The sequence below is a fragment of the Thermobacillus sp. genome (genome assembly GCF_003390775.1).
In the GTDB taxonomy this organism is placed as follows: Bacteria; Bacillota; Bacilli; order Paenibacillales; family Paenibacillaceae; genus Thermobacillus; species Thermobacillus xylanilyticus.
Genome location: NZ_QEWA01000033.1, coordinates 1 through 57,049, shown reverse-complemented (window position 1 = coordinate 57,049; position 57,049 = coordinate 1). Strand labels below are relative to the sequence as shown.

Sequence of the window (57,049 nt, the reverse complement as noted above, 5' to 3'; positions counted from 1 at the left end):
ACGGACGGCTGTGCCACATCGTGCGGATGATGCCGAAGGAAGGCGGTCTGTTCGGCATGGCGGGACTGTACGAAGAGTTTGTGAACGGAAGCGGCAAGCTGCATCGCGCGTTCACCATCGTGACGACAGACAGCCGCGGGGGACATGGAGACGTCCGTTCCCGCATGCCGCTGCTGCTCGGGGATGCGGAGGCGGAAGAATGGCTCAATCCCGACCGGAAAGTGAGCAGCGCATGGCCGGGCTTCTTCGATGTACCCGATGAAGCGCGCTGGATCGTCCATACGGACGTCCGGCGGCTCGAACGCGCGGTTCAGGCTTGACCCGCTAAACTCCGGTTTACCAACTTACATCCGTTTCAGTCCTGTTGTAAACACGTGTTTTCCGTTATAATGGAAACGATGTCACGAATTTTTGATAATTCGGCGATTGGCGGACAGCGAAAGGAGAAACGGATGGAAACGGCGATTCTCGGAAGAACGGGTCTCAAGGTGTCCAAACTGGGCTACGGCGCCATGGAAATTCGCGGGCGGCGGGTATGGAGCGGCAGACCGGTGACGGACGAACAGGCGGAAACCATTTTGAATGCGGTGCTGGATGCCGGCATTACGTTCATCGACACGTCCTATGACTACGGGATGAGCGAGGAGTACATCGGCCGGTTCATCAGCAAGCGCCGCAGCGAATACATTCTGGCGACGAAATGCGGCTGCACGCTCGTCAACTGCGGCGACTACGACGAGACGCCGCATGTGTGGACGCGCGAGAACCTGCTGCACAACATCGACACCAGCCTGAAGCGGATGCGGACCGACTATGTCGATTTGCTGCAGCTGCACGGCCCGACGCCGCAGCAGGCGGAAGAAGGCGAGCTGGTCGAGACGCTGAAGGAGATCCAGGAAGCCGGCAAGGCGCGGTGGATCGGCATTTCTTCCTACATGCCGAACATCCAGCCGTTCACCGCGTCCGGCGAATTCGACACGTTCCAGATCCCGTACTCGGCGATCGAGCGGGAACACGAGGACATCATCGCCCAGGCGGCGGCGACCGGCGCGGGCATCATCATCCGCGGCGGCGTCGGACAGGGCGAACCCGGGGCGGGACGCGGTCCGGTGAACCGGTGGGCGTATTGGGAGCAGGCGAAGCTGGACGAGCTGCTTGACGAAGGCGAGAGCCGCACCGCATTCATGCTGCGCTTCACGCTCAGCAACCCGCATCTGTCCACGACGATCGTCGGCACGCTGCGTCCGGAGCATCTCCACGAGAACGTGCGGGCGGCCGAGAAGGGACCGCTGCCGGCCGATGTGTATGAGGAAGCGAAGCGGCGCCTGGATGCCGTCGGCATGGGACCGAAGGATACGTACCAGCGCTGAATTTTGATGCCTGATTTGAATTAGGGGGGGAAGCGGCATGTTCTACCGAGCATTATCGTCCGCGTCGCCCTCGACGAAGGCGGCCTGACGGGGCGCATTACGCCGGAGACGACGTTCCCGGAAGGCGATTTCCGCGCGTCTTATTTTGCCGGCGACCGCAAGAAGGAAGTGTACGAACGTGTGCAGCGCATCGCATCCGATCTCGGCATCGGCCCCGAAGAGATGCCGGAGGCGGCGCTGCGCTATGTGCCCAGCCATCCGGCCGTCTCGACCGTCATTCCGGGCATGCGGACGGTCCGCAACGTCGAGCGGAACATGGCCGTCGGCGACGGCAAGGGTCTGCCGGCGGACAAGATTGCGAAGGTGAAGCCGCACCGCTGGGTGCGCAATTTCTACCGATGAGCGCCGCGGAAGGCCTGAATGGAAGGAGCTGACCGGCATGAAACTGCTGTTCATCGGCGGCACGGGCTTGATCAGCCAGGCGGTGTCCCGGCTTGTCATCTCGCAAGGCCACGAGTTGTATTTGTTCAATCGCGGCAGACGGCAGGATTTTGTCCCGGAAGGGGCGAAAGTCATCGAAGGCGACATCCGGGTTGCCGCATCGGCAGCGGAAGCGCTGCGCGGCCACGAATGGGATGTCGTCGTCGACTGGATCGTCTTTACGCCGGAACAAGCCAGGGCGAATATCGAGCTGTTCAGGGGCAGGACGAAACAATATGTCTTCATCAGCTCCGCGTCGGCTTACCAGAAGCCGCTCCGGCATTATATCATTACGGAATCGACGCCGCTCGAGAACCCGTATTGGCAGTATTCGCGGGACAAGATCGCCTGCGAGAAGCTGCTGATGGACGAGCACAAGGCCAGCGGGTTCCCGGTGACGATCGTCCGCCCGTCGTACACATACGGCGACACGATGATTCCGGCCGCGATCAACAGCTGGGAGAAGCCGTGGTCGATCGTCGACCGGATGCGGCGCGGCAAGCCGGTCATCGTGCACGGCGACGGCACGTCGCTCTGGACGATGACGCACAACACGGACTTCGCCGTCGGATTCGCCGGCTTGCTAGGCCGGCCGGAAGCGATCGGGGAAGCGTACCACATCACGTCCGACGAAGTGCTGACGTGGAACCAGATCTATGAGGCCATCGGCCGGGCGGCCGGCATCGAGCCGAAGCTCGTCCATATCGCCTCGGATTTCATCATCTCGCATTGGCCGGATATGGAAGGCGGGCTGCTCGGCGACAAGGCGGTGAGCGCCGTATTCGACAATTCGAAGATCCGCGCGCTCGTGCCGGAATTCAAGCCGAAGGTGCCGTTCGCCGAAGGCATCCGGAAGACGATCGCCTGGTTCGAAGCTGCGCCCGAGCATTGCGCGGTGGACGAAGAGTGGAACGCTCGATGCGACAGGCTGATCGAGGCGCATGAGCGCGCCCGGACTGCGGCCGGCGGATGACACCGGCCCTCAGCCGTTTCAGCCATGCTTGTTGCATCGCTCATGCGGCATGACAGGAGGCTTCAGCATGAAAATCGTACTGGCGCCCGACTCGTTCAAAGGGTCGGCAGGCGCCGCCCGATTGTGCGACGCGATGGAAAGCGGCATCCGGTCGGTGCTGCCGGACGCCGAAATCGTCAAGCTGCCGCTCGCGGACGGCGGGGAAGGGACGATGGAGAACCTGGTGGCGGCAACCGGCGGAGAGATCCGCTTCGTCCCGACGGTCGATCCGCTCGGCAGGCCGATCGAAGGCCGCTACGGCGTGCTCGGCGACGGCAAGACGGCTGTCATCGAGCTGGCGGAGGCGTCGGGACTGACGCGGCTGGCCGCCGGGGAGCGCGATCCTCGCCGCGCCACGACGTACGGCACCGGGCTGCTCATCAAAGCGGCGCTTGATGCCGGCATTCGTTCGTTCATCGTCGGGCTGGGCGGAAGCGCGACGAATGACGGTGGCGCGGGGCTGCTGCAGGCGCTCGGCATGCGGCTGCTGGACGAAGACGGACGCGAGCTGGAACGCGGCGGCGACGCGCTGGCCCGGCTCGCGGCCATCGTCGGATCTTCCTTCGATCCGCGCATCCGGCAGAGCCGGTTCGTCGCCGCCTGCGACGTCAGGAATCCGCTTGTAGGGCCGGCCGGCGCTTCGGCTGTGTTCGGACCGCAGAAGGGCGCCGACGACGCGGCGGTCCTGGAACTGGATGCCGCGTTGGAGCGCTATGCGGCCATCGCCGCGCAATTTACGGGTATCCAGGTGCGTGACATGCCCGGAGCCGGCGCGGCGGGCGGCGCGGGCGCGGCGCTGCTCGCTTTCCTGAACGCTGAGATGCGGCCCGGAGCCGAGCTCGTCATGGAAGCTGCCGGATTCGCGGACAAGATCCGCGGCGCTTCGTGGATTATAACCGGCGAAGGACGGCTGGACAGCCAGACGGCATCGGGCAAATTGATCAACCGGGTATGCGACGCGGCGCGGAAGGCGGGCGTTCCGGTCATCGCCTTGTGCGGAAGCGTCGAACCGGACCCCGGGCTGCCGGAACGCCTCGGGCTGACGGCGGCGTTCCCGCTGGCGCCCGGCCCGTGCCCGCTTGAAGAATCGCTGGCTTCAGCCGAGCAGTGGGCGGAGGAACGCGCGGCGAGCGTGTTCCGGCTGATCGCCGCTGCATCAAGACAACACAACACGGGATAGGAGACGGTAACGAGATGGCGCTTATTCAATGTCATTTCTTTTCTGAGGTGCTCGGCCTGAGCACGACGATGACGGTGATCCTGCCGCAGCAGACGACGACGCAGATCGGCATGAAGGGGGAAGCGTCCTCCGGACGCCACAAGACGCTATATCTGCTGCACGGACTGAGCGACGACGACTCCATCTGGCTGCGCCGCACCTCGATCGAACGTTACGCCGCGCCTTACGGGCTGGCCGTGGTCATGCCGCAGGTGCACCGCAGTTTCTACACCGACATGCACAGCGGCGGGAAGTATTGGACCTTCCTGACCGAGGAGTTGCCGCAGCTGGCGCGCTCGTTCTTCCCGCTCTCGGACCGGCGCGAGGACAATTTCGTCGCCGGGCTGTCGATGGGCGGTTACGGCGCCTTCAAGTGGGCGCTCCGCAAGCCGGAGATGTTCGCCGCGGCCGCCAGCTTGTCCGGCGCGCTGGACATGGCGAACCAGTTGAAACAGCCGTTCGATCCGAATCTCCGCCCGATGTTCGAGCAAATTTTCGGACCGGAACTGAACATCGCCGGCACGGAGCACGATCTGCTCTGGCTGCTGGAGCAGACCGGCCATGCGGACGCGCCGAAGCCGAAGCTGTACCAGTGCTGCGGCACCAGCGATTTCCTGTATCAGGACAATCTGAATTTTACCGAAGTGTGCAGGAAGACGAATTATGACCTGACCGTCGTTTACGACGAAGGAGAGCATGAGTGGGGGTATTGGGACAGGCATATCCAGCGGGTGCTCGAATGGCTGCCGCTGGAGCGCGCCTGATCCGGTCCGTCACAGGACGCGGCGCGCCGTGACGAAACGCTTCTTCCAGTACGAGGAGTTCATGTCCGAGATCGTCACGCCGTGATTCGACGAAGCGTGGATCATTTTGCCGTCCCCGACGTAGATCGCGACGTGGCTGATCGATTTTCCGTTCGTGCGGAAGAACAGCAGATCGCCCTGGCTGATGTCGCCGCGCTCCACTTTCACGCCGGCTTTCGCTTGCGCTTTCGACGTGCGCGGCAATTCGACGCCGAGCGCGGCGTACACATGCTTGGTGAACAGGGAGCAGTCGAAGGCGACGGGCTCACCGTTCTTGATCAGCCCGCCCATCCGGTAAGGGGTGCCGATGTGTTCCTTGCCGACTTCGATCAACTGTTTCGATTGCTCGGTCGCGGCGGATGCGGGATCCGCCAGTGCAGCGCCGGCTGCTCCGTAACCGACAGCCGCCAAAAGCATGACGGCGAGGCTTCTCTTGATGACACCTTGACGCATGAACCTGTTGTCCCTCCTTGTCGATTGGCCGACCGGCCGCTGTTTCTTACTATACCACAGCATCCGGATGGCCTTTGGCGGCCATGAAAAAGGCAATTCCCGGGCAAGGAGGGATGGATGCGCTTTATGAGATTCGCGTTAGAATTTTCTCATGGTGGAAAGCGAAAAAAAGACAAGCCGCCGCAATCGGCGCGGCAGCTTGTCGATTCCGGTCAAGCCCGGATGAACCGGTACAGCTCATCTACCCGCTCTTCGGTGAGCGGCGGGCTGTTGTCGAAGATTTTGACGGCTCCGTCGGGCAGATCCCAGCGGATGTCGGGCACGAACCTGGCCCGCGCCGCGAACGCTTCCCAATGGTCCAGCTTCCAGCGGTCGCGCTCCGTCCGGCGGGCGATGATTCGTTCCTTCTGCATCTCCATGTTCTCCAGCGTAACGACGATGATCTTCACATCGACCTCGGCGTGCGTCTTTCCGGCGGAACGGAGGACATCCTCGATCCAGTCCGGATTTTTCAGTTCGGATGTAAAAGGGGAGATCATGAAGACGTTCTGGCCGGCTGCCAGATTGTCGATGCAGATGTCGCGCGTCGTATCGTACTCGAGGTCGCGAAGATGTCTTTTGTAGTATTCAGAATCGCGGTCATTCGGGTCCAGGCCGTTCTGCACGAGCGCATGCTCGACGAAACGGCCGCCCACCGTATCGCGATCCAGAAACGCCGCCGGCATCCGTTCAGCCAGCTTGCGGGCGATGGTCGTCTTGCCGGTACCGGCGACACCTACGAAGAAGACGAGTTTCTGCAAGCGCAATTCCCTCCGGATGATTTGCAAATGAAGTCGTTATAGCAAGTCCTGACCCAGCATATCAAAACATCAGGGCAGGGTAAAGCATGGAAACGTGTCCGGTTCCATCCTGTTTCCGGCGGGGCGGGAACACGGACATGGAATATATACTGCAAGGAGGAAGGATGACATGAAGTACACCACCCTTGGCAAATCCGGGCTGAAAGTGAGCCGACTCTGTCTCGGGACGATGAATTTCGGACCGACGACGGATGAGAAGGAAGCATTCCGCATCATGGACGCGGCGCTCGATGCCGGCATCAACTTTTTCGATACCGCGAACGTGTACGGCGGTCCCGGAAACCGGGGCGTGACCGAGGAAATCATCGGCCGCTGGTTCGCGCAAGGCGGCGGCAGGCGCGAACGCGTCGTGCTCGCGACGAAGGTGTACCAGAGCATGGAGGAGCCGAACAACCCGAACGACGAGCGCGGGCTGTCGGCCTACAAAATCCGCCGCCATCTCGAGGACTCTCTCCGCCGGCTCCGGACGGACCACATCGAGCTGTACCAAATGCACCACGTCGACCGCAATGTCACATGGGACGAACTGTACGGCGCGTTCGAGACGGCGATCTTGCAGGGCAAGATCGGCTATGTCGGGGCGAGCAACTTCGCGGCCCGCGACCTCGTCAAGGCGCAATACGAGGCGCAGAAGCGCGGTTTCCTCGGCCTCGTGTCGGAGCAGCACAAATACAGCCTGCTGTGCCGTCTGCCGGAGCTTGAAGTGCTGCCGGCCGCGCAGGAATACGGCATCGGCGTCATCGCGTGGAGCCCGCTCGACGGCGGCGTGCTCGCCGGCAATTTCAATCCGCCGCAAGGCTCGCGCTCCGCGAACCATATGGACAAGATCGAGAAGCTGCGCCCGCAGCTCGAACGGTTCTCGAAGCTGTGCCGCGAGCTCGGCGAATCCGAAGCGGTGGTGGCGCTCGCCTGGACGCTGGCGCATCCCGCGATGACCGCGCCGATCATCGGGCCGCGGACGGTCGAGCAATTGAACAGCGCGCTGCGCGTCGTCGAGCTGGAGCTGACGGAGGATGTGCTGCGCGAAATCGACGAGATTTTCCCGGGTCCTGGCGGCTCGGCGCCGGAAGCCTACGCGTGGTAATTCTGATCCGCTCGCATCCATCAGAAAAGGCATGCCTTGAGGCATGCCTTTCTTGGTGATATGCGGGGTGTTCGGGGGTTACATGCGCACGCTGCTGGACGGCCCTTCGTCGCGGCGGGCGCGCGCTTGCTCCAGCTCCTTGTCCCAGTTCAGATGGCGGTATTCGGCGGCAGCCGGGTCGCTTTCGAACCAGCGCATGAAATCTTCCCACATTTCGAACGACCATTCGGAGTCGATCTGCGCGGTCGTGTACACCTTCTCGCGCAGCCGGACGAAGCCGAAAATGTCGCGCACCTGCGATTTCTCGGCGCGGACGACCGTCTCCTCGGCCAGGTGCGGCGGCACGAAGATGACGCCGGCCGGCGTGCCGACGACGACGTCGCCCGGCATGCAGATCGCCTTGCCGATCCGCGTCGGCACGTTCATGCCGACCATCGTGACATCGCCGATCGGAGTCGGGTCGATGCCGCGGTAGTAGACATTGATGCCCTCGATGTTGACGACCTGCTGCAGGTCGCGGATACCGCCCCAGATGACCGCGCCGCCGCGTTTTGTCCGCGTCGCGATGGCGGTGCCGAGGTTGCCGCCGATGTAGGTGCCCTGGAACACTTTGTCGAACATGTCGACGACGACGACGTCGTCCTCGACAAGCTGGTCGATGACCCATTGATTGAAGAAGCCGCGCCGGCCTTCCTGCTCGTGGCCGTAATTCAGCAGCGTCTCATGCAGGTCGGGACGCAGCGGCACCATGACGGCCGTCACCGCGCGGCCGACCATGATCTTGTCCGGGTGGACGATTTTGAAGTCGCCTTCGAACTGGAATTTGTAGCCGTTCATCCAGAGCGGCGCCCAAGCTTCCTCAAGCGTAATTTTGCGCATCCGCTCGAGGATGTTGTCCGGCACTTTCGGGCGGCCGTTCGGGAAACGCTCGCCTTTCCACAGCGGGGTAAGCTGGATGATGTCTTCGGGATTGTCGAATTTCATGTCGGTTGGCACCTCTCCGTCTTCATATTCGGGTACAGCCGTTGAATCATGCCGCCGCAGCGGCGACTAAGCTCAATAGGGAAGGGGTCGCTCCCGGATTCCGTTACGGCCCCTTTCACGCGGTCAGCTCCAGAGCCGGTCGTTGCCGACGTAATGGTTCCATTCGTCGGTCGGTTCCCACAGGCCCGGCACTTCCGGATGCAGATGCTGGGCGATCACTTCGTCGTTCAGCTCTTCGATACCGAGGCCCGGCGCATCCGGAACCTGGATGAAACCGTTCTGCACGAGCGGCTTCGGCAGTTTCGGCGCGATGATGATGTCATCCCACCACGGCACGTCGACCGAGTGGAATTCCAGTGCCAGGAAGTTCTCCGTGGCGGCGGCGACGTGCACGGCCGCGAGGCAGGCGATCGGGCTTTCCGCCATGTGAATCGCCATCGCGACGCCGTAGTCCTGCGCCATGTCGCCGATCTTCTTCGTCTCGAGAATGCCGCCCGTCGTCAGGACGTCCGGGTGGATGATCGAGACGGCGCCGGATTCGAGCAGCGGCTTGAAGTTTTCCTTCAGATAGATGTCTTCGCCCGTGCAGAGCGGGGTGGAGACGGCCGCCGCCAGACGCTTCCATTGATTCGTGTATTGCCACGGAATCATGTCTTCCATCCAGGCCAGGTTGTACTTGTCGATCCGCCGGCCGAGCTTGATGCAGTCTTCGACGCCGATATGGCCGAAGTGGTCGATTGCGAGCGGGACTTCATAGCCGATCTCGGCCCGCACTTCCGCCACGTACTGCTCGAGCATGTCGAGGCCTTTCTCGGTCACATGGATGCCCGTGAACGGATGGGCGATATTGTTGTATTCGTATTGACGGTTTTTCAGCCTGCGCAGTTCTTCGACCGAAACGTTCGGGTTGCGGCGCGCTTGCCAATATTCGCGGTTCGCGGCGCGCCATTCCTCGAGAAATCCGAGCGGCGCGCTCAGCGTGCCCGGCTCGTCGATGATCTGGCCGATGCCGAGGTCCATCTTGAGGAAGGTGAACCCTTTCTCCATCCGCTTCTTGAGCGCTTTGCCCATGGCGGTGCCGGTGTCTTTGCCTTCAACGTCGGTGTCGCAGTACATCCGGATCTTATCGCGGAACTTGCCGCCGAGCATCTGGTAGATCGGGATGCCGTACGCTTTGCCGGCGAGGTCCCACAGCGCGATCTCGATGCCGCTGACGCCGCCGCCCTGGCGCGCATGGCCGCCGAACTGCTTGATGCGGCGGAACAGTTTGTCGATGTTGCACGGATTTTCGCCGAGCAGGCGGGGTTTGAGCATTTGGGCGTACACTTTGTCCGCGCCGTCGCGCACTTCCCCGAAGCCGACGAGGCCCTGGTTCGTGTACACTTTGATCAGGCTGCAATGCATCGGCGCGCCGACGATATCCGCGAACCGGATGTCCGTAATGCGCAGTTCCGACGGGCTGGAGAATGTGTTGACGTGGGCAAGTGTGCTTTCGTAGGTTTCTTTCTTATTGGCCATAAATCCGTTGCTCCTTCTCGTTTGGAAAATGGATTGCGGCCGGTTCCGACGGTCAGTCGGCCGTCCGTTTCATTTTGCCGTCAAGATAATGCATCAGAAATCCGCCATCCACACGGATGTCCGCACCGTTGATGTAACGGGATTCGTCGGAGGCGAGGAAAAGAACCGTTTCAGCCAGATCGTCGTGGGTTCCGAGCACCGCGTTCGGCACTTTGTAGCGGTAATGCTCGTACAGCAGCGACAGATCGCTCCGGAAACGTTCGTCATCGCCTTCCACGGGGCCGAACTCGATCGAATTGACCGAGACGCCGCTTCGGCCGAGCCGCAGCGCGGCTTCGCGCGTCAACATCTTCACGGCGCCTTTCGAGGCGCTGTACGGAAACGACGATCCGGTCGGCTTCTCGGCATGGATCGAGCTGACGAAGACGATCTTGCCGCGGCGCCGTCCGGCCATTCGTCCGCCGACCGCCTGGGTGCAGATGAAGGCTGATTTGGCGTTGTAATGGATCAGACGCCGGAACCAGTCCTCGCTGCCATGTTCAATCGTTCCCGGTTCGGTCAGGTCGTTGTTGTGCACCAGAATGTCCACTTCGCCGATCTCGCGCGACGCGGCCTCGAGCGTGCGATCCACGTCGTCTCTGCTGCACAGGTCGATGTTCACCAGCATCACCTTGCAGCCGGTTGCGCGGATGCGGTCCAGCTCCTCCCGGATCGCGGCGCCGTCTGACGCGCTGTTCAGAATGAACGATGCGCCTTCGGCGGCCAGCCGGCGAAAGATGGCTGTCCCCGCGGAACTGTCGGCTTCGGTCAGGAAGACGATTTTCTCTCTCAGTCTCATGTATCCCCACCTTCCGTGCGAATGGGCTGCGATAGCGGTTACACCACCAATGTTACATAACCGGTTATAAGCGTCAAGGAGACAATCTTGACCATGAAGTGGACGTATTTGATATTTTCTGTATGAGCGACAAGAAATCTGAGAAATATGCAACAACTCGTGCCGCGATTCGCGCCATTCCTTCAATTTTCCGCGTGTCAAAGCCATTATTCCCTTCGCGGAACGGGACCATTCTTCGCAGGAGGCAGCTTTGCGAACTGGAGTCCATTGAGGCGGCCGAAGGGGGGAGGGCGGGGACGATGAGTTGCATAAGGGAAGCGGTCATGACAAAATCGTAAGCATATAAGACAATATCGCCGCTAGCCTGACAGGCGGAAAAACGTTAAGATGATATCGGTTGCAATCCAGCAGGAACAAGGAGTGTCGGACATGTCCAAAATCAAGGTCGCAGTCATCGGCTGCGGATCGATTGCCAAACATCGTCACATCCCCGAATACGCCGCGAACGAGAACGTCGAGCTCGTGGCCTTCTGTGACATCGTCATTGAACGGGCCCAGGAATACGCGCAGAAATACGGCGCGCGGGCTTACGCGGATTACAAGGAGCTGCTTGCGGCCGAGAAGCCGGACGCGGTCAGCATCTGCCTGCCCAACCATTTGCACGCGCCCGCGTCGATCGCTGCGGCTGAAGCCGGCGCTCACGTGCTCGTCGAAAAGCCGATGGCGGGCAGCAAAGAAGAAGGCGAGGCGATGATCGAAGCCGCGCGCAAGAACAACGTCTTCCTGATGGTCGCCCACAACCAGCGTCTGATGCCGCCGCATGTCAAGGCGAAGGAAATTCTCGAATCCGGCGTCCTCGGCAAGGTGCTGACATTCCGCACGTCCTTCGGCCATCCGGGTCCGGAAGGTTGGAGTGTCGACGGCCGCAACAGCTGGTTTTTCGACAAGCCGCAGGCGATCATGGGCGCCATGGGCGACCTCGGCGTGCACAAGTCGGACCTGATCCGGCATCTGCTCGGCGACGAAGTGGCCGAGGTGTCGGCGTTCATTTCGACGCTGCACAAAGAAGGCACCGAGGTGGACGACAACGCGACGTGCATCCTGCGCATGAAGAGCGGCGCCATCGGCACGCTCGTCGCAAGCTGGACGTATTATCGCGGCGAAGACAACAGCACGGTGCTCTGGTGCGAGAACGGCGTCATGAAGATCGGCACCGACCCGGTTGACCAGGTGATCGTCGAACTGCGGGACGGCACGACGCAGCGCTACAACGTCGGCGAAATCGCAACGAACGAGAAGCAGACGACGAGCGGCATCATCGACGAGTTTGTGAACTGCCTTGTAACGAACACGCCGCCGCGCATTTCCGGCGAAGAAGGGCTGAAGTCGCTGAACGTCATCCTCGCGGCGTTCGAGTCGCAGGCGACCGGCCGCACGGTCAAGCTGTAATCCAAGCGGCTATTTAAAAGGAAGCAAAAGGAAAAGCCAGGCGGCCGGTTGTGCCGGAGCCTGGCTTTCGTTATGGCATGTCAGACGATGATTTCGACCGCGCTTCGGTGGGCGTGAATGTCGAACGGCGCAGCGCCGACTTCTTCGCCGTCGGCATGGACGGAGAGCGGCGACGACGATTCGAGCCGGATGCGCCGGCCGCGGAAGAACGAGACGCCGGCGATGGATGTATGGCTTCCCGAGTATACGCGGGGAAAAGCCGTGATCAGTTTCATCCGGGTGATGCCCTGCACGACGCAGACATCGAGCAGGCCGTCATCGGGCGAAGCATCCGGGTTGATCCGCATGCCGCCGCCGTAGGACGGAATGTTCGATACGGATGCAAGCCAGACGGCTGTCAAAGGATGCCGCTTGCCGTCCACCTCAAGCACCACATCGACAGGCCGATAGGCGGCGAGTACCCGGACGAGCAGCAACACGTAGGCGAGACGGCCGAGCCGAACCCGGCCGAGCAGCCGCTTGAGCGGGGAACGGTTGACGGCGGCAGCCACCGCCGCGTCGAGTCCCGCGCCGTATGAGCTGAGCGCCGCTCCGCCGCCCTGGGACCGAATGATATCAATGCGACGGCTTCGGCCTTCGCGCAGCGCATCCAGCAGGTTGGACAACGCTTTCATGGGATTTAACGGAATGCCGTGGCCGCGCGCAAAATCGTTGCCGGAGCCGGCCGGAATGAACGAGAGCGCCGGCAGGCGGGCGGCCTCAGCATCGGGACAGGCCTTGAGCAGACCGAGCGAGGCTTCCCGCAGCGTCCCGTCGCCGCCGACCACGACGACGATGTCGCGAAACGGCCGATCGTCCCGAACCGCGACGCTGTTTTCCGCCAACTGCCGGCAGATTTCGGCGGTTTCCCCGGGCAATGCCGTCAGATGGACGGCATGCCGGACGCCGCTTCGTTCCAGCAGCGGCCGGATCCGCCTCCAGACGCGCAGCGATTTCCCGTTGCCGGCGGCGGGATTAATGATGAAGTGGAGCATGGTGGTCATCGCGTTCATCCATTTCATGAAGTTAATGTTTTATGGAGTTAATCTTCAACATCATGAATTGAAATTCCTGTCGCCGCCGACGGCATTCCGTTCCGCGCTCAGGCCTTCGCGGCCAGTCCGAACGCTTCCGCGATGAGACGGAAGGAGGCGAGGCGCTTGGCGAAATCATGGATCGGGCTGACAATCAGCAGTTCGTCCGCCGCATACTCCTCCGCGAGCCGTTCCAGCGCCTCGCGTACCTGCCCGGGCGTTCCGATGATGCGCCGGCTTCTGGCGCGGCGAATCAGCTCCAGGTCGAACTCGGTGTACGGATAATTCCGAGCCGTTTCGACGGTGGGCAGATAAGGCAGTTCGAACCCCCGCTCGATGCCGAGGAAGTAAAGGTCGGTGCTGAGCGCCAGGTCATTCGCTTCTTCCTCCGTCTCGGCGCAGATCGCGAGCACCGCCGCCAGCGCCCTCGGTTCGGAACCGAGCCGCTGCGGCCGGAAATGTTCTTTGTACCAGCGGATCGCCTCCGCGCCGCCCGGCGTGCCGAAAAACTGGGCGAACCCGTACGCGGTGCCGAGCTGCGCGGCGATGCGCGCGCTCTCGTCGCTGGAGCCCAGCAGCCAAATCTCGGGATGCGTGTCGACCGACGGGGAGGCGAAGAGGCCGGGAAAGCGGTGATCCTCCGTCGTCTCCTGGAAATAGTCGATCAGGTCGAGCACCTGCTGCGGATACTGGTCGTAATGATACGTCTTGCCCTCATGGAGCGCGCGCGTGGACAGCGGCCGTCCGCCGGGCGCGCGGCCCAGGCCGAGGTCGATCCGGCCCGGATGGAGCGCTTCGAGCAGGCGAAAGTTTTCCGCCACTTTATAGGCGCTGTAATGGGGCAGCATGACGCCTCCCGAGCCGACCCGGATCGAGCGCGTGGCCGCCGCCACATGCGCAATCATGATTTCCGGGCTGGAATGGGCCAGCGACCGGCTGCCGTGATGTTCCGACATCCAGAACCTGCTGTAGCCCATCCGTTCCGCCTCGACGGCGAGCCTTGTCGTCTCCCTGAGCGCTTCCGCTGCCGTCTTGCCTTCGCCGACCTGCGACTGATCCAGTATGCCGAGTTTGATCATGATCCCATCGCTCCGTTCCGTAATGCGGTTTCCAATGCCTGCTTCCGGTCTACTTGCCGGAGGGACGCGTCGCCTGCTCGAGCGCCTCCAGCAGCCGGAACGCTTCTTCGTTCGTCCGGCCGCAGTGCTCTTCGGAAGGCGTGAAGGCGCGGCACACCTCCGGCCGCCCGGGATGCCCGAACAGCGCGCAGCGCCGATCGGTGGTCAGGTGAATGCAGGGAACGCCGGCCGGCTTGCCGTGGGGCATGCCGGGAATGGGTGACGAGATGGAGATGACGATGCAGCAGGCTGCGCAGCCGACGCGGCATTCCATGCGGGCACCTCCGGGACAGTTATGGTGTTATTTCTTACGATACTACACCGCGGCGGCGCTGTCGAACACGCTTGCGGCTGCACGTCCGGGTGCGTTATACTTACGGAGGCAAAATCCTACAATAAGGAGCAGGAAACATGGATAAGGTACTCATATTCGGGCATCGCAATCCGGATACCGACTCGATCTGCTCGGCCATCGCATACGCCGAACTGAAGAAGAAGCTGGGACAGCAGGTCGAAGCGGTGCGCCTCGGCGCCGTGAACGCGGAGACGCAGTATGCGCTGGATTATTTCAAGACGGAAGCGCCGCGGCTCGTCGAGAAGGTGGCCGATGAGACGAAAACGGTCATCCTCGTCGACCACAACGAACGGCAGCAGAGCGCCGCGGACATCGACCAGGTGCGCGTTGCGGAGGTCATCGACCATCACCGGATCGCCAACTTCGAGACGGCCGGTCCGCTCTACTATCGCGCGGAACCGGTCGGCTGCACGGCGACGATCCTGAACAAGCTGTACAAGGAGAACGGCGTGTCCGTCGAGCCGCGAATCGCCGGCCTGATGCTGTCGGCTATCATTTCCGACTCGCTGCTGTTCAAGTCGCCGACCTGCACGCCGGAAGACGTGGCGGCCGCCCGCGAACTGGCGGAAATCGCCGGAGTGAACGCGGAAGAGTACGGGCTCGCCATGCTGAAGGCCGGCGCCGATCTGAGCAAGAAGACGATCGACGAACTGCTGTCGCTCGACGCGAAGGAATTCCAGATGGGCAGCGTGAAGGTCGAGATCGCGCAGGTCAATGCCGTCGACGTCAACGACGTGCTGTCGCGCCAGGCCGAAGCGGAGGACAAGATCCGCGCGATCATCGACGCCAAGGGCCTTGACATGTTCCTGTTCGTCGTGACGGACATTCTGAACAACGATTCGGTCGGCATCGCGCTCGGCAAGCAGGCGTCAGCCGTTGAGCAGGCTTACGGCGTCAAGCTGGAGAACAACCGGGCCGTGCTGAAGGGCGTCGTCTCGCGCAAATCGCAGATCGTGCCGGTGCTGACGGAGACGCTGGCCGGAAAGTGAGATCGAATATGAACGTTGAAATCCCGCGGATGGACCGCGGGATTTTTGCCGTTTCCGGTGAAGGTATAATTTGGATGCGGCAGGGACACAATGAGCGTGTATCAAGGAGGAATGCCCCCATGCTCAGATGGATGGCCCGCATCAACCTCGCTGCCGCTTTCGCCGTGCTCCTTGTGTTCCACCTGCTGCTGTATTATTTCCTCGGCACGGACAACTGGCTTTCCATCGCGCTGCTCGCCGCCATCGTCGAGACGGGCGTGCTGGCGATCATCCAGATTGCCCTCGGCGGCCGGGAGGAAGACAAGGCGCGCTGACCGGGCCTTCCGTTACATCCCGGCCTCCTGCGACAGCCGCCTTGCGATCTCCTGCAGATCTTCGGGCGTGATGCCGGGCGCGAATTCTTCCGGCAATTCCCCGAGATCGGGAACGGGGCCGCCGTAGCCCGGAACGCCGGAGAACGCCTCCAGCCGACCTCCGTCGATCGGATGCGTTCCGCGCCAGATCCTGGCGATCTGCTGATAGTCGTTGTCGCTGAACGTATAGAGCCGGCGGTGCTCGCCGCGCTCTTCCCAGGGCCGGGCCGCGTCGAACGCCTTGTTGTCCAGCCGCGGAACGGGGAGAATTTTGGTCACATCGACGCCGGTGATCATCGAGATCGCCTTCGCATAAGCCAGGATGTGAACACCGCCGCGCACGAGCAGATAGCCGATCATCGCGCGGGCCGTCGGATGGTCGGTCATTTCGTACACCCGCATTTTGTGCGTGCGGGCGCCGATTTCCAGATAGTAGTTGTGGATCAGGTCGAAGATCAGGTTGCCGCTGGAGACGACGTGGGTGCCGTTCCACGGCCGACCCATCGAATCGACGGGCAGCGAGGATTGGGCGCCTTCAATGAAATGGATCGCCATGCGCAAATCTTTGGCCGAACCGAGCGGCGTCGTGTCCGGATCGCCCGGCCGCGTCGTGCCGGTCAGCATCAGGTTGATTGTGTTCGCCACCAGTTCCACATGGCCGAATTCCTCCGCCGTGATGCTCGCCACCAGGTCGTAGAACGGACGCAGCTTCGATTTTCCGCGAAAATTGAACGATTGGTATAGGTAATTGTTCAGCGTCGACATTTCGCCGAACTTGCCTCCGAGCAATTCCTGGACCGCGCTTGCCCCGTTCGGATCCGGGTGTGCCGGAACCGGAAGTTCGATGGCGAGTCTGTCTATTCGTTTGAACATGTGGTTCCCTCCTTGTATTGTCGTAATTTGCCCTCTGAACCACATGTGTATGAATGACGGATTGTCCGTTATGCGCATGCATATTCCGGGCAGCAACGGGACAAATTAACCGCAAATCCATTCTGATTCCACATCAAAAGGAGTGATAGCGGTGCCGCTCATTCCGTATGATCCGATTCGCCAGATTGACGCGCTGCGCAGAAATGTGGACCGATTCTTCGATGACTGGCCGTTTGCCGGACGGTTCCTGGAAAGTGCGGGCTATGGCCGAATCGATCTCTATGAAACGGAGAACGAGCTTGTTGCCCAATGCGAGGTGCCGGGGCTTGAGAGCAGGGAGGATGTTGAAATCTCGGTCGATCAGCAGACGTTGACGATCTCCGGCAGGCTGAAAGCGTCGGAGCAAGTCAAAGAGGAGCAGTATCATCGCCGCGAACGGTTCGTCGGCAAGTTCACGCGCTCGGTGTCGCTGCCCGTGCCCGTCGCTTCGGAAGGAATCTCCGCTTCCTATCGCAACGGCATCCTCGAGATTCATATGCCGAAAATGAAGGGCGACCAACGCAGACGGATCGACGTGCAATTCCATTGAACCGGGACTGCATGAGCCAAACCGTGCCGGCCGGACTCGATGTCCGGCCGGTTTTTCTGTTATGATGGGCGGGTGGAGCATCACCATCTGAAGCCAAGGAGTGTGCCGCATGCCATCCCGCATCCGTGTGGACGTGACGAAGAAGCAGAACGCCATTCATCCTTTGCGTCAAAGCGACGCGGTTACAATGGCGACATTCGCACAGATGGTCAACATTCTGGCGCCGATCTTCACGAACGAGCACGGTTCATTCCTTCAGACGATCTATCATCCGCTGAAATTGTACCGGGAACACAGCAGAAACTGGAAGCTGTCTTGCGAAACGGAGTCCGCGATGTTGACGGACGGGGAAGGAAAGCCGTCCGCCGTTCCGTGTCTGGACGTGTCCGCAACGTATCACGACGGTCGGGAAGAGATCGTGCTTGCCGTCGTCAACCGCGATCCGTCGCGGCCCGCAAAGGCGGTCGTATCGTTCACCGGAGCGGATGTTCCGGAAATCGCCGAGGCGATTGAATTGACCTGCCCCTCGTGGGAGACGGTGAACGGATTCGGCCTGGATGATCAGGTAACATGTTCGGTGAAGACGGATGCGCGGTATGACGCGGACGGCGGGTATGTTTTTCCGCCTCGTTCGATCACGCTGCTCAAACACCGATCGGCGATCCGGGACTGAGCCTTAACCCCCTTCGCGGAAGCTGTCGATGAACAGGCGGGCGCTGCGGGAGAGATAGCGGTCTTTCAGCCAGAGAATGCCGACCTCGGACGAAAGCGACGAATCGGCAAGCCGGATCGTCTTCGTACCCGCCGGCGGAAAGGCCGCAAGCACGGACCGCGGCAGCAGCGCGACGCCGAGGCCGACCGACAGCAGCGAGGAAATGACGGCCACGCTCGAACATTCGGCGATGATGCGCGGTTCGAATCCGTGCCTCCGGCATTCGGAGACAATGCGCTCGTGCATCGCTTTCGTACGGTCGGTACGCAGCGTCAGGAACGGCCATTCGGCAAGTTCGCGCATCCGGATCCCGCCGGGGGCGGGATGGGGCAGCCAGTCTTCCGGAATGACGGCTTCGAACGGTTCGGAAGGAAGGGGCAAAATTTCGTAGCCGTGATCCACATCCGGCGCTTCGAAGGGGAGGCGGGCGACGACGAGTTCGACGGCGCGCCTGGACAGGCGGTCGCCGAGCAGTTCGTGATCGCCTTCCGTTATTTTGAAGGTGACGCCGGGGTAAGTTTCCCGGAATTGCTTGATGCGCGGCGGCAGCAGGGAGACGCAGGATACGACGGCGCCGATCGAAAGCGTGCCGGTAATGCCTTCGTGAAGTTCCTTCACTTCCGTCACGATTTCCCCGAACAAGCGCAGCAGCTGTTCAGCCCGGCTGCGCAGCCGTTCGCCGGCCGGCGTCAGCGTCATCCGCCTGCCGGAACGGTCGAACAGGTCGACGCCGAGCTCTTCCTCCATCATGCGGAGCTGCCGGCTGAGCGGCGGCTGTTCCATGTTCAGTTTCCTTGCGGCACGCGTGACTTGGCCTTCTTCCGCGACGGCCAGGAAATAGCGAAGCTGGCGAATATCCATCCGGATCCTCTCCATTAACCATACCTAATCGGTATGCAAAATCGACAAAACCGATATTTTCAATATAGTCGAATCGTTGATAAGATGACAATAAGAATTGCGGGGCAGAGCCGGCATGCAGGCATTGTAAGCGTTTGCCCCTCTCAAAAGGAGCGGATGGAAAGATGAGAAGCGGCACCATGCCCGTCATCGAGCTGATCCCGGCGCGTGAAGCGAAGCCGAAACCGCCGGCCGACCGGCTCGGCTTCGGCAGACATTTCACGGACCACATGTTCGTTATGGATTACGAGGAAGGACGCGGCTGGCACAGTCCGCGCATCGTGCCGTACCAGCCGATTGCCCTCGATCCGTCGGCGATGGTGTTGCACTACGCCCAGACCGTGTTCGAAGGTCTGAAAGCGTTCCGTTCGGCGGACGGGCGCATCCGGCTGTTCCGGCCGGAGATGAACATCAAGCGGCTGAACCGTTCGTGCGTCCGCCTCAGCATTCCGCCCGTCGACGAACAACTCGCGCTGGAAGCAATCCGGAAGCTGGTCGAGACAGACAGCGGCTGGGTGCCGGGCGAGGCGGGCACATCGCTCTACATCCGGCCGTTCATCATTGCCACGGAACCGCATGTCGGGGTTGCGCCGTCGTCCACATATCTGTTTCTGATCATCATGTCGCCGGTCGGCGCCTATTATGCGGAAGGCCTGAAGCCCGTCAGCATCATGGTCGAGACGCGTGACGTCCGCGCCGTGCCCGGCGGCGTCGGCGATGCGAAGACCGGCGGCAACTACGCCGCCAGCCTCCGGGCGCAGCAAGAGGCCAAAAAGTACGGCAGCTCCCAGGTGCTGTGGCTCGACGGCGTCCACCGGCGGTATGTCGAAGAAGTCGGCAGCATGAATGTTTTCTTCAAAGTTGACGGCACCGTCGTCACACCGGAGCTAGGCGGAAGCATCCTCGACGGCATCACGCGGAATTCAGTGCTTCGGCTGCTGCAGCAATGGGGCGTGAAAGCGGAGGAACGCCGAATCTCGATCGACGAGATCGAGGAAGCGCATCGGGACGGACGGCTTGAGGAGGCGTTCGGCACGGGGACCGCGGCGGTCATCTCGCCGATCGGCGAACTGGTCCTGGGCGGCCGTAAGCTTGCGGTGAACGGCGGGGAGATCGGACCGCTCGCGTCGAAGCTGTACGAGACGCTCACCGGCATCCAGTACGGGCGCATTGAAGATCCGTTCGGCTGGATGATGGATGTCCTTCAATAACGGATTGGATGAGGCAGGCGGGGCAGGCGGATGAAATTCGCCGGTTGACAGCCTGCTTCTTCCACATATAAGATGAACGCGTGTTTACACAAACGGGGAGATGACGATGCTATGGTAACCCTCAGCGTTTTCGACCAATCGGCCCTCGTCTCCGGCATGACGCCTTACGAAGCGATGCGGAATACCCTCGCATTGGCGGAGGCGGCGGACAGGCTCGGTTATGCCCGGTTCTGGGTGTCGGAACATCACGATACGGACGGGCTGGCCGGAAGCGCGCCGGAAATCGTGATGGCCGCCGTGCTGGCGCGAACCCGGCGCATCCGCGTCGGATCGGCGGCGGTGCTGCTGCAGCATTACAGTCCGTACAAGATCGCGGAACAATTCCGCGTGCTGGAGGCGATGTTTCCCGGCAGGGTCGACCTCGGCATCGGCCGCTCGTCCGGCGGCAAGCCGCCCTCCGCGGCCGCGCTTCAATACGGCGCCGGCAGCGATGCGACGTTCGAGCGGCGGCTGATCGACCTGGCCGGTTTTCTGCGGGACGATCTGCCCGCGGATCATCCGTATGCCGGCGTCCGGGCGCGCCCGTCGATACCGACCGTACCGGAAATCTGGCTGCTCGGTTCGGGAACGCAGAGCGCGGAGCTGGCATCGCAGCTTGGCGCATCGTTCGCATACGCCCATTTCTTCAAAGGCATTCCCGGCCATGACGCCATCCGGAACTACCGCGACCGCTTCCGCCCGGGCCCGCTCGGCGACAAGCCAAGGACCGCCGTCTGCACGGTCGTGATCTGCGCCGAGACGGACGAGGAGGCGGAGCAGCTGGCTGCGCCGGTCGATCTGCGCATGCTGCTCATCGACAAAGGCGAATTCGCGCGGCCGTATTTGACGCCCGAGGAGGCGGATGCCTATCCGTACAGCGAGGAAGATCGGGAGCGCATACGGGCCAACCGGACGCGCATGATCGTGGGCGGACCGGACAAAGTGAGACGCGATATCGAACGGTTTTGCCGGGAATACGGGGCGGACGAGCTGATCGTGCTGACGATGCTGCATGATTTTGACGCCCGCCTGAGGTCGTACGAACTGCTTGCGGAAGCGATGGGAATAAATGTATGATGTCGATATGGCAACCGAAGAATCGCTGCAATGGAAGGAGTACCGGTCGTTGAACGAACGCCATTCATCCGAACGAATCGAACTCATTGACATCATCCGCGGTTTTGCCGTATTCGGCATCTGTCTCGTCAACGTGCCCGAAATGGCGGGGAGCGGCGTCTATTTCCGCTCCGGCTTCGAAGGAAGCGACGCGCTGATCCGGGTGCTGTACGACATGTTCGTGCAGTCGAAATTTTACACGATTTTCGCTTTTCTGTTCGGCGTATCGTTCCATCTGTTTCTGCAATCGGCGCAGCGCCGCGGGCTTGCGCCCGGACCGGCGGCCGCCCGGCGCTTCGGCGCGCTCCTGTTGTTCGGCGCCGCGCATGCGATCCTGCTCTGGTTCGGCGATATCCTGCTTACTTACGCGCTGCTCGGCTTCTTCCTGCTTCCGTTCATCCGCAGGACGGACACGACGGTGGCGGGTTGGGCGTGGTCGCTGCTCGGCGTCGCCGTCTTCATTCACGTGCTGCTCGGATTGACGATGCTGGCCATCCCCGCCGATCGGAGCCTCGATCCGACATTCGCAGACGGTTTGCCGGACATGGCCGAACGGCTCAGATTTTTGTACACGGAAAACGCGATGAACCTGCCGATCTACGGTCTGGAAGTGCTGGGCCTGTTCCTGCTCGGCCTGTATGCCGGCAGGCGCGGCTGGTTCCGGCCCGGCGCCGCAAGCGCCCGCAGGATCGCCAGCGTCCAATGGACGGCGCTGGCCGTCGGACTGCTGACCGCCGCGCCGATGGCATGGGACTATGCGCATGATCCGGTGTATCAATTTGATAAGCACTACTTGTATGTGTTCCTTAGCGGCAAGGCGCTGGCCGTCTTCTATGTCGCGACGCTGATGCGTCTTACGGGCGGGGAACGCGCCGAACGGTTCCGGCCGCTGGCCGCCGTCGGCCGGATGGCGTTCACCAACTACCTGACCCAGACGATCCTCACGGCGGCGCTGGTGCAGGCGCTGCGGATCGAGGCGGGCGAATTGCCGCTTTGGGCCACGCTCCTCTGGTCTGCAGTGCTGCTCGCCCTGCAGACGGTCTGGAGCGTCTGGTGGCTGAAGCGGTACCGGATGGGGCCGTTTGAATGGGTGTGGCGCATCTGCACCTGGCTGCGGGTTCCCGCCCTGCGCCGGCAGCCTGCGCGGTCGGCCGGCGCCGGAACAACCGGAACCGCCATATAACGTGCAATCGGGCCGTTCCCGCGGGGGAGCGGCCTTCGTCTTGTAAGCATAATTCGCACCGATCTGCGGCACCATATGGAAAAACTGCGACTGCAAGGAGCGTTTTTCCATGATGAAAAGACTGATCGCATCGGTGCTGTCCATCGTCCTGACCGCGCTTGGCGCCTTGGCCGCCGCGCCGGCCGCCGTCCATGCACAGCCCGCGGACACCGACGTTTACACGGTCAAGCCGGGAGACACCCTGTGGATCATCTCGCTGAAATATCAGGTCGGCCTGAGCGAAATCATCGCCGCAAACCCGCAGATCAAGGATCCGCACTGGATCTACCCCGGGGACAAGGTGACCGTGCCGCTTCTGAGCGGCGTCAAGTCGATTGAGGCGCAGGTCGTCGAGCTCGTCAACCAGCAGCGGGCCAAGAACGGGCTGAAGCCGCTCAAGCTGAACTGGGAACTGTCGCGCGTCGCCCGTTACAAGAGCGAGGACATGCGGGACAGAAGATATTTCTCCCACAATTCGCCGACTTACGGCAGTCCGTTCGATATGATGAAGGCGTTCGGCATCCGCTACAGCGCCGCCGCCGAGAACATCGCAGCGGGCCAGAAAACCGCACAGGCGGTCATGAACAGCTGGATGAACAGCCCGGGTCACCGCAGCAACATTCTGAGCGCAAGCTACACCGAGATCGGCGTCGGCTACGCGTCGGGCGGCAGCTACGGCCACTACTGGACCCAGATGTTCATCAAGCCGCGTTGAACCGAAAACGGCTGGACACACACGACGGCTGATCGGGATTCCTTCCGATCGGCCGTTTTTTTTCGCCTTTACAAAATCTTCTCATCCGGTTGACGCTGCGGCGACATTTCCCCGTTACGATAGGGCATATCCGGATATGACCAATCAAGCGGGAGGAGAGGAAAACATGCGACTGGTGCTGATGGGCGATCTGCATTATCACAACGTCGACGGGTCGATCCCCGGCTGGCGCGACGCGCGGGACCGGTTCTACGGTTCGCTGCTCGGGAAGTTTCTGGACATCGAAGCCGACTGGCACATCTCGCTCGGCGACCTGACGAATTTCGGCACGCCGGCTGAGCTGGAAGGCGTGTTCGGCCTGATTCGCCGGAGGGACAGGCGGTTCGTCCATGTGCTCGGCAATCACGACCTGTACGCCATGCCGCGCGATTTCGTATTGCGCGCAAACGGCGGTCAGCGCTACCACGCGGTCGAGACCGGCGAGGCCGTGCTCGCGTTCCTCGATACGGCGCGGGAACAGGATCGGCGGGACTGGAGCGGCCATGTTGATGAAGCGCAGCTCGCGTGGCTGGAATCGGTCGTCCGGGCGTCCGGCACAAGGCCGCTGCTCGTGTTCGCGCATCACCCGGTTTACAATACGACGGCGAGGTCGACGGAACCGAAAGGCTCCATTGTGCCCGAGATCGACATCCGCGCCATCCTCGGCATGAAGCGCGGCGTCGGTGTCTATTTCAACGGGCATACGCACGCCGAGTCGATCGTCCGGGAAGACAACTGGACGTTCGTGCAGCTCGCCGCCTGTCTCGATGTGCCTTCGTTCCGGCTTGTCACGGTGGAAGCGGACGAGATCCGCATCGACGCGGTCGATCTCGATGACGATTCGCTCATCGCGGATGCGCAGTTTCTGCATCGGTACATGCCGCATTTCGCGCCCCGCGAAGACGCCCGCGGCGGTGAGGCGGACCGGACGGCCCGCGTCGGGATCGCGCCGGCTCCGAGCATTTGAGCGGAAGGACATGATGACCCGGATGGGAGAGTGGAGAAATGAACCGGAGATGGATGGCCGTCTTGCTGGCGGTTTCGATGACGGTTGTGCTCGCGGCCTGCGGCGGCGGCGGAAGCGGAGAAGGCAGCGCCGGCGGTACGCAGGCTTCCGGAGCGAAAAGCCAAGGAGGCGCCGCGGATAACGACAAGGACAAGATCGTCATCCGCTATTGGTACGCGTTCGGCGACAAGATCGAGGAAGCGAAGCAGGAGCTGGTTCGCAGGTTCAACGAGTCGCAGGACCGGATCGAAGTGATCGCCGAACATCAGGGCAATTACGATGACCTGCACGCCAAGGTGCAGGCGGCGTTCGCGGCGGGCAACGCGCCCGCGGTCACCGACCTCGAGATCGCGTCGACCGGAATGTTCGCCCGTTCCGGCATGCTGCTTGAACTGACCCCGTACGCGGAGAGGGATGCGGAAGCGCTCAAGCTCGACGATTTCAATCCGGGGCTGATGGGCAACGCCTATGTCGACGGCAAACTGTACGGCCTGCCGTTCATGCGCAGCACGCCGATCATGTACAAGAACGTGACGATGCTGAAGGAAGCCGGGCTCGATCCCGAAGGACCGCGCAACTGGGAGGAATTGGAGCAATATGCCCGCGTGCTGAAGGAGAAAGGCAAGTACGCCATGACCGTGCCGGTCGATATCTGGTTCTATGAAGCGCTCGTCTTCCAGAGCGGCGGCCGGATTCTGTCCGAAGACGGCAAGAAGGCGCTGTTCAACTCGCCCGAAGGCGTCGAACCGGTCGCGTTCTGGAAGCGTCTCGCCGAAGAAGGCCTGATCAAGATTCCGGTCGGCGACGATGCGGGCGCCGCGGCGGACAAAGACTGGGCGAACCAGATCTCGGCCCTGCGCTTCGCTTCGACGGCTGGCGTGTCGGCCGCCATCGAGATCGCGGAAGGCAACGGCTTCGAGATGTCGACGTCCTTCATGCCGGCGAACCGCGACTACGGCGTCCCGACGGGCGGCTGCCAGCTCGTCATCACGTCGAAGCTGACGGACGAAGAGAAGGAAGCGGCGTGGGAATTCATCAAATTCATGACGACGACGGAAAGCACGATCTACCAGCACAAGCATGTCGGCTATCTGCCGACCCGGCTGTCGGCGCTCGAAACCGACGAGCTGAAGGCGCATTTCGCCGAATATCCGCAATACAAAGTCGCGGTCGATCAGCTCGCGTACGCCAATCCGCGGCCGATGGAGAACGCGTATCCGGAGATCGTGATGCTCATCAAGAACGCCATCGAGAAAGCGATTCTCGATCCGAAAGTGTCGCCGCAGGAAGCGATGGACGAAGCAGCCGCGAAAGCGGACAAACTGCTCGCGAAATGACAAGGAGGAGACCATGGCCCGCATCGAACTGATCGACGTCGTGAAGCGATTCAAAGGGGAGACCGTCATTCCGAATCTGAATCTGACGATCCGCGAAGGCTCGTTCACGGTGCTGGTCGGCCCGTCGGGCTGCGGCAAATCGACGACGCTGCGCATGATCGCCGGACTCGAGCGGCAGACGTCCGGCGACATCCGGATTGACGGAGAGCTCGTCAATGACACGGAACCCGGCAAGCGCGACGTGGCGATGGTGTTCCAGAATTACGCGCTCTATCCGAACATGACCGTCCGCGGCAACATTGAATTCGGCCTGAAGAACCGCGGGGTGCCCAAGCGGGAGCGCGAACGGCTCATACGCGACATCTGCGAGATCGCCGGCCTGACGCCGTACCTCGACAAGAAGCCGCAGAGCCTGTCCGGCGGACAGCGGCAGCGCGTCGCCCTCGCACGCGCGATGGTGAAAAATCCGAAGGTGTTCATTCTCGACGAGCCGCTCTCGAATCTGGACGCGAAGCTGCGCGGCCAGATGCGCACCGAGCTGATCGAGCTGCACAAGCGGCTGGGCACCACCTTCGTCTACGTCACGCACGACCAGGTGGAAGCGATGTCGATGGGCGACCGGATCGTCGTGATGAACAAGGGTGAGGTGATGCAAGCTGCCCCGCCGATGGTGCTCTACGAAGATCCGGACAACCTGTTCACCGCCCAGTTCATCGGCACGCCGCCGATGAACGTGCTGCCTGCGTCCCGCCTGCCGGGCCTCCGGACGGAAGGGGAGGGGCACGCCGAATTCGTGGGCTTTCGCCCCGAACACGCCTTGCTCTCGCCCGAGACGGCGGAACTTACGCGGGAAGGCCTGGTGATCGCAGGCCAAATCGCAACCCGGGAAAGCCTCGGCGCCGAGCAGGTGTACAAGCTGCGCTGCGAAGCCGGATCGTTCTTCGTGAAGTCGTTTCTGAACCCGTATGTCGGCGGCGACTTCGCCCTGGCCGTCGTGCCTTTCGAGCGGTTGTACTTCTTCGACCGGGACGGCAACCGGCTGCGCAGGCTGCGAGCGGTCCGGCCGCAGCTAGCGGCGGCGGGGGTGTGACGGCATGCCGTCCATCCTGAACCGGCTGCGCCCCTATGCGATGGTCGCGCCCGCGCTCGTCGTGTTCTCCCTGTTCTATCTGTATCCGATCGGATACATGATCCATCTCAGCTTTCATGAGTGGAACTTCATCAGTCCGGTGAAAACCTACGTCGGGCTGAACAATTACCGGGAGATGCTGGCGGACGACACCTTCCTCCAGGTGCTGCGGAATTCGGCGCTCTACACGGTCATGACGGTGCTGCTGGCGACCGGCACCGCGCTGCCGCTCGCGATCTGGTTGAACCGGAAAAGCGCGTTTCACGCCTTCGTGCAGGGCGCGATCTTCTCGCCGCACATTATCTCGCTCGTCTCGATCTCGCTCCTGTGGAGCTGGCTGATGGACCCCGAATACGGGTTGCTGAACGGCCTGCTCCACCTGTTCGGCATCAGTCCGCTCAAGTGGCTGAACGATCCCGGCACGGCGCTGGTGTCGCTCGTCATCGTCGCGGTATGGAAGAGCCTCGGTTACAATACGCTCGTCTTCATCGCCGGCCTGCAGAGCATCCCGCCGGAGCTGCTCGAAGCGGCGGCGCTCGACCGGTCGAAGCCTTGGACGACGTTCCGGCGTCTCATCCTGCCGATGCTGTCGCCGACGCTGTTTTTCCTCGTCATCATCAACCTGATCGGCTCGTTCCAGGTGTTCGAGACGATCGCGATCATGACGCAGGGAGGACCGATCAATTCGACGAACACGCTGGTTTACTACATTTACGAATACGGATTCCGGTTCTTCAAGATCGGATACGCTTCGGCGGCGGGCGTCATCCTGCTCATCATCGTCGGCACGCTGACGTTGATCTATTTCCGTTTGCTGTCGCGCCGCGTCCATTACCGCTAACGCCGGGAGGGGAATCCGCATGTCCATGAATGACGCCGGAAGAAGATCGGCCATCGGCCAGGCGGCCGGCGTGCGGCGGCCGCTCGCCGCACGCCGCATCCGCGCCGTCCTGGAAGCGATGCTGTTCGCGGCAAACCGGGCCTGCATGCTGCTGCTCGTCTGCGCCTTCGCGCTGCCGTTCGCCTGGATGCTCTCGACTTCGCTGAAGACGCTGCCCGAGACGATGATCTTCCCTCCGGAATGGATTCCGGCCGAGCCGGTCTGGAGCAACTACGCCGTTGCATGGAACTCGGGCCCGTTTCTCACTTATCTGTTGAACAGCTTCATCGTCTCTGTCGGCATCCTGATCCTGCAGATGCTGACGATCATTCCGGCCGCCTACGCCTTCGCCCGGTTCCGGTTCCCGGGCAAGGGGCTGCTGTTCGGGCTCGTCATGGCGACGCTCATGATCCCGGCGCAGCTCATCTTCCTGCCGGTGTACCTGATGCTGAGCGACTGGAAGCTGCTCAATACGCATCTGGCGCTCATTCTGCCTTTCGCCTCCAGCGCCTTCGGCATTTTCCTGCTGCGCCAATCGTTCATGCAGACGGCCGAGGAACTGATCGAGGCGGCCCGTCTGGACAACGCGCCGGAATGGAAGATCATGCTGCGCATCATGGCGCCGCTCGCCAGACCCGTGCTCGTCACCTTCGCGCTGTTCAGCTTCATTACGCACTGGAACGATTATTTCTGGCCGCTCGTCATGACGACGAACGAATCGGCGCGCACGCTGCCGCTCGGCATCGCGAAGATCCGCGAGACGGAAGGGACGGCGACCTGGAACGTGCTGATGGCCGCCAACGTCATGCTGGCCGTCCCGGTGCTGCTCGCGTTCTTCGCGGCGCAGCGCCAGATCATCCGGGCGTTCGTATACAGCGGCGTCAAATGAACGGCGTTTCACATGAATACCGCTTCATTCGGCACGACGGTCGGCCAATGTTAGACAGACCGGAAAGCGGGACCGCCGCCCATGCGCGGCGGTCCATTTCATTTCGACAAAGGTTCACCGAAACGGCGCGCGGCGTTATGACAAGCTTCTCGGCGGACAACGGATACAATGGGAAGTGCATTTGGACATCGAACATCATGGTCAAGGCCTGACGGCCGCCCGGCCATCCGCCGAAGCGGCCGCAATTCGGACCGAGAGGTGATGGGAATGTCAGCCGCAGCCGGCCGTTTGTTCCGAATCGTATGGATAGCGCTTGTCGCCGCATTGGGCGTGACCGCCGCCTGGCCCGACGCTCCCGGTGCGGGTAACGGCGCCGCGTACCAATCGCGGGCGTTTGCCCGGGAACTCCAGGGCGCCGTGCATGAAACGTTGCCCGTTCCGCCGGTCAGTGGACCGGTTGTGCAATATGGATGGCTTGACGCTTCGCCACAAGCCGTCGCCCCGGCACCTTCTTCCGCCGTGCGCGATAATGAAACCACAGCCCTTCATGATACGGCAGCTTCACACGATCCGAAACCTTCGCCCCAACCGGAGATCGCGGCAGAAACGGATTCCGGCCGGACGCCGGAATCTTTCACGGAGCCGGAGTCCGCGCCATCGCCGCAAATCCCGCAGCCGTCCGACCCCCCGCAAGATCAGCCGGTTTCGTACGTCGTGACCGCGTATTATTTGAACGTGCGCGCCGAGCCCGACAAACATTCGCCGATCCGGGATCTGCTCAAACAAGGCGACCGGGTGAAGGTCGTCGGCAAGACGGAGAACGGTTGGCTGGCGCTCGAAGACGGCACCTACATCCACGGCGCGTATGCGGAGCCTGCCGACCCGGAGCCCGAGCAGGTGAAGAACGCCGCCCGCGAAGTGGCCATCGCGTCGGCATCGCCGTCCGTCCGCGCCGAGCATGCGATCTACAAGCCCGAACCGTCCGACGACAGCGCCGGTCCCGCGCCGCTGACCAAAAAAGTGAAGTCTTCCTCCGGCATGACGGAGCAAGACATCGCGAAACTGCTGGAAGGAACGGCGCTTGAAGGGCACGGACTGGAAAAAGCGATCCTTGAAATCGAAATCGAACACGGCATCAACGCCCTGTTCACGATCGCCGTCATGAAGCTGGAAAGCGGCAACGGGAAGAGCAAGCTGGCGCGCGAGAAGAACAACCTGTTCGGGCTGAACGCGACCGGCGGAAGCAGCAAGAAAGCGTACAGCTTCGAAACGAAGAGCGACAGCGTCTACAAATTCGGATCGCTCATCGCGAAAAGCTACATCGCCAAAGGCTATTCGACGATCGAGAAAGTGGGGAAGAAATATTGTCCCGCCAACCCGAAATGGGCGTCCCTCGTCGTGTCGATCATGAAGCGCGATCATCGCAAATTGAGCAAAGCGGTGTGACCGACAGGCGGTAATGCCGGATTTCCGCAATGACGGGGGAAGTTGGACAGCTTTATCGGGATGTGGTAATATGAACGCGTGTTTACATGAATTCATGGCAGAGCAGAGGGGTGCGGCAAGATGAAATACCGGAAATTGGGCAGATCGGGGCTGAAGGTGAGCGAAATCAGCTTCGGCAGCTGGATGACATACGGCCATACGGTCGACGGCAACATCGGCGAACAGCTGATTGAAAAAGCGTTCGAGCTCGGCATCAACTTCATCGACACGGCGAACGTCTACGAACGGGGCGAAGCGGAGAAGCTCCTGGGCAACATTCTGCCGCGGTACCCGCGCGAATCGTACGTGCTTGCGACGAAGGCGTTCTTCCCGATGGGCGACGGGCCGAATGACCGCGGGCTGTCCCGCAAGCATGTGTTCGAGCAGGTTCACGCCAGCCTGAAGCGGCTGAAACAGGATTACGTCGACATCCTGTACTGCCACCGCTACGATCCGGAAACGCCGGTCGAAGAGACGCTGCGCACGATCGACGACCTGATCCGCCAGGGCAAAGTGCTCTATGCCGGCGTCAGCGAATGGTCGGCGGCGCAGATCGAGGAAGCGATGCGGATCGCGGACAAGTATCTGCTTGACCGGATCGTCGTCAACCAGCCGCAATACAGCATGTTCTACCGGAAAATCGAGGCGGAGGTCATTCCGGTCAGCGGGAAGTACGGCGTGGCGCAGGTCGTCTATTCGCCGCTTGCGCAAGGCGTGCTGACGGGCAAATACCGGCTCGGCAGCGAACTGCCGAAGGACAGCCGCGCCGCCGATCCGAAGACGAACATGTGGATCAAAAACTTCCTGACGGAATCGCATCTGCGGAAGGTCGACCAGCTTGACGCGGTGGCGAAGGAGCTCGGCCTGTCGCTCGGCACGCTTGCGCTCGCCTGGGTGCTGCGCCAGGACATCGTCGCCAGCGCGCTGGTCGGCGCGACGAAGCCGTCGCAGCTCGAAGAGAACGCGAAGGCGTCGGGCGTCGTGCTCCCGCAGGAAGCGCTCGACCGGATCGAGGCCATCCTCAGCGAATAAAAAAGGACAGGCACGCAGCCGTTTCCAACGGCCGCATGCCTGTTTCATTTTTTAATGGGAATCCGCCTTGTCTTCCTTGAGCCAGCCGATCAATTCGAACGCCTTGAACAGGAGCGACAGCAGAATGGCGGCGACCGTCGCGAGCGCCATGCCCTTCAGCTCGAGATGGCCCCATTTGAACGTCGCGCCGCTGATGCCGAGGACGAGGACGACGGTCGTCAGCACGATGTTCGACGGCTTGGCGTAGTTGACTTTCGTCTCCACCAGCATCCGGATGCCGGCGGACGCGATGACGCCGAACAGCATGAGGGAAGCGCCGCCGATGACGGCTTCGGGAATCGAGGCGATCAGCGCCGACAGCTTGCCGAAGAACGAAATGACGATGGCGATGACGGCCGCGCCGCCGATCACCCAGACGGAATAGACGCGCGTGATCGCCATGACGCCGATGTTCTCGCCGTAGGTCGTGTTCGGCGTCGATCCGACGAAGCCGGACAGCATCGTCGACAAGCCGTTGCCGAGCAGCGAGCGGTGCAGACCCGGATCCCGGGACAGATCCTTGCCGACCATGTTGCCCGTCACGATGAGGTGGCCGATATGCTCGGCGATGACGACCAGCGCCGCGGGCGCGATGATCAGGATGACCGACCATTCGAAGCGCGGCGTCGTGAACTCGGGGATGGCGAACGCCGACGCCTGGCTGACTTTGTCGAACTCGACAAGTCCCTGCGACCAGGCGACCAGATAGCCGACGATGAAGCCGACAAGAATCGGGATGATCCGCAGGAAACCTTTGAACAGCACGGATCCGAGCAGAATGACAAGCAGCGTGACGACGGAGACGAGCATCTTCTTCGGATCGGGCGACCATGACGCATCCGCTCCGTCCGGCGCGATCCATTCGGCCATGCGCGCGGCGACCGGGATCAGCTCAAGCCCGATGACCGCGACGATCGCGCCCATGGCGGCCGGGGGGAACACGACATCCAGCCATTTCGTGCCGATGCGTCCGATGATCAGCGCCACCGCCGTGAAGATCGCGCCGACGACGACAAATCCGCCGAGCACTTCGGCGTAGCCGGCGCCTCGCTCGAACAAGAGGAACGTTACGGGCGAAATAAAGGCGAAGCTGGACCCGAGGTAGGCCGGTATCCGCACCTTGCAGATCAGCAGGTAGAGCAGCGTGCCGATCCCGTTCATCAACAGCACCGTCGCGGGGTCGACGCCGAAGATGATCGGCACGAGCACGGTGGAGCCGAACATGGCGAACAGATGCTGCAGGCTGAGCAGAATTCCCGGTCCGAAACCGGGCCGTTCATGGACTTGCAAGGCAGGTTGCATAAGTGTCCTCCAGTCTTGAAGTTTTTGTCGAAAAACCAAACCGACCCATTATACCATCCGTCATTTGCGCATGCCAGATGAAAAATGAAAACGGATTCTTGCCACCGGGAGGATAGCGGTCTTTTCTTGAGAGAATGGAAGAAAAAAGGAGATATTCCCCCTGTCAGCAGCCAGAAATCGCCATACCGGGCGCATATCCCGCTTGATCGGATTGCAACACGTGTTTTACCCTGATATTAGCAGTCAATGCGATCGAGTGCTAACAACACTCATTCCATGAACGTTCCCTAATCTGAACCGTTTCTTCCCGGGATGCTCGTATCGTCGGGCTGTCAGCCGCGGGAAAACATTTGGATCAGCGGGCGTTCTTCTTTTTTCCCCAAAAATTCCAAGCGTGTCGGGAGGGATTGGAAGTATGAAGGCATTGTTGCTCGCTGGAGGTTTCGGTACACGCATGAGACCGCTCACCGAGCGGCTTCCGAAACCGATGGCACCGATCGGCAATCGGCCCTGGCTCGAACATCTGATTGCCGGACTCAAGGAACAGGGAATCCGCGAAATTGTGATCGCCGTCAAGCATTATCCGGAACGGATCATCGATTATTTCGGCGACGGCCGAAAGCTTGGCGTCGACATCCGCTATACGCACGAACCGGTGCCGCTCGGAACGGCCGGCGCCGTGAAAAATGCCGAAGCGCTGCTCGGCAGCCGCTTCGTCGTCATCAATGCCGACATCGTGCACCGTGCGGACATCCGTGCGCTGGTCGAAACGCATGAGCGAAGCGGCGCGATGGTGACGATCGGCCTGGTCGAAGTGGCGGACCCGTCGCAGTTCGGCGTCGTCGAACAGTCGGCAGACGGGCGGATCGTCCGCTTCGTGGAGAAGCCTCCGCGGGGCGAGGCGCCGTCGAACCGGATCAATGCCGGCATCTACATCATGGAGCGCGATGTCCTGCAAGCCATTCCCGCGGGGCGTGAAGTGTCGATCGAGCGTGAAACGTTCCCGTCGCTCATCGCGGCCGGCCATCGCGTGCAGGGGGCCGATGTCAGCGGATACTGGATGGACATGGGCACCAGCGATCGGTACCGCCGCATCCACTGGGATCTGCTCGACGGAAAGCTTGAGCTCGAACTTCCGGGCAGAGAGCTCGGGCGCGGCATCCGGATCGGCGAAGATACCGAAATCGCACAGGGCGCGATGCTCGTGCCGCCGGTGCTCGTCGGCAGCCGGGTAACGATCGGCGAGCGCGCCGTCGTCGGACCCTATGCCGTGATCGGCGACGACTGCGTCATCGGACGCGGCGCACGGGTTACCCATTCCATCCTGTGGGACCGCTGCACGGCGGCCGAAGCGGCGCAGCTGAACCGCTGCATTGTCGGCAGCGGGCTCAAGATCGACCCGCGGCACCTGCTGCATGAAGCCGTCGTAAACGTCATTCCGGAGGCCGAGATGATATGACGAGGATCGCTTATATTGGCACCTATGTACCGAGACGATGCGGCATCGCGACCTACACCCATCATCTCCGGCAAGCCGTGAACGCGGCTTCCGGAGGAAAGGGAAGCGACCTCGTGATCGCCCTCACGAACATCCCGGATGAGCATACATACGGGAGAGGCGTCCACCCGCTGCCGAAAGACGAACGGTCCGAATACCGCCGGGCGGCGGAGCGGATCCGAGCGTTCGGCGCCGATCTCGTCTCGCTTCAGCATGAATTCGGGATCTTCGGCGGCGAAGCCGGCGAGTACGTGCTGGACTTGCTGGAATCGCTGAAGCGAATGGACATCCCGGTCGTCACGACGTTCCACACCGTGTTCGAACGGCCTGAAGAACCGTACCGCGCCGTGCAACAGCGCATCGCGGAATTGAGCGACCGGATCATCGTCATGACCCGAACGGCCGTCCGCTACGTCGCCGAAGCGTTCGGCGTGCCCCGCGAACGCATAACATATATTCCGCACGGCACGCCGCAGCCTCCTCGGGACGCCCGCCGCAAGCTCAGGGAACGGCTCGGCTGGAACGACCGCAAAGTCGTCATGAGCTTCGGCCTCCTGGGCAGAGGCAAGGGGCTCGAAACCGTCATCCGGGCGCTGCCGAAGCTCGCCGGCCGCGCGCCCGACGTGCTGTATGCCATCGTCGGGCAGACGCACCCGGAAGTGCTGAAACTTGAAGGCGAATCCTATCGCGGCGAGCTGCGCGCCCTTGCCGCCGAACTCGGTGTCGAACGCCATCTGCTCATGATCGACCGTTACATGGATGAGAACGAACTGGCCGAAATTCTGACTGCCTGCGACGTGTACGTCACCCCGTATCCGGGTATGCAGCAGATCACCTCCGGCACGCTGGCTTACGCCGTCGGACTCGGCCGGCCGGTGCTGAGCACGCCGTATGTCTATGCGCGGGATCTGCTGGCGGATTGCCCGGAGCTCCTCGTGCCGGCTTCCGATGCCGACGCCTGGGCCGAAGCGCTGGCGGAGCTGCTCGGTTCGGCCGAAACCCTCGAACGGATCGAACGGCGGATCGCCCGGATCGGCGCGGAGATGCACTGGCCGGTCGTCGGACGCGCGCATCTGGAACTGTTCCGGCGCGAGAGCCGCGTCGCGGACGTGACGGCCTCGACGGCGGAGGGTTGACCCATGACGGCGAATCTGACGACGGAGAAGCCGACACAGCAGATCCGATTCCGGCATCTGCACCGGCTCACCGACGACACCGGTCTTCTGGAACATGCCATCGGGCGAATTCCGCGGCGTGCGGAAGGCTATACGACGGACGACAACGCGCGGGCGCTGTGGGCGTGCATCGAGTGGATCGATCTGGATGCCGAGCTGGCCGAAGCGGAAGGGCTGCCGGAACTGGCGGAACGATACGCCGGATTCCTGTACTGGGCCCGCAAGCCGGACGGCCGGTTCCACAACAATTATGATTACGAGCGCCGGCCCGAATCGGAATATCCATCGGACGATTGCCTCGGACGGACGATCTGGGCGCTCGCCCGGACGATCTCTGTTCCGTTCGGCAATCGGCTCGCGCCGGCGGTGCCCGATCTGCTGGCGCATGCGTTTCCCGCGGCCCGCACGATGATTTCTCCGCGCGGCTGGGCCTATGCGCTTGCGGCCTGCGCCTTGCTGGAGCGCAGCGGCGGCGCTTCCGGCGGGCAGGACGATGCGGTCCTGCCGTTCTCCGGAGAGCGGGTGCGCTCGCTGGCCGCCGAACTGAAGAGCCGGCTTCTGGACAAATACCGCCGCGAGGCGGGGCCGGGATGGCGCTGGTTCGAGCCGGTCATGACGTACAGCAACGGGCTGCTGCCGTGGGCGCTGTTCGAAGCCCATGCCGCATTCGGCTGGAGCGATGCGCTGGCCGCCGCCCGCGACACGTTCCGCTTCCTGGCCGAGCGGATGGCTGCGCCGTCAGGGGCGATCCGTCCGATCGGCAACCGGGGATGGGGAACGAGGGAAGGCACGGCCCGATGGGATCAACAGCCGATTGAAGCGTTCAAGCTCGCGCTGGCCGCCGAAGCCGGATACCGGGTGACGGGGGAACGGGAGTACCGGGAGACCGCGCTCGCATGCCGGGCGTGGTTCCACGGCCGGAACGACTGCGGCGCGGCGATCGCCGACCCCGCGGACGGCTCTTGCTGCGACGGGCTCACGCCCGACGGGCCGAACGCGAACCGCGGCGCCGAATCCACCATCGCGTATCTGCTCACGGAAGCGGTCGCCCGGCGGTTGGGCGGCGCGGAGAACGGGTAATGCGGCAGCGCGGTTCAGTCGCGAAGCATCAGGTAGATGGCGAGCGGCAGGAAGCAGCCGGACAGCAGCGCGATGCCGAGTCCGGCTGCCGCATTGCCGCCGCGCCAGCTCCGCCAGGCCTGCACGAGCGTATAGCCGGTCAGGCCGAGCGCGATGAGGAACATCAGGATTCTCAAGTTCAATCACTCTTCCCATTGACCTTTTCACTGTACGGCGTCCGCTGCTTGCCGAAGTTTTCGATCCGCAGATCGACGTTCACTTCCGCGTTCGCTTTCTTGAAATGTCTGGACCATCCGTAAGACTGAAAGGCCGGCATCGTCCTGAAATGTTTCCGCGCGATCAATTCCCATTCGAACGGATCCCCCTGGAATTTGCGCTGGGACAGCCGGATCACGCCAAGCACCTCTTTCTCGATTTCTTCCTTCAGATGCCGTTCAAGCAGCATCTGCTTCTCCGTATCCGTCGCGTACGGCTGCAGACTGGTGAACGAGAGAATCTGGGCGCGCAGCGGCATCGTGACGCGGATGTCCGGCTTTTCTTTGGCGAGATTCAGTTGGATCTTCGTCCTCCCGTTCTTGAACAGCCGCACGGTGACCATCGCCCGATCATCCAAAGGGTCGGTGAACGACGTGATGAACGAACTGATGCTCGATTTGTGGCGCAGCAACTGCGCCCAGCGCATCTGCTGCCCGGTCAGCGTGCCGATCATGCAGCCGTTCTGAAAGACGGCCGCCCCCATCATCTGGACCGTGTCGCCCGAACGTTTCGGCACCTGGCCGGCCAGATAATTGTCTTCATGCCGCGAGACGCGATAATCTTTCGAATCGGCCGTCGCATAAATGGCGAGAAACATCGAGTCGACCACCTGCTGCTGCAAATATTGGTTGAGCGTCGAGAACGGTACATATCCCGTCTCCTGCCAGCGCTGCTGCATCAGCTCGAAATATTTGTGCGGACGCGTCTCCAGCCGCGGGCGGTTCTTCTGGATGAAGTCGTACGCCTTCTCCCGGCTCACGATCAGCGCCACTTCGCGGCGCAGCTCCGGATCGCGGATCGCGGCGCCCGCGATATGGGGGAACGCTTCGTCACGCGCGAGCGCCTCGTGGACGACCATCGTCTTCAGATGCGCGAAGCTGATCGTCCGGGTGACGACGGTATTGGCCAAATCCTTCGCGGACAGGACATCCGGCGACGTGAAGCGGACCGTGTCGCTGGGCGGCTCGTTTTCGGCCGTGCCGATATCGCTGGAGCCTTTCTGCGGGTTCGCGATCTGGAACGTCACCTCGACCGTGTTTTTCGGCCCTTTGTCAAGCCCGACGACGACGACGAACGCCTGTTCTTCGAGTTCGAGATGATCCCAGCATCCGGCGGTGAAAAGCAGCGGCAGAATCAACGCAAGCTTAAGTTTTCGCATGACGTCTCCTCCAGTTCCAATCCAGCAGCCAGATGACGAACGGCAGCGCGCCGTACAGAACCGTGCTGTAACTGATGAGCAGTTCCCAGTAGCTCCGGACTTGCTCGGTATTGCCGGGAATCAGCCCGATGAAGACGACAAGCCCGGCCATCGGCAGAAGCAGCTTCTGGTACCGGTCCGTGCGCAGCGCATGACCGAACAGATAGGCGAGCAGGTAGATATAGAACGCGAAATAGATCACGGAGATGATGAGCCAGAAGCCGATAAAGAAGGATTCCGCGTGCGTGAACACCCTGCCGAACGACGTGTTCTTCGTGAGCTGTTGGAATGGATAGGCGATATGGATGATCTCCGGATAATCGAACACGGAGAGGTAGACGGCCATCAGGAATGAAATTTTCAGACTGGAGACGATGAACCCGACGGCCGATCCGATCCGGAACGCCTTGAACGTCGTGACCTGCGGCACAAGCGCGGTGGCCAGAATGATCTCGCCGAACATCGCACTGTGCATGAATCCGGTTCGCACGATTGCCAACACGCCCGGTCCCGCCCACGGATAAAGGCGCATCCAGTCAATGTCCTGCCACATGATGGCGATCAGCAGGAAGATCGCCCCTTCAATCAGGAAAATCAGCACCCAGGAGATTCTCGCGATCGCCGCGAACCCGCGGGATGCAACGTAGAATGCCGCCGCCATCAGCATGAGGTACAGCGCGTAGAGCGGTGACTGTTGGTAGACCATGACATTGATGATGTCAACATATCCCCGGCTGGTCACCGCCGTCATGAGCAGGGCGGCGGCGAACAGCAGGAGACAGATCAGCCCCCCGCCGAACTTGCCGCCGACGGTGAACACGATCTCCGGCAGGCCTTGTCCGGCCCGGCGTTTCAGCACGGACATGAGCACGACGTATGCGACCAGCATGAAAGCAAGGGAGAGCAGCGGAATCATCCATCCGGCCGTCTGTCCCGATTCGAACAGAATCGTCGTCGTGATGTCCGACAGCTTCATCCCGACCGCGATCAGGAAGATGGACGTAAATTCGCGGCCGCCGACTTTCTCTTGCATGGATGTGTTCATCGTTTCTTGATCCTCTCCGGTCTCCGCACGGAATCCTGCGGATTGAGATTAAGCGGGCGCATCCGCTCCTTGTGCACCGGCATCCGCAGAATCATGTCGGCCGACGAACGGTAATGCGGCGTCAGCGGCGACAGAAACGGCACGCCATAGCTGGAGTACGTGGTCAGATAGGCCAGCAAACAGGCGATGACGAGCGCAATGCCGAAAAAGCCCAGAAACGAGCCCACGAAGAGCAGAATGAAACGCGTGATCCGGACAGCGAAGTTCAGGCTGGGCTCCGGTATGGTGAACGATGAAATGCCGGTCATCGCCACGATGACGACAAGAATCGGGCTGATGATGTTCGCCTCGACGGCGGCTTGGCCGAGAATGAGAGCGCCGACGATGCCGATCGTCGGACCGATGACGGTCGGCACGCGAATCGCCGCTTCCCGCACCAGTTCGAACGCGAATTCCATCAGCAGCACTTCGAGCAGGGCGGGGAACGGGACTTTTTCTCTTGTCGCCGCGATGGCGAGGAGCAGGTCGGTCGGAATCATTTCTTCATGGAACGTCGCGACCGCGATATACACGGACGGCGTCATGACGGCGACGAACAGGGCCAAAAGCCGGATGATGCGCATGAAGTTGCTGTACGCCCAGCGCATGTAATGATCTTCCGCCGAGTGCAACAAGGACCAGATTGTGATCGGCAAAACCAGGGCCGCCGGCGAGTTCTCCATGAGCAGAATGACATGGCCTTCAAGCAGGAAAGCGGACGCCCGGTCCGGACGCTCCGTGTTGAGCGAACTCGGCACGAGCGAATACGGATGATCGTCGAGATATTGTTCAAGCATCGGCAGGGTCAGGACGGCGTCCGTCCGGACCGCCCGGATACGCTGTTTGATGGAATCCACGATGTTCGGGTCCGCCAGATCCTTCACATACATGATCGTCACTTCGCTCACCGAACGGTCGCCGACGGTGAGCGTCTCCGCAACCAGATGGCGGTCCCGCAAATATTTGCGGACGAGCGAACGGTTGATGGCCGCCGATTCGGTGAACGCTTCTTTCGGCCCGCGGATGACGTGTTCGACGATCGGCTCCGACACCTGGCGCGTTTCGAAACCGCGCGTTTCGAACTTCAGGGCCTGGTTTACGCCTTCGACCAGGACGATCGTCCATCCGTTCAGCAATCCTTCGTTGATCGCATCGAAGGTGCATGCCGTCTTGCCGGTGCGGTGCGTGACGATCTCCAGCCGCACGGCGTCGAGCGGATTGCCGTTCTTGAAGGAGGTGTTCGTCCGTTCGATGAGCGGCTCGATGATCCGTTTTTCGATCTCGTTGACATCCGCCGTGCCTTCCAGATACAGCACGGCGGCATCGCATTTCAACGACGCGACAACCAGATTGCGGATGATGAGCGCCTCGTTGGACGGGTAGGCGAAGTCCCGCTTGATCCGGTCCAGATTGGCCGAAAGCCGGGTCGAGAGTTCCGTCTTCCCATCCGTCTGCGTCGTCATGCCATTCCCTCCAGTTCCCGCGATGCCTGTCACTTTAGTGTTGGCCTTTCGATGGAGCAAATATGTAATTGCTGTGTGATCTTGCTTTTTTCTGTTACAATGGTTTCTGCTACAATGACGGCAAACGCGCCCGGACCCAAGGAGGCGGCATGGCATTGGCGGATTTGAAAACGCTTTACCGCAACCTGCGCATCAAATACAAGCTGCTTGTGCTCATCTCCGCGGTCATCGCGACGTTCGGCATTCTGATCGTCGTCGTCCAGCAGTACGCGTTCGAGGTTTACGACCGCGAGATCTACGAGCAGTCCTCCGCCGCATTGAACCAGACGGCGGCGGCGATCGAGAACGAGCTGCGCAAGGTGCAGCAGCAGTCGTACCGGATGGCGATCGACGAAGTCATCCAGGAACAGCTCAGGAAGATCAAGGATGCCGGCAGCGATTACGACCGCTACCTGGCGTCGTACCAGATCCGGGAGCGGATCGTCCTGCTGGGCGGGCTGGACAACCACGTCCGCTCGGTGCAGCTGATCGACGCGCACGGCGGGGAATATTCGGTGGGCAAGGCGCCCGTATCCTATACGGCTGGCCGGATCCGGCTGCTGGAGAGGGAGACCTCGCTCACACAGGGCGGCAACACGTGGATTGAACCGGATGAGGAAGACGGCGCGCTGGCCGCCGCCCGGCTCATCCGCTCGTACGAGCAGCTCAGCCTGGAAAGTCTCGGCGTTCTGGCGATCCGGATCGACATGCACCGGCTGACCGCCGATGTGGCAGGCGCCTCGCTGCCGGCCAAGGCGGCGCTCCTCATCTACGGCAAGGAGCGGATGATCTTCGGACCGGCGGGTTTTGAAGGCGAAGAGCGGCTGCTGCGCGCATACGCCGCCGCGGCGTCGAACGGCTATGACATTATCGAGCTCGGCGGCCGCCGCTATTTTCTGACCCAGCTGCCTTCCGCCTACACCGAATGGACATACGTGACGCTGATTCCGTACGACGACATTTTCCATCGGCTGGCCGACGTGAAGAACTGGACGCTGCTGGCCTACTTGCTGCTGTTCCTGCTCACCGTCTTCTTCGCCTTCCGGTTCGCCCGCGGCATCACCGGTCCGATCGAGAAACTGAGCGCGAAGATGAAGCGGGTGCAGATGGGCAATTTCGCCTACGAAGACGACGAGGACCAGCGGGACATGCCGATGGACGAGACCGGGCAGCTCCACCGCAACTTCCGCATCATGCTGCAGCGGATCGACGAGCTTGTCCGCGAAGGCTACGCGAGGCAGCTTGCCGTGAAGGAATCCGAATTCAAGGCGCTGCAGGCGCAGATCAATCCGCACTTCCTCTACAACACGCTGGAGACGATCAACTGGTCGGCGAAAATGGCCCGCCAGCCGCATATCTCCAGCATGGTGGAGTCGCTCGGCTTCCTGCTGCGCAGCTCGATCAGCCTGAAGGAGCCGCTCATTCCGCTGTCGCAGGAGCTGGGGATCGTGCTGCACTACATCAACATCCAGCGCATCCGATTCGAGGAGCGGCTGGATTTCCGGCTGGATGTGCCGGATGTGCTCATGCCGGTGCTCATCCCGAAGCTGTCGCTGCAGCCGCTCGTCGAAAACGCCGTCAATTACGCGCTCGAGAAAATGACGGACACCTGCGTCATCGCGATTACGGCGGAAGAGAAAGACGGCCTGATCGAGCTGACGGTGAGCGACAACGGGCCGGGCATGGACGAGTCGATTCTGATGCGCCTCAAGTCGGGCGAAGTCAAGCCGAAGGGTTCGGGCGTCGGGCTTCGCAACATCGACGAACGGATCCGGCTCCTGTTCGGCGAGGGGTACGGCCTCGACATCGCGAGCCGGCGCGGGGAAGGGACGCGGGTCAGACTGCGTCTGCCGATAAGGGAAGGAGGCGGAAACCAACATGTACCGCGTGCTGCTGGTCGATGACGAACGCATTATTCTCGAAGGGATCTCCGCCATCATGGACTGGGAAGCCTGCGGCGCGAGGCTGATCGGAACGGCCCGCAACGGGCTGGACGCGAAGGCGCTGGCGGAGCGGGAGAAGCCGGACATCATCATCACCGACATCCGGATGCCCGGCATGGACGGGCTGCAGCTGGTCGAGGCGGTGAAGGAGACGCAGCCGGACGTCGAGTTCATCATGCTGTCCGGCTTCGGCGACTTCGAGTACGCGCGCACGGCGATGCGTTACGGCGTGAAGCACTATCTGACGAAGCCGTGCAACGAACGGGCGATCGAAGAGGCGCTGAAGTCGACCGTGGCCGAGCTTGACAGACGGCTCAGCCGGGAGGCGTTCATCCGCCAGACCGAGGAGCGGCTCGCGCAGGTGCTGCCGCACGCGCGCGAGCGGATGCTGCAGGAGCTGGTCACGAACAAAACGTACGGCCGATCCGACTGGGAGCGCATCGTGCGGCTGGCCGGGCTGCCGGAAGGCGGCGGCCGGGTGCGGCTGCTCGTCTTCGAGCCGGAAGGCGGGCCCGAATTCGAGCTGCTGTTCGCGCTGAAGAACATGGCAGAAGAGCTGCTCGGCAGTCTCGTGCTGCTCGGCACGGCGGACGGCCGGCAGGTGATTCTGCTCGTCAGCGGCGAGGCGGAGCCGGATCTTCTGGCCGCCGGCGTCGACACCGTGCTCAAGACATTCGCCCGCTTCTACCGGCGGGAGGCGACGGCCGCGCTCAGCGAGCCCGGCGAAGCGGCCGAGGCGCGCCGCCTGTATCGCGAGGCGCAGGAGTGTCTCGCGTACCGGTTCTATCTGGGCGAAGGCGGTCTCATCACGAAGCAAGAGCTGGCGGCGTCCGGGCCGGAAGTCGAACCGCCGGCGATCGACGAGGAGCGGCTGTGGCTGCTGGTGAAGTCCGGCCATTGGGAAGAGGCTCGGCGGAGGCTCGGCGATTTCTTCGAAGCGCTGACGAAGATGCGGCCCGCCGCCGCGGTGGCGAAGTCGCTCCTCATCCCGCTCTACATCGGCTGCATGCGGCAGGGCGATCCCGCTGAGCTCGACCGCCGCATGAAGGCGATCGAAGCGTTCGACCGGCTCGATACGCTGCAGGGCATGACCGACCATATCGCACAGGCGGTCCGTGAAGTGTGCGAGACGAATTACGAGCGGCACCGCACCCGCCACTCCGAGATCGTCGCGAAGCTGGAGGCCTGCGTGCGCGAACATCTCGGCAATCCGCAGCTGTCGCTGCACTGGGCGGCCCGCGAAGTGCTGTTCATGAATCCCGACTATCTCGGCAAACTGTTTCGCCAGGCGACGGGGGAGAAGTTCTCCCATTACGTCACCCGCCTCCGCATCGAGAAGGCGATCGAGATGATCAAGGAAACCGACGACGTGAAAGTGTACGAGATCGCCGACCGGATCGGGTTCGGGGACAACCCGCAATATTTCAGCCAGGTGTTCAAGCGCCACACCGGCTTCACGCCTTCCGAATACAAGCGTTCGGTATGAACGGCATGAGGGCGGTTGTCCGCGTCTCTGATTTTTGAACATTCCACACGGAAATTTGCATTCCGGGCCCGTTCATCCTTATCCCATAATGAAAATGCAGTCACCATAACCGAGTCGAGAGGGGATGCAAAGAACATGAGACGCGGATGGATGTTGCTGCTCACCGTCCTGCTCACGCTGGCGCTCGCCGCATGCGGCGGGGGCGGCGGAAATGACGGGGGAAGCGGCGGAAACGGAGGCAACGCGCAATCTTCGGAAGGCGGATCGTCCGGCAATGCGCCGGGAAATTCGGCCGGCAAGTCGGACAGCGGCGCGAAAGATCCGGAACCGGTCACGCTCCGGATGGCCTGGTGGGGTTCGCAGCCGCGCCACGACTATACGCTGCAAGTCATCGAGATGTATCAACAGAAATATCCGCATGTGAAAATCGAGCCGGAATACGCAAACTTCGACGACTACTGGAAGAAGCTGGCTCCGCAAGCTGCGGCAAACGATCTTCCGGACATCATCCAGATGGACATCTCGTATCTGTCGCAATACGGCGGCAAGGGGCAGCTCGAAGATCTGACGCCGTACCTCGGCACGATCATCAACACCGACCACATCAGCGAGAACGCCATCTCCGGCGGCAAGCTGGGCGATCAGCTGTACGGCTTCAACATCGGGGTCAACACGATCCAGTTCCAGTACGATCCCGAGCTGCTCAAGAAGCTGGGCATCGAGAAGCCGGACGAGAACTGGACCTGGGATGACTACTACGCGCTGGCGGGCAAGGCGAAAGAAGCCGGGCTCTATTTTGACAGCGGTTTCCGTCCGGAAGTGTTCTTCGGCTACTATCTGCGGACGAAGGGCCAGCATCTGTACAGCCCGGACGGCACGTCGCTCGGCTACGACGACGACCAGCTCTTCATCGATTTCTTCGCGCCGCTGGCGAAGCTCGTCGCGGACGGCGATACGCCGACGCCCGACGTGAAGGCGCAGATCAAGGGGCTTGAAGACGATCTGCTCGTCAAGGGGCAGCAGGTCGGCGTCTGGCAGTGGACGAACCAGTTCGTCGGCCTGCAGCAGGTGGCGAACCGGCCGCTCGAAATGGCGCACATGCCGGGTCCGAACCGCGAGCAGGGGCTGTATCTGAAGCCGTCGATGTATTTCTCCATTTCGAAGAACTCGAAGCATAAGGAAGAAGCGGCGAAGTTCATCGATTTCTGGGTGAACGACATCGAGGCGAACAAGCTGATCAAGGGCGACCGCGGCGTGCCGGTGAACAGCCAGGTGATCGAAGCGGTGAAGCCGACGCTCGATCCGGCGCTGATCAAAGTATTCGACTACGTGGCCTGGGCGCAGGAGAACAGCTCGCCGATGGATCCGCCGGATCCGAACGGTGCGGCGGAAATCATCGCGCTGTTCAAGGAGATCACCGAAGCGATGGATTTCGGCAAGCTGTCGCCTGAAGACGCGGCCAAACGGTTCCGCGAAGAAGCGAACGCCATCCTGGCCCGCAACAAGTGATGCCCATGCGGTTCGCAGCCTGGAAAAATCAACTGACCGGGTACGCGTTCATCAGCCCGTTCCTGCTCGGCTTCCTGATCTTCACCGCATTTCCGATCGCAGCATCGCTGTACCTGTCGTTCACGGATTATGATCTGTTCACGGCGCCGTCGTGGGTCGGTTTTGAGCAATATGAGCGAATGTTTGCGGGCGATCCGAAGTTCTGGCGGTCGCTCCGGGTGACATTCCTGTACGTCTTCGTCGGCGTGCCGCTCAGGCTGACGTTCGCGCTCCTGATCGCCTTGCTGCTGAACCGCGCTTCACGGGCGGTCGGTCTGTACCGGACGGTGTACTATCTGCCCTCGATCATCGGGGGCAGCGTCGCCGTCTCGATCATGTGGCGGAACCTGTACGGCGACGAAGGCATCATCAATCTGGCGCTCAATCTGATCGGTCTGGAGAGCGTCCGCTGGTTCGCCGATCCGGCCGCCGCGCTCTGGATGCTCATCACGCTGTCGGTCTGGCAGTTCGGTTCGTCGATGCTGATCTTCCTGGCCGGGCTGAAGAACATTCCGCCCAGCCTGTACGAAGCGGCTTCCGTCGACGGCGCGAATCCGCTGCAACGCTTCTTCCGCATCACGATGCCGCTGCTGACGCCGGTCATCCTGTTCAACACAATCATGCAGACGATCGCGGCGTTCATGACGTTCATCCCGGCGTACATCATCTCGAAAGGGGAAGGCGGTCCGCTCGACGGCACGCTGCTTTATTCGCTCTACCTGTTCCGCCAGGCGTTCGTCTTCTATGACATGGGATATGCGTCGGCGATGGCGTGGATTCTGCTGCTCATCGTCGCGCTGCTCACGGCTTTGGTGTTCGCGACGTCGAAATACTGGGTGTTCTACGAGACGAAGGAGGACTGAAGCCATGACCGGCAAAAGACTCAGGCGGGCCGCTTACCATTTCCTGGCCGCGGGCGGCGCGTTCCTCATGGTGTACCCGGTCATCTGGCTGTTCATGAGTTCGTTCAAACCGAGCGAGCTGATCTTCGTAACGGCGGGAAAGCTCATTCCCGACCCGTGGATCTGGGACAATTACGTGACCGGATGGAAAGGGATCGGCGGACTGCATTTCGGCATTTTCATCAAGAACTCGCTCGTGCTTGTCGTGCTGGCGACGATCGGCGCGGTGCTGTCGTCGGCGCTGGTCGCCTTCGGCTTCGCGCGGCTGAAATTCAAGGGCAACAAGTTCTGGTTCGCCGTCATGATGATGACGCTCATGCTGCCGTTCGAAGTCGCTCTCGTGCCGCAGTACATTCTGTTCGCCAAGCTCGGCTGGCTCAATTCGATCAAGCCGATCGTCGTGCCGGCCTATTTCGGGGCGCCGTTCTTCATCTTCCTGATGATCCAGTTCATCCGGTCGATCCCGTCCGAGCTTGACGAAGCGGCGACGATCGATGGCTGCGGCAAATTCCGGCTGTTCTGGCAGATCATCGTGCCGCTCATCATGCCGGCGATGGCGACGGCCGCCATCTTCTCGTTCTATTGGCGGTGGGAAGATCTGCTCGGGCCGCTGCTCTATCTGAACCGGCCGAGCAGTTATCCGGTGTCGATGGCGCTCAAGATGTATCTCGATGCCGAGACGATCTCGAACTGGGGCGCCATGTTCGCCATGTCGGTCGTCAGCCTGATTCCGGTGCTGATCGTGTTTTTCCTGTTCCAGCGGCAGATCGTCGAAGGGATCAGCACGAGCGGACTGAAAGGATAGGAGGCGTTTTGCGTTTCAATGACGGAAGGAGTGGAGGATATGCCGCCGCTTGTTTTTGACGAGGATGCGGTTCGCGAAGCGATCGACCGGGTCGTCGACCGCACGTTCCGGATGGATTTCAACTGGGATTGGCCGGGAGGCGTCGCGTTCTACGGCGTCTGCGAAGCGTATGAAGCAACGGGGAATAGCGAATATATCGAACGGGTGAAAAGCTGGGTCGACGAGCAGCTGGAAGACGGACTGCCGAAACTGTCCGTGAACGGCGTGTCGATCGGCCATGCGCTCATCTCGCTCTATCAATATACGGAAGACGGCCGCTATCTGGATGCGGCGCGCAAGCTTGCGGACTATCTGGCGAATGAAGCGCCGCGCTTCGGAGACGGCATCATCCAGCATACGGTCAATTCGGTCGAGTATCAGTTCCCGGAGCAGGCGTGGGTCGACACGATGATGATGGCCGGGCTGTTCCTCGTCCGCTTCGGGCACCTGATCGGCGCGGAAGGGGAAGGGGCGCCGTATTTCCGCGACGGGATCCGGCAGTACCACGGCCATGAGGACGTGCTGCAGGACGAGACGACGAACCTGTACTATCACGGCTGGGACAACATCAACCGGAACCATATGTCCGGCGTCTACTGGGCCCGCGGCAACGCGTGGGCGGCGCTCACGATGGCGAAGGCGCTGCCGCTCATCCATGTGGCGGACCCGGCCTACATGATTATCGACGGCTCGCTGCGCGATCTGCTCAGCGCGCTCGTGCGGCTGCAGGGTGAGGACGGGCTGTGGCACACGGTGCTCACCGATCCGACCTCCTATACGGAGACGTCGGGTTCGGCGGGCATCGCCGCCGCGCTCTTGTCGCGCGGATCGCTGTACAACAAGGCGGTCAACCGGGCCATCGAAGGCATCCTCGGCCGGATCGCGCCGGACGGCTCGGTGCGCGGCGTCTCCGCCGGTACGGCCGTCATGTTCGACGCCGAAGGGTACAAAGGCGTGTCGCACAAGCGGGTGCAAGGCTGGGGCCAGGGACTGGCGCTCGTGTTCCTCGCCGACCTTCTCCGTTCGAAGTCGCGCGTGTTCGCGTGAACGCGGCGGGACCGCATCCGGTCCCGCGGCATCGCAGGGGAAGCTCCCGGCAAGGTCCGGGGCTTCCTTTATTTGTTTGACGCCGCGGCAATCAGAATGCGATTGCGATCTTGCCGAAGTGCCGGCCTTCGCCGAGCTTGGCAAACGCAGCGATCGCCTGGTCGAATGAATAAACACTGTCGATGACCGGCCGGAGTCCGTTCGCCGCGATGGCGCGATTCATCGCCTCGAACATTTCCCGGCTGCCGACGTTGATGCCCCGCAGCCGTGCGCGCTTGAGAAACGTCGGCACCAGCTGCAGCCCGTCCGCGGCGGGACCGGACATGATGCCGATCAGGCAGACGGTGCCGCCCGAGCGGATCGCCGCCACCGACCGATTCAGCGTCGCCGCTCCGCCGATGTCGACGACGAGGTCCGCGCCCCGGCCGTCCGTCCATTCGATGACGTTCCGGTCCCAGTCCGGCTCTTCCGTGTAGAGAACGCCGGCGTCGGCGCCGAGCTGAAGCGCCCGCCCCAGCTTCTCCGCGCTGCCGGAGACGACGAAGACGCGCGCCCCGTGCAGCTTGGCGAATTGCAGGGCGAAGACGGAGACGCCGTCCGTTCCCTGCACGACAACCGCGTCGCCGGCGCGCACACGCCCGGCTTCGGCGATTGCCTGCCAGGCGGTCAGCCCGGCGACCGGCAGGGCGGCGGCCTCCGCATCCGTCATATGCTGCGGCACGCGGATGATCCCGGATTCCGGCAGGACGACGTATTCCGCGAGCACGCCGTCCAGCGGAGCGCCGAGGCTCCGGGTATGCCAGCCGATCGGCGGATCGCCGTGGATCCAGCCCTGGGCGAACGTGCCGGCGACCCGGTCGCCGACGCGGAACCGCTGAACCCCGGGCCCGAGCTCGACCACCTCTCTGGCGCCGTCGGACACCGGAATGACCGGAAATTTGAGATCCGGAAAGTAAAATCCGTCGATCACCCCGAGATCGCGCGGATTGAGCGTGACGGCCCGCATCCGGATGAGCGCTTCGCCCGGTCCCGGGACGGGAACGGGGCGCTCGACGAGGCGCAGGTTGTCCAGCCCGAAGCCTTGCAATTCATAAGCTTTCATGTTGATCACCACTCCTTCCAACCGGGATAGACATAACGTAGCCGATCTTCTATTCTTTGGGAAGAAGGCACTTGAAAGTGTGTTGCGCACCTTCAGGTGCGCTGCGGAAGGGAGTCGAGGATCCATGAAGAAATCGGATGCGGCCGGCGGCAACATTTCGCTGGGCGAATGTCTGTACCGGCGGGTGCTCGAGCTGCTGGAGAGCAAGTGGAGCGTGCTGGTGCTTCACGCGCTCGACGGCGGCAGGCAGCGCTATCGGCAGATCGAGGCGCGCATTCAGGACATCACGCAGAAAATGCTGACGCAGACGCTGCGCCGGCTGGAACGGGACGGACTCATCCGGCGGATCGTCCATCCGACCGTGCCGCCCGCCGTCGAGTACGAGCTGACGGATCTCGGACGCTCGCTGATGCCGCATATCCGCGGGTTCCGGACCTGGGCTGCGGAGCACTTCGCCGAGGTGGTAGCGGCGCGGGCGGAATACGACCGGAAGCACGGGCAGCGGGATGCCGCCGAGTGAACATGCCGTTGTCCGTTTCGGCGGACCGTTGTATACTGGCGTTGAATTGCGGCGCGTTTCATTTTTGGACGGACGGGGGCGGAAACGATATGGCGGACGCGGCGAAACGGGCATGGCTGACCATCGATGATGCGCCGACCGAAGATTTCAGGCAGCGCGTCGACGAGCTGAACGCGCGGGGCATCCGGGCGGTCTGGTTCTGCCTCGGCGAACGGCTGGAACGGTATCCGGAAGAAGCGGTCCATGCAGTCCGAAACGGCCATATTCTCGGCAATCACAGCTACGATCATCCGGCGTTTTCGAAGCTGACGCTTGAGGAAGCGCGGGAACAGATCGCGCGGACGGAGCGGCTGCTGGACGGGATCTACGCGAAAGCCGGCATGCCGCGTCCGGTGAAGCTGTTCCGGTTCCCGTATCTGGACGACGGCGGAGACATAAAACGCGATGAACTGCAATCGCTGCTGCGCGGAATGGGCTTCGAGCAGCCGGGATTTCCGGGTGTGACCTATCCATGGTGGAAGCCGAAAGGCCGGCCTGAGCGGATCGACGTCGGATGCACCTACGATACATGGGACTGGCGGCTTCAGGAAGGCGGGGAGATGCTGCCGGAGCTGCTGGCCCGGATGGATGAGCATGCGTCGGAGCAGGGCAAGGGGCTGAACGATGCGCCGGGCTCGAATGAAGTGATCATGATGCACGCCTGGATTCCGATGGATGCGTTCCGGCTGCTGCTCGACCGGCTGCAGGCCAAGCCGCTGCGGTTCGATCCGCCGGTTCATTTGACGGTCCAAATCCGTCCGGCGGCGATTTCGGATCTGCCGATCGTGCATCCGTTCCAGTGCGATTATCTGCACCGGGAGAGCGCGGAAGACTGGAAGCGCCGGCTGGCCGATGGCCCGGGCATGTATCTCGCCGCTTTCGCGGGCGAAGACCTGGCGGGCGTCTGCTACGGGCAGCCGTCCCGCCGGCGGGAGGATGCCGCCGACCTGCAGGGCATCGCGGTCAATCTCGACCACCGGAAGCCGTACGCGCGCCGGGGCATCGGATCTCGGCTGCTCCGCACGTTCGAGCGGGTCTGCGCGGAGCGGGGATTCCGGCGGATCGGCGTCGGCTCGGCCGACGATCCGCGGGTCGAGTCGTTCTATCAGGCGAACGGTTACCGGCCGGTCGAGCTGGTTGCGAAAGATGCGGAAGGCCGGGAGCTGGAACGGGTGGATATCCGGGCGGAGGCTGCGGAACAGGCGGCGGAACGGAAGGAAGAACTTCGCCGGAAACACGGTGCCGCCGAAGTCATTTTCATATTCGAGAAGACGCTGGATTAGATTAACTCATGCCTCCGCTTCGGGTGGAGGTTTTTTTATTGGACGAACGTGTGAAACTGATTTATTATTAATGCATACCCTATACATGAAAGTTTGTTCATATATCGCGGAGGATAGCCATGGCACGACATGCTGCGCCGGAGTCCGGCATCACGAAGGTTTACCGCGTGGAAGGGTTCACCTGCGCGAACTGCGCGGGCAAATTCGAGGAGAATGTGAAGCGGCTCCCGGGCGTGCTGGACGCGAAGGTCAATTTCGCCGCGGCGAAAATTACCGTTACGGGCGAGGCGACGATCGCGGAGCTGGAAAAAGCCGGCGCCTTCGAACGATTGAAAGTGCGGCCCGATACCGGGGACATCGCAACGGGCGGCAACTCCGGCAAGGCGCGCGGGGCGGCGGCGTTCCTCAGGACGCACGGCAGCCTGCTCGCGGGCGCGGCGCTTCTTGCCGCCGGCTGTCTGGCCCGACTGGCGCTCGGCGGCCATCATCCGGTGACCGCGGCGGCATTCGCGGCGTCCATCGTCGTCGCCGGGCATCAGCTTTTCCGGACCGGTCTCAACAACCTGATCCGCCTCGACTTCGACATGCGGACGCTGATGACCGTCGCGATCATCGGCGCGGCGCTGATCGGCGAATGGACGGAGGGCACCGTCGTCGTCATCCTGTTCGCGCTCAGTGAAGCGCTCGAACGCTACTCGATGGAGCGCGCCCGCCGGTCGATCCGCAGCCTGATGGAGCTGGCGCCGCGCGAAGCCCCCGTGCTGCGGGACGGCCGGGAAATGACGGTGCGGACGGACGAGATCGAAGTCGGCGACACGCTCATCGTGCGGCCGGGCGCAAAGATCGCGATGGACGGGATCGTTGCATCCGGCACCTCCGCAGTCAACCAGGCCGCGATTACGGGCGAATCCGTTCCGGTGCCGAAATCGCCCGGCGACGAAGTGTTCGCGGGCACGCTGAACGGGGAAGGCCTGCTCCACGTGCGCGTTGCGCGGCTGGCGCAAGATTCGACGATCTCGCGGATTATCCGCCTGGTCGAAGAAGCGCAGGAAGGGCGCGCGCCGGCGCAGGCGTTCGTGGACAAGTTCGCCAAGTATTACACGCCCGTCATCATCGCCGCTGCGGCGCTGATTGCGGTCGTACCGCCCCTGATCTCCGGCGGCGGATGGCTTGACTGGCTCTACCAGGGGCTCGCCGTACTCGTCGTCGGCTGCCCGTGCGCGCTCGTCATCTCGACGCCGATCGCAATCGTCTCCGCCATCGGCAGCGCCGCGGGCCGGGGCGTGCTGATCAAAGGCGGCATCCATCTGGAGCAGCTCGGCGCGGTGAAGGCGATCGCTTTCGACAAGACCGGCACGGTCACGCAAGGGATTCCGAGGCTGACCGATGTCCGGCTGTTCGGCGAATCGGTTGACCGCCGGGATTTGCTCAGGATAGCCGCCGCGCTCGAACATCGCTCCGGACACCCGCTCGCTGCGGCCGTCACGGGGGCGGCCCGTGAGGAAGGCATCGATTTCCCGGGTACAATCGTGGACAACTTCACGTCCGTGACAGGCCGGGGAATCGAGGGCGAAACGGAAGGCGCGCGTTACCGCATCGGCAGCCCGGAATGGATCCGGATCGGGACGGACGCGCGGATGGAAGGCGAGTGGGAAGCTTATGCCAACCGGCTGCGCGGGGAAGGAAAGACGGTACTCGCCGTCGCCAAGGACGGGGAACCGGTCGCCGTACTCGGCGTCATCGACGAAGCGCGGCCGGAAAGCCGCGGGGTCATCGGCAAGCTGCATGAGCTTGGCATCCGGAAGACCGTCATGCTGACCGGGGACAACCGCGACACCGCCGCCGCCGTCGCCCGGCAAGCCGGCATCGATGACGTCAGGGCAGGTCTCATGCCCGAGGACAAACTGGAAGCGATCCGCGGTCTCGCGTCCGAATACGGCGCTGTCGCAATGGTCGGCGACGGCGTCAACGACGCGCCGGCGCTGGCCGCCGCGACCGTCGGCATCGCGATGGGCGGAGCGGGCACCGACGCCGCGCTCGAGACGGCGGATATCGCGCTGATGGGCGACGATCTCGGCAAGCTGCCGTACGCGATCCGGCTCAGCCGCAAGACGCTGGCCGTTATCCGGCAGAACATCGCGTTCGCCTTGATCGTGAAGCTCGCCGCCTTGCTGCTCGTCGTTCCGGGATGGCTGACAATCTGGATTGCCATCCTGTCCGACATGGGCGCGACGCTGATCGTCGCGCTGAACGCCATGCGCCTCATGCGCGTGCGGGCATGAGGCCGGCACGGCATGAGGCGCATGATCCGCCTTCACATATACAGGCTCGCGAGCAGAATGCCGAGCGCCCGTTCGTAAATTTCGCCGTACTGGGACAAGGGCAGCGGATTGACCCCGCGTCCCAGCTCGATTGTAAATCCCGGGCGGCGCCAATCCTGGATGAACCAGTCCTTGTAGCCCGCATAGCTTTCGATCGTCCGCACCGGCGTATAGCCGCTGACGCGGGCGAATTCGTTCACGATCACCTCGGATTCGGGCGGTTCGAGATTCTGGAAACCCCAGTAAATCTCTTCACCCTGGGTATGGAAGGCGAGCACGCGGGCGAAATCCCCGCTTCTCGTCAGCTCCGCCATCGCGACCGCTTCCGGTTCGGTGAGCGGCCCCGTGCCGGGATAGTCGCGCGGACCGGGCTCTTTCGGATTCCGCGCGGCTTCCCGATCCCAGAGGGCGGGGAACTGATCGTTCAGGTCGACGCCGCGGATGTTCGCTTTCCAGCCGCTGAAATCGGTGCTGCCGCCGTTCCATTCCAGTACGCGGCTCCGCCACGGCTCCTGCTCCGGCAATCCGCGGATCACCAGATCGACCCCGTCGGGATTGACCATCGGCACCATGGACAGGGTCACCGCGTCATAGAACGGCCGCATGTCGAGCCCGCGGATGGGTGTGCCGTTGACCAGCGACAGCGCGTAGTGGTTCAGAAACCGGACGAGGATGGCCGTTGTAATCCATTCGTTCGCATGGAATGAGCCGTTCATGTGAACGGTCACGGCGCCGCGGCCGATCCGCAGCTCCGGAATCGGCTTGCCGAGCACCGACGCGCCGATGTTCCGCCGGCGGATGAAAGGGTAAACTTCCGCGAGCCGGTTCAGATCCGACTGCAGCGCGGCCGAATCGTACGGCTTGATCGTATCGACGATGAACCAGGTGACGCGAAGCGGAATATTCAGCTGCGAGCCCACCGCAAGCCTGTCCGGAATGACGTTCGGGTTCAGCAAGAGCAGCGCGTCAACGGGCAATCCCCGCTGCCGGGCCAATTGCCACAGCGTATCGCCGGCTTTGACCGTGTATCCGGTGACGATGTAGCCCGGAATCTCCACTTCCTGGCCGATTGCGATATTCACGGGATCCAGCGCGTTCGAATCGAGAATGAGCGGCAGCGGCACCTGAAATATTCGGCTGTAAGCCCACAGCGTATCTCCCCGGCGAAACCGCACCCGCATCCGAACACCCCCGCATCGCTTATTGCTCGTAACCAACATATGCCGGAACGGGCGGGATAGAACGGATGGGCATTCGGCGTTTTGCGAATGCTGTTTTTATCGGGCGAAAATATGGTTGCCGATCGTCACGGTCTGCTGTCTCGACCAGATCCACTTGCTTGTTGCCGTCTTCGGATTGAAATAGTAGAGCGCGCCGTACGTCGGATCCCAGCCGCGGACGGCGTCGAGCGCCGCTTTGTAAGCCGTCGTGTTCGGCGTCAGCCAATACTGACCGTCGGCCACCGCCGTGAACGCGCCCGGCTGGAAGACGACGCCGCGGATCGTGTCCGGAAATTGGGCGGACCGGATCCGGTTCATCACGACCGCGCCGACGGCCACCTGCCCTTTATAAGGTTCGCCTCTGGCCTCGCTGTAGATGACGCGCGCCATGATGTCCATTTCGCTCTTGTTCAATGAATATTTGCGCAATGCTCTCCACGTTGCCGGCCCGACTACGCCGTCCGCCGGGAGCCCGTATTTCCGCTGGAAGTTCACGACCGCCTGCCGGGTATGGGGACCGAAATAGCCCGTCATCTCCTGATCGAACAGGCTGAGCGTTTTCAACCGGTATTGAATGTCCCACACATAGTCGCCCGAGCTCCCGTGCTTGAGCAAGACGTCCGCATGAGCCGGCGCGTCTGCCGCCATCGCTCCGGCAGCCAGCAAGCACAGGAAGATGAGCATTCTCAGTCTTTTCATGTTCATCCCTCCTTACCCTGACGATTGTAGGATGGGAGAGAGAGGGGAACAAGACCGAAACAATTGGAATCGGGCGCGGGATGGCCGCGGATGCGGACGGGAAGCGGAACGGCGGTCAGGTTAATCTTTTTTAATCCGAACAGACCGTTGAATGAGAATGTATTCATGGAAGGTGCAATCTGTATTCGTGTTATAATAGGTTCTAATAGGTTCTGGCAAACTTGTAAAAGATGGTGATACGGATGGAAAAAGCGTTACAGGATAGCATTTGTGATACAAGTTGTATCGGAACGAACGCGGATGTGCAAGCGGTCAAGGATCATCTGGTCGATGACATGACGGCATCCGATGTTGCCGATCTGTTCAAGGCGCTCGGCGACCCGACCCGGGTGCGGATCATTCATGCGCTGCTGCAGTCTGAATTGTGCGTTCACGATCTGACGGTCGTGCTCGGGATGGGACAATCCGCCGTATCGCATCAACTGCGCATTCTCCGCAATATGCGGATCGTGAAGAGAAGGAAGGAAGGCAAGACGGTTTATTACAGTCTGGACGACGAGCATGTCGCGCAAATTTTCAAGCTGACGCTCGATCATTTGAATCATTTGAAGCCGTGACGGTGTACCGCACCTCCGCCGTGGGTGGAGGTTTTTTTGTGTTGAACGGTTGCGCGGGGTTGCGGTACTGTATATAATAAACATGAGCAATTATTCATATGTAATGGAGGCTTGTCATGGCTCACGGTCATCCTCATGGTCATCACGGCCATGATCATCACGGGCATCATCACGGCCATCATCATCACGGTCATCCTCATGTCCACGGTGCCGGCAACCGGGCCGGGCTGACCATCGCGCTTGCCATCACGACCGGCATCATGGTGCTGGAGATCGCCGGCGGGCTGCTGACGAACAGCCTGGCGCTGCTGTCGGACGCGGGGCATATGTTCAGCGACGCGGGGGCGCTGGCGCTCAGTCTGTTGGCCATGCGGCTGGCGGCGAGGCCGGTGTCTTTGAAACGTTCATACGGATTCCGCCGGTTCGAAATTCTGGCCGCGCTGCTGAACGGCGCGACGCTGTTCGTCATGGCCGGATTTATCCTGTGGGAGGCCGTGGAGCGTTTCCGCGAACCGGCCGAAGTGGCCGGCGGCATGATGACCTTCATCGCCTTCATCGGGCTTGCGGCCAACGCGGCCAGCGCCTGGTACCTGATGCGCAAAGGCGACGTGAAGTCGAACCTGAACGTCCGCAGCGCCTATCTGCACGTCATCGGCGATGCGCTGGGTTCCGTGGGGGCGATTGCGGCGGGCCTTGTCATTTCGCTTACCTCATGGTACTGGTTCGATCCGCTCGTCAGCGTATTGGTGACGCTGCTCATCGTGAGAAGCGCGTGGGGCGTGACCCGGACCGCCGTTCATATTTTAATGGAAGGGACGCCGGAGACGATCGATGCGGGGAAGGTGAGGGAGACGCTGCTCGGAATCGACGGCGTGCTGGACCTCCACGATCTGCATATCTGGACGATCACGTCCGGACTCGATGCGCTCAGCTGCCATCTGCTCGTCCGGGACGAGCAGGATGAGCAATCCGTGCTCCAGGAAGCGCTCAACCGGATCGAGAAACGGTTCCATATCCGGCACGCGACGATCCAGATCGAGAAATCCGGCTGCCGCCACGCCAGGCTGGAGTGTCATTGATCCGGATAATCGAGTAGGAGGGGGCGGCTAGCCCCCGACCTCTCACACCACCGTACATGCGGGTCCGCATACGGCGGTTCCGTAAGGTTAACAAAGTTCCAGGTAACGAGAAAGCAGACTTTTCAGCCCTTTCG

Annotated in this window: 55 protein-coding genes (1 of these 55 cut by a window edge); 37 read left to right on the top strand and 18 right to left on the bottom strand. The window is 62.0% G+C overall.

The genetic code is table 11. The annotated features are described in order from the left end of the window. The 6 genes from C6W55_RS06395 to C6W55_RS06370 all read left to right on the top strand — a co-directional run. Positions 1–320, top strand: the final stretch of a protein-coding gene (locus tag C6W55_RS06395) for an SOS response-associated peptidase family protein (protein ID WP_286891995.1). It extends 352 nt beyond the left edge of the window; the window shows 320 of its 672 coding nt (coding positions 353–672); the start codon falls outside the window, past its left edge; its stop codon occupies positions 318–320. Positions 321–452: 132 nt separating this feature from the next. After that, complete coding sequence (locus C6W55_RS06390; RefSeq protein ID WP_286891994.1) at positions 453–1,370, top strand: aldo/keto reductase; 918 nt, start codon at positions 453–455, stop codon at positions 1,368–1,370. A gap of 51 nt (positions 1,371–1,421) precedes the next feature. Further along, entirely contained in the window at positions 1,422–1,772 is a 351-nt protein-coding gene (locus C6W55_RS06385; protein ID WP_353682013.1) for an aldo/keto reductase, read from the top strand. Between the two features lie 37 nt (positions 1,773–1,809). Next, positions 1,810–2,823 carry an SDR family oxidoreductase gene (locus C6W55_RS06380; protein ID WP_286891992.1) on the top strand — a complete coding sequence of 338 codons (1,014 nt, stop codon included), beginning with the start codon at positions 1,810–1,812 and terminating at the stop codon, positions 2,821–2,823. Between the two features lie 67 nt (positions 2,824–2,890). Then, the gene (locus tag C6W55_RS06375) at positions 2,891–4,042 is read left to right on the top strand and encodes a glycerate kinase (protein ID WP_015254577.1); all 1,152 of its coding nucleotides are present in this window, start codon (positions 2,891–2,893) and stop codon (positions 4,040–4,042) included. Between the two features lie 14 nt (positions 4,043–4,056). Further along, positions 4,057–4,845, top strand: a complete 789-nt coding sequence (locus C6W55_RS06370) for an alpha/beta hydrolase (RefSeq protein ID WP_286891991.1) — start codon at positions 4,057–4,059, stop codon at positions 4,843–4,845. A gap of 9 nt (positions 4,846–4,854) precedes the next feature. Here the strand turns inward: C6W55_RS06370 and C6W55_RS06365 are convergent, their stop codons facing one another. Further along, positions 4,855–5,337, bottom strand: a complete 483-nt coding sequence (locus C6W55_RS06365) for a C40 family peptidase (RefSeq protein ID WP_286891990.1) — start codon at positions 5,335–5,337, stop codon at positions 4,855–4,857. A 212-nt stretch (positions 5,338–5,549) separates the two neighbouring features. Then, on the bottom strand, positions 5,550–6,137 hold the full coding sequence (locus C6W55_RS06360; protein ID WP_286891988.1) for a P-loop nucleotide/nucleoside kinase family protein: 588 nt from the start codon (positions 6,135–6,137) through the stop codon (positions 5,550–5,552). Positions 6,138–6,306: 169 nt separating this feature from the next. Between C6W55_RS06360 and C6W55_RS06355 the strand changes: the two genes are divergently transcribed. Further along, the gene (locus C6W55_RS06355) at positions 6,307–7,281 is read left to right on the top strand and encodes an aldo/keto reductase (RefSeq protein ID WP_015254573.1); all 975 of its coding nucleotides are present in this window, start codon (positions 6,307–6,309) and stop codon (positions 7,279–7,281) included. A 78-nt stretch (positions 7,282–7,359) separates the two neighbouring features. Here C6W55_RS06355 and C6W55_RS06350 read toward each other — a convergent pair whose 3' ends face one another. The 3 genes from C6W55_RS06350 to C6W55_RS06340 form a co-directional block, all read right to left on the bottom strand. Then, positions 7,360–8,265 carry an RraA family protein gene (locus C6W55_RS06350; RefSeq protein WP_015254572.1) on the bottom strand — a complete coding sequence of 302 codons (906 nt, stop codon included), beginning with the start codon at positions 8,263–8,265 and terminating at the stop codon, positions 7,360–7,362. A gap of 123 nt (positions 8,266–8,388) precedes the next feature. Next, positions 8,389–9,783, bottom strand: a complete 1,395-nt coding sequence (locus C6W55_RS06345) for a mandelate racemase/muconate lactonizing enzyme family protein (RefSeq protein ID WP_286891986.1) — start codon at positions 9,781–9,783, stop codon at positions 8,389–8,391. Positions 9,784–9,835: 52 nt separating this feature from the next. Next, a complete protein-coding gene (locus C6W55_RS06340; RefSeq protein WP_286891985.1) occupies positions 9,836–10,621 on the bottom strand; it encodes an SDR family NAD(P)-dependent oxidoreductase in 786 nt (261 codons plus the stop codon). A gap of 429 nt (positions 10,622–11,050) precedes the next feature. Between C6W55_RS06340 and C6W55_RS06335 the strand changes: the two genes are divergently transcribed. Then, a complete protein-coding gene (locus tag C6W55_RS06335; protein ID WP_015254569.1) occupies positions 11,051–12,070 on the top strand; it encodes a Gfo/Idh/MocA family protein in 1,020 nt (339 codons plus the stop codon). A gap of 80 nt (positions 12,071–12,150) precedes the next feature. Here C6W55_RS06335 and C6W55_RS06330 read toward each other — a convergent pair whose 3' ends face one another. The 3 genes from C6W55_RS06330 to C6W55_RS06320 all read right to left on the bottom strand — a co-directional run bounded on the left by C6W55_RS06330 (position 12,151) and on the right by C6W55_RS06320 (position 14,535). Next, positions 12,151–13,113, bottom strand: a complete 963-nt coding sequence (locus C6W55_RS06330) for a diacylglycerol/lipid kinase family protein (protein WP_286891984.1) — start codon at positions 13,111–13,113, stop codon at positions 12,151–12,153. 98 nt (positions 13,114–13,211) lie between these two features. Next, complete coding sequence (locus tag C6W55_RS06325) at positions 13,212–14,222, bottom strand: LLM class flavin-dependent oxidoreductase (protein ID WP_015254567.1); 1,011 nt, start codon at positions 14,220–14,222, stop codon at positions 13,212–13,214. A gap of 49 nt (positions 14,223–14,271) precedes the next feature. Next, positions 14,272–14,535 (bottom strand): zinc/iron-chelating domain-containing protein, encoded by a 264-nt coding sequence (locus tag C6W55_RS06320; protein WP_015254566.1) that lies wholly within the window; start codon positions 14,533–14,535, stop codon positions 14,272–14,274. A gap of 137 nt (positions 14,536–14,672) precedes the next feature. Here C6W55_RS06320 and C6W55_RS06315 point away from each other — a divergent pair, with 137 nt between their 5' ends. Both C6W55_RS06315 and C6W55_RS06310 read left to right on the top strand, forming a co-directional pair. Continuing rightward, positions 14,673–15,605, top strand: coding sequence for a manganese-dependent inorganic pyrophosphatase (locus tag C6W55_RS06315; protein ID WP_286891983.1), 933 nt, complete (start codon positions 14,673–14,675; stop codon positions 15,603–15,605). Between the two features lie 119 nt (positions 15,606–15,724). Then, positions 15,725–15,919 (top strand): hypothetical protein, encoded by a 195-nt coding sequence (locus C6W55_RS06310; RefSeq protein ID WP_015254564.1) that lies wholly within the window; start codon positions 15,725–15,727, stop codon positions 15,917–15,919. 12 nt (positions 15,920–15,931) lie between these two features. Here the strand turns inward: C6W55_RS06310 and C6W55_RS06305 are convergent, their stop codons facing one another. Beyond that, positions 15,932–16,831, bottom strand: coding sequence for a manganese catalase family protein (locus C6W55_RS06305; RefSeq protein ID WP_015254563.1), 900 nt, complete (start codon positions 16,829–16,831; stop codon positions 15,932–15,934). A gap of 151 nt (positions 16,832–16,982) precedes the next feature. On the opposite strand from C6W55_RS06305, the gene C6W55_RS06300 reads away from it, so the two are divergent. Then, a complete protein-coding gene (locus C6W55_RS06300) occupies positions 16,983–17,420 on the top strand; it encodes an Hsp20/alpha crystallin family protein (protein WP_015254562.1) in 438 nt (145 codons plus the stop codon). Between the two features lie 109 nt (positions 17,421–17,529). Continuing rightward, positions 17,530–18,093 carry an alpha-L-arabinofuranosidase C-terminal domain-containing protein gene (locus C6W55_RS06295; RefSeq protein ID WP_041853856.1) on the top strand — a complete coding sequence of 188 codons (564 nt, stop codon included), beginning with the start codon at positions 17,530–17,532 and terminating at the stop codon, positions 18,091–18,093. Between the two features lie 3 nt (positions 18,094–18,096). Here C6W55_RS06295 and C6W55_RS06290 read toward each other — a convergent pair whose 3' ends face one another. After that, positions 18,097–18,993, bottom strand: coding sequence for a LysR family transcriptional regulator (locus tag C6W55_RS06290; RefSeq protein WP_015254561.1), 897 nt, complete (start codon positions 18,991–18,993; stop codon positions 18,097–18,099). Between the two features lie 164 nt (positions 18,994–19,157). Between C6W55_RS06290 and C6W55_RS06285 the strand changes: the two genes are divergently transcribed. The 11 genes from C6W55_RS06285 to C6W55_RS06235 all read left to right on the top strand — a co-directional run bounded on the left by C6W55_RS06285 (position 19,158) and on the right by C6W55_RS06235 (position 31,132). Continuing rightward, complete coding sequence (locus C6W55_RS06285) at positions 19,158–20,243, top strand: branched-chain amino acid aminotransferase (RefSeq protein ID WP_015254560.1); 1,086 nt, start codon at positions 19,158–19,160, stop codon at positions 20,241–20,243. 111 nt (positions 20,244–20,354) lie between these two features. Beyond that, positions 20,355–21,359, top strand: a complete 1,005-nt coding sequence (locus tag C6W55_RS06280; protein ID WP_286891980.1) for an LLM class flavin-dependent oxidoreductase — start codon at positions 20,355–20,357, stop codon at positions 21,357–21,359. Between the two features lie 49 nt (positions 21,360–21,408). Next, positions 21,409–22,581: a DUF418 domain-containing protein gene (locus C6W55_RS06275; protein WP_286891978.1), complete on the top strand. Its 1,173-nt coding sequence runs from the start codon at positions 21,409–21,411 to the stop codon at positions 22,579–22,581. 109 nt (positions 22,582–22,690) lie between these two features. Then, entirely contained in the window at positions 22,691–23,335 is a 645-nt protein-coding gene (locus C6W55_RS06270) for a CAP domain-containing protein (protein ID WP_213483451.1), read from the top strand. A 166-nt stretch (positions 23,336–23,501) separates the two neighbouring features. Next, the gene (locus C6W55_RS06265) at positions 23,502–24,341 is read left to right on the top strand and encodes a metallophosphoesterase family protein (RefSeq protein ID WP_015254556.1); all 840 of its coding nucleotides are present in this window, start codon (positions 23,502–23,504) and stop codon (positions 24,339–24,341) included. 38 nt (positions 24,342–24,379) lie between these two features. Continuing rightward, positions 24,380–25,717, top strand: a complete 1,338-nt coding sequence (locus tag C6W55_RS06260; RefSeq protein WP_286891976.1) for an ABC transporter substrate-binding protein — start codon at positions 24,380–24,382, stop codon at positions 25,715–25,717. A 13-nt stretch (positions 25,718–25,730) separates the two neighbouring features. Next, positions 25,731–26,807, top strand: coding sequence for an ABC transporter ATP-binding protein (locus C6W55_RS06255; RefSeq protein WP_015254554.1), 1,077 nt, complete (start codon positions 25,731–25,733; stop codon positions 26,805–26,807). 4 nt (positions 26,808–26,811) lie between these two features. Beyond that, positions 26,812–27,687, top strand: coding sequence for a carbohydrate ABC transporter permease (locus C6W55_RS06250; protein ID WP_015254553.1), 876 nt, complete (start codon positions 26,812–26,814; stop codon positions 27,685–27,687). Between the two features lie 118 nt (positions 27,688–27,805). Beyond that, a complete protein-coding gene (locus C6W55_RS06245; protein ID WP_041854316.1) occupies positions 27,806–28,615 on the top strand; it encodes a carbohydrate ABC transporter permease in 810 nt (269 codons plus the stop codon). A gap of 714 nt (positions 28,616–29,329) precedes the next feature. Beyond that, positions 29,330–30,061 carry a glucosaminidase domain-containing protein gene (locus tag C6W55_RS06240; RefSeq protein ID WP_213483454.1) on the top strand — a complete coding sequence of 244 codons (732 nt, stop codon included), beginning with the start codon at positions 29,330–29,332 and terminating at the stop codon, positions 30,059–30,061. Between the two features lie 120 nt (positions 30,062–30,181). After that, positions 30,182–31,132 (top strand): aldo/keto reductase family protein, encoded by a 951-nt coding sequence (locus C6W55_RS06235; protein WP_286891973.1) that lies wholly within the window; start codon positions 30,182–30,184, stop codon positions 31,130–31,132. A gap of 51 nt (positions 31,133–31,183) precedes the next feature. On the opposite strand, the gene uraA is transcribed toward C6W55_RS06235, so the two are convergent. Beyond that, entirely contained in the window at positions 31,184–32,473 is a 1,290-nt protein-coding gene (uraA, locus tag C6W55_RS06230) for a uracil permease (RefSeq protein ID WP_286891971.1), read from the bottom strand. A 415-nt stretch (positions 32,474–32,888) separates the two neighbouring features. Here uraA and C6W55_RS06225 point away from each other — a divergent pair, with 415 nt between their 5' ends. The 3 genes from C6W55_RS06225 to C6W55_RS06215 are packed head-to-tail and all read left to right on the top strand — an operon-like array spanning position 32,889 to position 36,226. Further along, complete coding sequence (locus C6W55_RS06225; protein ID WP_286891969.1) at positions 32,889–33,932, top strand: nucleotidyltransferase family protein; 1,044 nt, start codon at positions 32,889–32,891, stop codon at positions 33,930–33,932. After that, a complete protein-coding gene (locus C6W55_RS06220) occupies positions 33,929–35,107 on the top strand; it encodes a glycosyltransferase family 4 protein (protein ID WP_015254547.1) in 1,179 nt (392 codons plus the stop codon). The genes C6W55_RS06225 and C6W55_RS06220 overlap by 4 nt, the downstream gene beginning before the upstream one ends. Positions 35,108–35,110: 3 nt before the next feature. After that, positions 35,111–36,226 carry a glycosyl transferase gene (locus tag C6W55_RS06215; protein WP_286891966.1) on the top strand — a complete coding sequence of 372 codons (1,116 nt, stop codon included), beginning with the start codon at positions 35,111–35,113 and terminating at the stop codon, positions 36,224–36,226. A 14-nt stretch (positions 36,227–36,240) separates the two neighbouring features. Here the strand turns inward: C6W55_RS06215 and C6W55_RS06210 are convergent, their stop codons facing one another. Genes C6W55_RS06210 through C6W55_RS06195 form a run of 4 tightly spaced genes read right to left on the bottom strand, consistent with a single transcriptional unit; the run spans position 36,241 to position 40,226 of the window. Then, on the bottom strand, positions 36,241–36,402 hold the full coding sequence (locus tag C6W55_RS06210) for a hypothetical protein (RefSeq protein WP_286891964.1): 162 nt from the start codon (positions 36,400–36,402) through the stop codon (positions 36,241–36,243). A gap of 2 nt (positions 36,403–36,404) precedes the next feature. Continuing rightward, a complete protein-coding gene (locus C6W55_RS06205; protein ID WP_286891963.1) occupies positions 36,405–37,640 on the bottom strand; it encodes a Ger(x)C family spore germination protein in 1,236 nt (411 codons plus the stop codon). Further along, positions 37,627–38,724, bottom strand: coding sequence for a GerAB/ArcD/ProY family transporter (locus tag C6W55_RS06200; RefSeq protein ID WP_286891961.1), 1,098 nt, complete (start codon positions 38,722–38,724; stop codon positions 37,627–37,629). Before C6W55_RS06200 ends, C6W55_RS06205 begins: the two co-directional genes overlap by 14 nt. After that, positions 38,721–40,226 carry a spore germination protein gene (locus tag C6W55_RS06195; RefSeq protein ID WP_244860392.1) on the bottom strand — a complete coding sequence of 502 codons (1,506 nt, stop codon included), beginning with the start codon at positions 40,224–40,226 and terminating at the stop codon, positions 38,721–38,723. The genes C6W55_RS06200 and C6W55_RS06195 overlap by 4 nt, the downstream gene beginning before the upstream one ends. A gap of 155 nt (positions 40,227–40,381) precedes the next feature. Here C6W55_RS06195 and C6W55_RS06190 point away from each other — a divergent pair, with 155 nt between their 5' ends. The 6 genes from C6W55_RS06190 to C6W55_RS06165 all read left to right on the top strand — a co-directional run bounded on the left by C6W55_RS06190 (position 40,382) and on the right by C6W55_RS06165 (position 48,035). Continuing rightward, positions 40,382–42,169: a cache domain-containing sensor histidine kinase gene (locus C6W55_RS06190; RefSeq protein WP_213483463.1), complete on the top strand. Its 1,788-nt coding sequence runs from the start codon at positions 40,382–40,384 to the stop codon at positions 42,167–42,169. Beyond that, the gene (locus tag C6W55_RS06185; protein WP_286891958.1) at positions 42,144–43,694 is read left to right on the top strand and encodes a response regulator transcription factor; all 1,551 of its coding nucleotides are present in this window, start codon (positions 42,144–42,146) and stop codon (positions 43,692–43,694) included. Before C6W55_RS06190 ends, C6W55_RS06185 begins: the two co-directional genes overlap by 26 nt. A gap of 135 nt (positions 43,695–43,829) precedes the next feature. Next, positions 43,830–45,203 carry an ABC transporter substrate-binding protein gene (locus C6W55_RS06180; RefSeq protein ID WP_213483465.1) on the top strand — a complete coding sequence of 458 codons (1,374 nt, stop codon included), beginning with the start codon at positions 43,830–43,832 and terminating at the stop codon, positions 45,201–45,203. Further along, complete coding sequence (locus C6W55_RS06175; RefSeq protein ID WP_015254538.1) at positions 45,203–46,105, top strand: carbohydrate ABC transporter permease; 903 nt, start codon at positions 45,203–45,205, stop codon at positions 46,103–46,105. Before C6W55_RS06180 ends, C6W55_RS06175 begins: the two co-directional genes overlap by 1 nt. Positions 46,106–46,109: 4 nt before the next feature. Further along, on the top strand, positions 46,110–46,949 hold the full coding sequence (locus tag C6W55_RS06170; RefSeq protein WP_015254537.1) for a carbohydrate ABC transporter permease: 840 nt from the start codon (positions 46,110–46,112) through the stop codon (positions 46,947–46,949). Between the two features lie 39 nt (positions 46,950–46,988). Beyond that, positions 46,989–48,035 (top strand): glycoside hydrolase family 88/105 protein, encoded by a 1,047-nt coding sequence (locus C6W55_RS06165; RefSeq protein ID WP_041854312.1) that lies wholly within the window; start codon positions 46,989–46,991, stop codon positions 48,033–48,035. A 91-nt stretch (positions 48,036–48,126) separates the two neighbouring features. On the opposite strand, the gene C6W55_RS06160 is transcribed toward C6W55_RS06165, so the two are convergent. Further along, positions 48,127–49,137 (bottom strand): zinc-dependent alcohol dehydrogenase family protein, encoded by a 1,011-nt coding sequence (locus tag C6W55_RS06160; protein WP_286891954.1) that lies wholly within the window; start codon positions 49,135–49,137, stop codon positions 48,127–48,129. A gap of 124 nt (positions 49,138–49,261) precedes the next feature. On the opposite strand from C6W55_RS06160, the gene C6W55_RS06155 reads away from it, so the two are divergent. The 3 genes from C6W55_RS06155 (at position 49,262) to C6W55_RS06145 (ending at position 53,261) form a co-directional block, all read left to right on the top strand. Then, complete coding sequence (locus C6W55_RS06155) at positions 49,262–49,657, top strand: winged helix-turn-helix transcriptional regulator (protein ID WP_286891952.1); 396 nt, start codon at positions 49,262–49,264, stop codon at positions 49,655–49,657. An 89-nt stretch (positions 49,658–49,746) separates the two neighbouring features. Continuing rightward, on the top strand, positions 49,747–50,979 hold the full coding sequence (locus tag C6W55_RS06150; RefSeq protein WP_286891951.1) for a GNAT family N-acetyltransferase: 1,233 nt from the start codon (positions 49,747–49,749) through the stop codon (positions 50,977–50,979). 119 nt (positions 50,980–51,098) lie between these two features. Beyond that, positions 51,099–53,261 (top strand): heavy metal translocating P-type ATPase, encoded by a 2,163-nt coding sequence (locus C6W55_RS06145; RefSeq protein ID WP_286891949.1) that lies wholly within the window; start codon positions 51,099–51,101, stop codon positions 53,259–53,261. Positions 53,262–53,293: 32 nt separating this feature from the next. On the opposite strand, the gene C6W55_RS06140 is transcribed toward C6W55_RS06145, so the two are convergent. After that, complete coding sequence (locus C6W55_RS06140; RefSeq protein ID WP_286891947.1) at positions 53,294–54,481, bottom strand: M14 family metallopeptidase; 1,188 nt, start codon at positions 54,479–54,481, stop codon at positions 53,294–53,296. A 96-nt stretch (positions 54,482–54,577) separates the two neighbouring features. After that, a complete protein-coding gene (sleB, locus tag C6W55_RS06135; protein WP_286891945.1) occupies positions 54,578–55,219 on the bottom strand; it encodes a spore cortex-lytic enzyme in 642 nt (213 codons plus the stop codon). A 242-nt stretch (positions 55,220–55,461) separates the two neighbouring features. Here sleB and C6W55_RS06130 point away from each other — a divergent pair, with 242 nt between their 5' ends. Both C6W55_RS06130 and C6W55_RS06125 read left to right on the top strand, forming a co-directional pair. Next, positions 55,462–55,836: an ArsR/SmtB family transcription factor gene (locus C6W55_RS06130; protein WP_015254529.1), complete on the top strand. Its 375-nt coding sequence runs from the start codon at positions 55,462–55,464 to the stop codon at positions 55,834–55,836. Between the two features lie 116 nt (positions 55,837–55,952). Continuing rightward, complete coding sequence (locus C6W55_RS06125) at positions 55,953–56,915, top strand: cation diffusion facilitator family transporter (RefSeq protein WP_213483472.1); 963 nt, start codon at positions 55,953–55,955, stop codon at positions 56,913–56,915. Positions 56,916–57,049 lie beyond the last annotated feature (134 nt).

Coding starts and splice junctions, on each gene's coding strand:
- C6W55_RS06180 (WP_213483465.1), top strand. CDS start 43,830: ATGAGACGCGGATGGATGTTGCTGCTCACCGTCCTGCTCACGCTGGCG.
- C6W55_RS06305 (WP_015254563.1), bottom strand. CDS start 16,831: ATGTTCAAACGAATAGACAGACTCGCCATCGAACTTCCGGTTCCGGCA.
- C6W55_RS06245 (WP_041854316.1), top strand. CDS start 27,806: ATGCTGTTCGCGGCAAACCGGGCCTGCATGCTGCTGCTCGTCTGCGCC.
- C6W55_RS06140 (WP_286891947.1), bottom strand. CDS start 54,481: ATGCGGGTGCGGTTTCGCCGGGGAGATACGCTGTGGGCTTACAGCCGA.
- C6W55_RS06175 (WP_015254538.1), top strand. CDS start 45,203: ATGCCCATGCGGTTCGCAGCCTGGAAAAATCAACTGACCGGGTACGCG.
- C6W55_RS06130 (WP_015254529.1), top strand. CDS start 55,462: ATGGAAAAAGCGTTACAGGATAGCATTTGTGATACAAGTTGTATCGGA.
- C6W55_RS06340 (WP_286891985.1), bottom strand. CDS start 10,621: ATGAGACTGAGAGAGAAAATCGTCTTCCTGACCGAAGCCGACAGTTCC.
- C6W55_RS06355 (WP_015254573.1), top strand. CDS start 6,307: ATGAAGTACACCACCCTTGGCAAATCCGGGCTGAAAGTGAGCCGACTC.
- C6W55_RS06280 (WP_286891980.1), top strand. CDS start 20,355: ATGGTAACCCTCAGCGTTTTCGACCAATCGGCCCTCGTCTCCGGCATG.
- C6W55_RS06200 (WP_286891961.1), bottom strand. CDS start 38,724: ATGAACACATCCATGCAAGAGAAAGTCGGCGGCCGCGAATTTACGTCC.
- C6W55_RS06255 (WP_015254554.1), top strand. CDS start 25,731: ATGGCCCGCATCGAACTGATCGACGTCGTGAAGCGATTCAAAGGGGAG.
- C6W55_RS06205 (WP_286891963.1), bottom strand. CDS start 37,640: ATGCGAAAACTTAAGCTTGCGTTGATTCTGCCGCTGCTTTTCACCGCC.
- C6W55_RS06330 (WP_286891984.1), bottom strand. CDS start 13,113: ATGACCACCATGCTCCACTTCATCATTAATCCCGCCGCCGGCAACGGG.
- C6W55_RS06310 (WP_015254564.1), top strand. CDS start 15,725: ATGCTCAGATGGATGGCCCGCATCAACCTCGCTGCCGCTTTCGCCGTG.
- uraA (WP_286891971.1), bottom strand. CDS start 32,473: ATGCAACCTGCCTTGCAAGTCCATGAACGGCCCGGTTTCGGACCGGGA.
- C6W55_RS06170 (WP_015254537.1), top strand. CDS start 46,110: ATGACCGGCAAAAGACTCAGGCGGGCCGCTTACCATTTCCTGGCCGCG.
- C6W55_RS06165 (WP_041854312.1), top strand. CDS start 46,989: ATGCCGCCGCTTGTTTTTGACGAGGATGCGGTTCGCGAAGCGATCGAC.
- C6W55_RS06365 (WP_286891990.1), bottom strand. CDS start 5,337: ATGCGTCAAGGTGTCATCAAGAGAAGCCTCGCCGTCATGCTTTTGGCG.
- C6W55_RS06235 (WP_286891973.1), top strand. CDS start 30,182: ATGAAATACCGGAAATTGGGCAGATCGGGGCTGAAGGTGAGCGAAATC.
- C6W55_RS06125 (WP_213483472.1), top strand. CDS start 55,953: ATGGCTCACGGTCATCCTCATGGTCATCACGGCCATGATCATCACGGG.
- C6W55_RS06390 (WP_286891994.1), top strand. CDS start 453: ATGGAAACGGCGATTCTCGGAAGAACGGGTCTCAAGGTGTCCAAACTG.
- C6W55_RS06145 (WP_286891949.1), top strand. CDS start 51,099: ATGGCACGACATGCTGCGCCGGAGTCCGGCATCACGAAGGTTTACCGC.
- C6W55_RS06375 (WP_015254577.1), top strand. CDS start 2,891: ATGAAAATCGTACTGGCGCCCGACTCGTTCAAAGGGTCGGCAGGCGCC.
- C6W55_RS06215 (WP_286891966.1), top strand. CDS start 35,111: ATGACGGCGAATCTGACGACGGAGAAGCCGACACAGCAGATCCGATTC.
- C6W55_RS06380 (WP_286891992.1), top strand. CDS start 1,810: ATGAAACTGCTGTTCATCGGCGGCACGGGCTTGATCAGCCAGGCGGTG.
- C6W55_RS06160 (WP_286891954.1), bottom strand. CDS start 49,137: ATGAAAGCTTATGAATTGCAAGGCTTCGGGCTGGACAACCTGCGCCTC.
- C6W55_RS06285 (WP_015254560.1), top strand. CDS start 19,158: ATGAGAAGCGGCACCATGCCCGTCATCGAGCTGATCCCGGCGCGTGAA.
- C6W55_RS06370 (WP_286891991.1), top strand. CDS start 4,057: ATGGCGCTTATTCAATGTCATTTCTTTTCTGAGGTGCTCGGCCTGAGC.
- C6W55_RS06185 (WP_286891958.1), top strand. CDS start 42,144: ATGTACCGCGTGCTGCTGGTCGATGACGAACGCATTATTCTCGAAGGG.
- C6W55_RS06225 (WP_286891969.1), top strand. CDS start 32,889: ATGAAGGCATTGTTGCTCGCTGGAGGTTTCGGTACACGCATGAGACCG.
- C6W55_RS06345 (WP_286891986.1), bottom strand. CDS start 9,783: ATGGCCAATAAGAAAGAAACCTACGAAAGCACACTTGCCCACGTCAAC.
- C6W55_RS06155 (WP_286891952.1), top strand. CDS start 49,262: ATGAAGAAATCGGATGCGGCCGGCGGCAACATTTCGCTGGGCGAATGT.
- C6W55_RS06290 (WP_015254561.1), bottom strand. CDS start 18,993: ATGGATATTCGCCAGCTTCGCTATTTCCTGGCCGTCGCGGAAGAAGGC.
- C6W55_RS06320 (WP_015254566.1), bottom strand. CDS start 14,535: ATGGAATGCCGCGTCGGCTGCGCAGCCTGCTGCATCGTCATCTCCATC.
- C6W55_RS06350 (WP_015254572.1), bottom strand. CDS start 8,265: ATGAAATTCGACAATCCCGAAGACATCATCCAGCTTACCCCGCTGTGG.
- C6W55_RS06260 (WP_286891976.1), top strand. CDS start 24,380: ATGAACCGGAGATGGATGGCCGTCTTGCTGGCGGTTTCGATGACGGTT.
- C6W55_RS06270 (WP_213483451.1), top strand. CDS start 22,691: ATGATGAAAAGACTGATCGCATCGGTGCTGTCCATCGTCCTGACCGCG.
- C6W55_RS06265 (WP_015254556.1), top strand. CDS start 23,502: ATGCGACTGGTGCTGATGGGCGATCTGCATTATCACAACGTCGACGGG.
- C6W55_RS06325 (WP_015254567.1), bottom strand. CDS start 14,222: ATGATCAAACTCGGCATACTGGATCAGTCGCAGGTCGGCGAAGGCAAG.
- sleB (WP_286891945.1), bottom strand. CDS start 55,219: ATGAAAAGACTGAGAATGCTCATCTTCCTGTGCTTGCTGGCTGCCGGA.
- C6W55_RS06315 (WP_286891983.1), top strand. CDS start 14,673: ATGGATAAGGTACTCATATTCGGGCATCGCAATCCGGATACCGACTCG.
- C6W55_RS06150 (WP_286891951.1), top strand. CDS start 49,747: ATGGCGGACGCGGCGAAACGGGCATGGCTGACCATCGATGATGCGCCG.
- C6W55_RS06195 (WP_244860392.1), bottom strand. CDS start 40,226: ATGACGACGCAGACGGATGGGAAGACGGAACTCTCGACCCGGCTTTCG.
- C6W55_RS06220 (WP_015254547.1), top strand. CDS start 33,929: ATGACGAGGATCGCTTATATTGGCACCTATGTACCGAGACGATGCGGC.
- C6W55_RS06335 (WP_015254569.1), top strand. CDS start 11,051: ATGTCCAAAATCAAGGTCGCAGTCATCGGCTGCGGATCGATTGCCAAA.
- C6W55_RS06295 (WP_041853856.1), top strand. CDS start 17,530: ATGCCATCCCGCATCCGTGTGGACGTGACGAAGAAGCAGAACGCCATT.
- C6W55_RS06250 (WP_015254553.1), top strand. CDS start 26,812: ATGCCGTCCATCCTGAACCGGCTGCGCCCCTATGCGATGGTCGCGCCC.